The following is a 55,269-nucleotide window of genomic DNA, read 5'->3' on the forward strand; positions in this document are numbered from 1 at the left end:
CCGTCACCGCGGATCGGCTGGCTCTTCGCGAGCGGGTAGCGCAGCCAGATGAGCATGTCGACGTCGGTCGTGTACATGCCGAGCGCGGCCTTCGGGTGCGTCGGCAGGTCGACGTCACCGAACTCGGTGGTCACCTTGCTCGTGCCGTCCTCGGCCGGGAGCGGCTCCAGGTCGGGCAGGTCCGGGATCACGGTGCCCGCGCACTGGTCGTCGAAGAGCTGCTGGCGCTTCTCGGCCGTCGGCTCGTCCGTCGCGGCCTCGGTCGAGCAGCCCGCGAGGACGAGCGCGGCGAGCGACAGCCCGGCCACGGCAGCGCGGAGCGGGAGGCGGGGGGTCAGGGGGATCATGCGGGAACCTCTCGGAATTAGGTAAGGCATACCTTAGGGAACTCGATGCGTGGTGTGCACCCGGGGTCCACATCGCGGCTCCCCCCGGTTCCGCCGGCCGCCGCCGCGGGCCGCTACCGTGCGGACATGACCGTCACCGACCTGTTCCGACTCGACGGCAAGGTCGCCGTCGTCACCGGCGCGAGCTCCGGGCTCGGCGTCGACTTCGCCCGGGCACTGGCCGAGGCCGGCGCCGACGTCGCCCTCGGCGCACGCCGCGTCGACCGGCTCGCCGACACCGCGCGCCTGGTCGAGGCCGCCGGACGCCGGGCGATCAGCGTCGCCACCGACGTCGCCGAACCCGCGTCGTGCCAGGCACTCGTCGACGCCGCCGTCGCCGAGCTCGGCAAGGTCGACATCCTCGTCAACAACGCCGGCATCGGCACCGCCGTACCGGCCACGCGCGAGACGCCCGAGCAGTTCCGCCAGGTCATCGACGTCAACCTCAACGGCAGCTACTGGATGGCCCAGTCCTGCGGCCGCGTGATGCAGCCCGGGTCGAGCATCATCAACATCTCCTCGGTCCTCGGCATCACCACCGCGGGGCTCCCCCAGGCTGCGTACGCCGCGTCCAAGGCGGGGATCATCGGCCTGACCCGCGACCTGGCCCAGCAGTGGACCGGGCGCAAGGGCATCCGGGTCAACGCGATCGCGCCGGGCTTCTTCGCCTCCGAGATGACCGACGAGTACCCGCCGGGCTACCTGGAGCAGCAGCAGGCGCGCATCCCCGCCGGCCGCAAGGGCGATGCCCGCGAGCTCGCCGCGACCGTCGTCTTCCTCGCCTCCGACGCCGCCGGATACCTGACCGGCCAGACGATCGCCGTCGACGGCGGTCTCACCATCACCTGAGTGATGGGGTCGGTGCGGGAGGTCGCCGGCGTCTTCCTGCGGCTCGGGCTCATCGCCTTCGGTGGACCGGCCGCGCACATCGCGCTGATGCGCGAGGAGCTGGTCCGCCGCCGCGGCTGGGTCACCGACCAGCGGTTCGCGGACCTGATGGGCGCGACCAACCTGATCCCCGGCCCGAACTCCACCGAGCTGGCGATCCACCTCGGCCACGACCGGGCGCGCTGGCGCGGGCTGGTCGCCGCCGGCGTGTGCTTCATCCTGCCCGCGGCACTGCTGGTCACCGGGCTCGCGTGGGCCTACGTCGAGTACGGCCACACCCCCGCCGTCGGCGCCCTCCTGTACGGCGTCGTGCCGGTCGTGGTCGCCATCGTGGCGTGGGCGCTGGTGGGCCTCGGGCGCACGGTGCTGGCCTCGCCCTGGCGGGTGCTGCTCGCGGCGGCCGCGCTCACGGCGTACCTGCTCGGGGCGCCGGAGCTGGCCGTGCTCTTCGCCGGCGCCGCCCTCGCCGCCCTCGCCCGCGGCGTGCGCGCACTGGCCCGCCGCGGCGACCACGCTCTCGTCGCCCTCCCGCTGCTCGTCGCGGCGGGACCGGTCGACGGGCGCCTGGTCGAGCTCTTCTGGACGATGCTCAAGATCGGCTCGGTGCTCTACGGCAGCGGCTACGTGCTCATCGCCTTCCTCGAGGGCGACTTCGTCGACCGCCTCGGCTGGGTGAGCCACCAGCAGCTCCTCGACGCGGTCTCGATCGGCCAGGTGACGCCCGGACCGGTGTTCACGACCGCGACCTTCCTCGGCTACCTCGTCGCCGGCCTGCCGGGCGCCTTCGTCGCGACGGTCGCGATCTTCCTGCCGTCGTTCGTCTTCGTCGGGCTGCTCACCCGGCTCACCGATTGGCTGCGCTCGCGCGCCTGGACCTCCGCCCTGCTCGACGGGCTCAACGCCACCGCGCTCGCGCTGATGGCGGGCGTCGCGCTCCAGCTCGGCCGGACCGGGCTGGTCGACGTCCTCACCGTCGCCCTCGCGCTCGGCACGCTGCTCCTGCTGTGGCGTACCCGGCTCAACAGCGCCTGGTTCATCGGCGCCGGCGCACTCGTGGGGCTGGCGCGCTATGTCACCGGGTGATGGCTGGTCATCGAGATCCGGTTGAAGGCGTTCATCGTCAGCGCCACCCAGGCGACCGCCGCGAACGCGCCGTCGCCCAGCACGGCACGGCACTCGTCCTCGGTCCGGCGCCGGTCGTCCGCACCGGGCAGCGTGGTGACCGACTCGGCCAGCGCCAGCGCGGCCCGCTCCGGTGCCGTGAACAGGCTCGTCTCGGACCACGCGGGCAGCAGCGCGAGCCGGCGCTCCGACTCCCCCGCCCGCACCGCCCGGCGGTGGTGCAGGTCGAGGCAGAACGCGCAGCCGTTGAGCTGGGAGACCCGCAGGTTGACCAGCTCGACCAGGATCCGGTCGAGACCGGCCGCCTCGGCCGCGGCGCCGGCCTGGCGGGCCAGCTCGGCCGCGGCGGCGTACGCCGCGGGGACCGCCTTGTCGAGGTAGAGCGGGGTGGTCATGCCGCCGGGTCGGTGATGTCGTCGTACTCGGGGTGCTTGGTGAGCCACTTCGCGACGTAGGGGCAGTGCGCGATGATCCGCTTGCCCTGGGCGCGGACGTCGGCCAGCGCGAACGCCACCACCTCGCCGGCGAGCCCGCGGCCGCCGTACGCGTCGTCGACCTCGGTGTGCACGAAGTCGACGTGCACCTCGTCGGGCAGGCGGTACTGCGTGAAGCCCGCGAGCGTCTCGCCGTCGCGGATCTCGTAGCGGCGCTTCTCGGGCACGTGGACGTAGGCGATGCCGCTGTTGTCGGGCGCGTCGGTCATGAGCACATCCTGCCCTGTCGCCCGAAAACGGCACGGAGGCCGCCCCGCGGGTGCGGGGCGGCCTCCGGTCGCGCGGTGATCAGCGCGGAGCGATGCTCAGCGCAGGTCCCAGCGGTCAGCGTCCATGACCTTGGTCCAGGCGGCGACGAAGTCGCGGACGAACTTCTCCTTGGCGTCGTCGCTGGCGTAGACCTCGGCGACGGCACGGAGCTCGGAGTTGGAGCCGAACACCAGGTCGTTGCGGCTGCCGGTCCAGGTGCGGCCGTCCTCGGTGGTGCCCGAGAAGACCTCCTCGGAGGCGTCCGTCGCGGTCCAGGTCGTGCCGAGCTCGAGCAGGTTGACGAAGAAGTCGTTCGTCAGCACGCCCGGCTGGTCGGTGAGCACGCCGAGGTCCGAGCCGTCCCAGTTGGTGCCGAGCACGCGGAGGCCGCCGATGAGGACGGTGAGCTCCGGCGCGCTGACGCCCAGCAGGTTGGCGCGGTCGATGAGCGCGAACTCGCTCGGGTACTTGCTCGACTTGGGCAGGTAGTTGCGGAAGCCGTCGGCCTTGGGCTCGAGGTAGCCGAACGACTCGACGTCGGTCTGCTCCTGGGTGGCGTCACCGCGACCGGTGGTGGTCGTGACGGTGACGTCGACGCCCGCCGCGGCGGCGGCCTGCTCGACACCCACGGAGCCGGCGACCACGATCGTGTCGGCCAGCGAGGCACCCTGAGCAGTAGCGATCTCCTGGAGCTTGGCCAGGACCGGCGCGAGCTCGGCCGGGCGGTTGATCGCCCACGACTTCTGCGGCTCCAGGGCGATCCGGGCACCGTTGGCGCCACCGCGCTTGTCGGAGCCGCGGTAGGTCGACGCGGAGGCCCACGCGGTCGAGACGAGCTGGGAGACGGTCAGGCCGGCGTCGGCGATCGCGTTCTTGAGCCCGGTGACCTGGGCGTCGGTGAGCGCCGTACCGGTGGGGATCGGGTCCTGCCAGACGAAGTCCTCGGCCGGGACGTCGGCGCCGAGGTAGCGCGACTTCGGGCCCATGTCGCGGTGGGTCAGCTTGAACCACGCGCGGGCGTAGGCGTCGGTGAACGCCGCCTGGTCCTCCTTGAAGCGCAGCGAGATCTCGCGCATCTCCGGGTCCTCGCGCAGCGCGAGGTCGGAGGTCAGCATGCGCGGCTCGCGCTTGCCGTCACCGAACGACTCGGGCACCAGGTCGGCACCGCCGTTGTTGACCGGACGCCACTGCTGCGCGCCGGCCGGGGAGTGGAAGAGCTCCCAGTCGTAGGCGAAGAGGATGTGGAAGAACTCGTTGTCCCAGCGGATCGGGTGGTAGGTCCAGGTGACCTCGAGGCCCGACGTGATGGCGTCGATGCCCTTGCCCGAGGCGTGCGAGGACTTCCAGCCCAGGCCCTGCTCCTCGATCGGGGCGGCCTCCGGCTCGGGGCCGACGGCCTCGGCCGGGCCGTTGCCGTGGGTCTTGCCGAAGGTGTGACCACCGGCGATCAGCGCGACGGTCTCCTCGACCGTCATGCCCATCCGGCCGAAGGTGTCCTTGATGTCGACGGCCGACGCCAGCGGGTCGGGGTTGCCGTTGGGGCCCTCGGGGTTGACGTAGATGAGGCCCATCTGGACCGCGGCGAGCGGGTCCTCGAGGTCGCGCTCACCGGTGTAGCGCTCGTCCTCGAGCCACTCGGTCTCGGGACCCCAGTAGATGTCGTCGTCGGCCTCCCAGACGTCGGAGCGACCGCCGCCGAAGCCGAAGATCGGCAGACCCATGTCCTCCTGGGCCACGTTGCCGGCCAGGATCAGCAGGTCGCCCCAGGACAGGGACTTGCCGTACTTCTTCTTCACCGGCCACAGCAGGCGGCGGGCCTTGTCGAGGTTGCCGTTGTCGGGCCAGGAGTTGGTCGGCGCGAAGCGCTGCTGACCGTGCCCGGCGCCGCCCCGGCCGTCGGTGGCGCGGTAGGTGCCGGCCGCGTGCCAGGCCATCCGCACGAAGAACGGGCCGTAGTGGCCGAAGTCGGCCGGCCAGAAGTCCTTGGAGTCGGTCAGGACGGCCGTGATGTCGGCCTTGACCGCCTCGAGGTCGAGCGCGAGGAACGCGCGCTTGTAGTCGAAGTCGCCACCGAACGGGTCGGCCACGGCCGGGTTCTTGGCGAGGATCTTGAGGTTGAGCTTGTTCGGCCACCACTGCTGGTTCGGCGAGCCCGTGGTGGGGTGCGTCAGACCGCCGTGCATGACCGGGCACTTGCCGCCGGACTGCGCGGCGTCCTGCGGCTCCTCGGTCACGAGGGGTTCGGTGTGTTCGGTGCTCTCGGGCATCGGGTTCCTTTCGGGAACTACAGGGGGCGGGATGTGCAGTCGGGGCAGAGGCCCCAGTAGATGACCTCGGCTTCGTCGATGACGAACCCGTGGGAGTCGGAGGCGGTCAGGCACGGCACGTGGCCGACGGCGCAGTCGACGTCGGCGATCTCGCCGCACGAGCGGCACACCACGTGGTGGTGGTTGTCGCCGGTGCGGGTCTCGTAGCGCGCCACCGAGCCGGCGGGCTTGATGCTGCGCACCAGGCCGGACTGGGTGAGGGTGTGGAGCGAGTCGTAGACCGCCTGGTGGGACACCTCGGGCAGCAGCGCGCGAGCGGCCGCGATGAGGGTCTCGGTGTCGGCGTGCGGGGCCGCGTGCACCGCCTCGAGGACGGCGAGGCGGGGCCGGGTGACCCGGAGCGCGACGTCCCGCAGCTGCTGCTGGAAGTCGGGCGCGGTCATGGGTCCAGCATGCCACTTATCTTGAATGAGTCAAGACTCGGGGTGCGTGTCGCAGCCGGCACCGGGCCCGGATGCGCCGGAGGGCGGCGGGTACCGCTCCGGACATGATCCTGACCCTCGCCATCATCGCCGGAGTGCTCGTCGTGGCGTTCGTCGCCCTCGGCCTGGTGGGGGCGTTCGCGGCCGACCGCCGGCGCAGCGAGGAGGTCGCCCACGACCCCGAGCGCCTCGACACCGAGCCCGGCTCCTCGGAGTCCGGCTCCCCGGAGTCCGGCCCCGCGACGGACCCCTCGACCGGCCCGGACGAGCGGCCCTGACGTGCCGAACGGCCGGCCCGCGCGCCGTTGGGGACTCGCGGACCGGCCGTTCCCGGCCTGACTAGGGGGGCTCAGGCCTGCTTGGTCGCCCAGAAGATGTCGGCGATCTCGTCGATCTTGGCGAGGAGCTCGTCGGCCTTGGCGGCGTCGAGGGTGCCCTTGGTGCCGGTCGCGCCGGCCAGCTTGGTGGCCTCGTTGACCAGCGTGTGGAGCTGGGGGTACTTCTCGAAGTGCGGGGGCTTGAAGTAGTCGGTCCACAGCACCCAGAGGTGGTGCTTGACCAGCTCGGAGCGCTGCTCCTTGATGAGGATCGCGCGGGTGCGGAAGTCGGGGTCGTCGCTGTCGTTGGCCTTGGCGATGACGGCCTTGATCGACTCGGCCTCGATGCGGGCCTGGGCGGGGTCGTAGACGCCGCAGGGCAGGTCGCAGTGGGCGGCGACCTCGACGGTGGGCGCGAAGAAGCGCATGGATGTTCCTTTCCGGTGATGGGTACGACGGGCGGCGCCGGCCGGCGCGCTCAGCCCTCGACCACGCGCAGCGGGCGCTGGGCGCGGGTCTCCGGCACGGGGGCCGGTGTCCAGTAGGCACGGTCGTGGTGGACCAGCGGCGCGTCCGGGGCACCGAGGACGACCTCGTCGACGTCGAGCAGCACCAGCCAGGAGCTGCCGGCCGGGATCACGTGGGCGGGGCGGCCGCGGAAGGTGGCGACGGCACCGGGCAGCACCAGCCCGCGCTCGTCGCGCACCCAGCCCTGCTCGGCGGTGAACCGCTCGGTCTGCCGGTCGGCGAAGGTCGCGGCGAGCCCGTCCTGGCGGGCGGCGAGCACGAACACGGTCAGGGCGGAGCAGCCGACCAGGCGGGCGCCCGTCGTACCGGTGCGGGCGAGGGAGAGCGAGAGGATCGGCGGCTCGGCGCTGACGGATGCGACGCTCGACACGGTGGTGCCGACCGGGCCGTCCGGGGTCTCCCCCACGACGATCGCGACGCCCGCGGCGTGCCGCCGGAAGCCCGCCTTGAACCGGTCCCCCAGCGATCCCGTGCCGCTCACGACGCCGCCTCCTGGGGCGGCAGGGCGGCGACCAGCGGGTGGTCCGGGGCGGCCCCGAAGCGGGCGGCGCCGCCCGGGGAGCCGATGGTGTCGAAGAAGGCCGTGTTGACCTCCAGGTAGACCTTCTGGTCCCCCGGCAGGTCGTCCTCGTAGTAGATCGCCTCGACCGGGCACACCGGCTCGCAGGCGCCGCAGTCCACGCACTCGTCGGGGTGGACGTAGAGCATCCGCTCCCCGTCGTAGATGCAGTCCACCGGGCACTCGTCGACACAGGCGCGGTCCTTGAGGTCCACGCACGGCTGCGAGATGACGTACGTCATGAGGTCTCCGTTCTTCTCGGAACGAAGGCTAGAACCTCAACTGGACTTGAGGTCCAGGAGAAGCGACGCAGGTCACATGATGCTGACGACCAGGTGCTGCCCCGCGGCCAGCGCCGCGCGGTGCACCTCGAGGAGCAGCCCGAACGCCTCGGCCAGCTCGGCGCGCAGCCCGTCGGGATCGGCCGTCCAGGTCCGCGGGTAGACCCCCGCCCCGTCGTACGACGCCAGGTCGGCCGCCGCCAGCAGCCCCGCCAGGTCGACCGCCTCGAGCGCCGCGACGACTGCCGCCAGCTCGTCGGCCTCGGTGCAGCCGGCGTACACCTCGGCGTCGAAGACGTGCACGCCGACGACCGCCTCGCTGAGCGGATCACCCTCGCGCGGCTCCGACGCACTGACCCCGGTGAGCAGGAAGTGCAGGCCGTCCCACAACTTGTCGAGGTAGGTCGTCGGCGCACCGGACTCCTCCAGCGCGTCGAGCGCGTCGCCCAGGCCGGCCGGGTCGAGGCCGACCAGCCGGTCGAGGGTCTCCTCGTCGACCAGCGTGTACGCCGCCTGCATGCCCACGGTGCGGAGCGTAGCGCCGTGCTCCGGGACCTTCGGCCCCTCGCGCGCCGACCTGCGGCCCTGACCCCGGCACCGCGCCCGGTGGTGCACTCGAAGCACCCCACCACCAGAAGGAGGAGACCATGGCCACCATCGCCACCCATCTCCACAGCATCGTCGACCACGACGAGGAGTCGGCCGTCACCGGCCCGGCCGTCCGCCGGGCACTGGCCGCACTCCGCATCGCCTTCGGCCTGACGTTCCTGTGGGCGTTCTTCGACAAGCTGCTCGCGCTCGGCTACCACACCGGCTACGACCAGGCCGGCACGCTCGACCGCTTCGGTCCCGCGGCCTGGATCCACGGCGGGAGCCCCACGGAGGGCTTCCTCGCCTTCGGCGCCGACGGTCCGTTCAAGGGATTCTGGAACAGCCTGGCGGGCACGGCGTTCGCGGACTGGGCGTTCATGCTCGGCCTGCTCGGCATCGGCGTCGCGCTGACCTTCGGCATCGGCATGCGGCTCGGGACGATCGCCGGTTTCGTGATGTACCTGCTGATGTGGACGGTCGTGCTGCCGCCCGCCAACAACCCCGTCCTCGACGAGCACGTCCTCGGCGCGATCAGCATGGCGGTGCTCGGCCTCGCCGGAGCCGGCGCCACCTGGGGCCTGGGGCACGCGTGGTCGCGGACCGCACTGGTCCGGAGGTTCCCCGTCCTGCGCTGAGCAGTCCGGCCCGAACGACCCGGCGCGCTCGTCCTAGCGGGGCGGGCGCGCCACCGAGATCCCGAGCGCGACGCCCAGGCCGGCGATCAGGGAGCCGAGCATGGACCAGGATTGGCTCGTGTCCGAGCTCGATCCGACGTAGCCCATCCCCGCGAGCGCGATGAAGCCCCCGCCCAGCACCATGGCGAGCGCGATGAGGAGGCCGACGATCCGCATGGTGCCGGACAGTACCGGAGGCCTCAGCGCCGAGCGGACTCGCCGTCGTAGAGCGGGTACGCGGCGACGAGCCGGTCGACCCGGGCGCGCAGCGCGTCCGGGTCGGCACCGAGGAGCGCCTGGGCGACGACATCGGCGATCTCGGTGAAGTCGGCGTCGCCGAAGCCGCGGGCCGCCAGCGCGGGCGTCCCCAGTCGCAGCCCCGAGGCGACCGAGGCCGGGCGCGGGTCGAAGGGGACGACATTGCGGTTGGTGGTGATGCCCAGGTCGCCCAGCCGGCGCTCGGCGTCGAGGCCGGACAGCGTCGCGTCGCGCAGGTCGAGCAGCACCAGGTGGACGTCGGTGCCGCCGGTCAGCACCGAGATCCCGGCCGCGGCGAGGTCGGGAGCGGTGAGCCGCTCCGCGACGATCCGGGCGCCCCGCACGACGCGCTCCTGGCGCTCGCGGAACTCCGGGGTGCCGGCGAGCAGCAGGGCGGTCGCCTTGGCCGCGATGACGTGCATGAGCGGCCCGCCCTGCTGACCGGGGAAGACCGTCGAGTCGATCTTCCGGGCCCGGTCGGCGCCGCACAGGATCAGCCCGCCGCGGGGACCGCCGAGCGTCTTGTGCGTGGTCGTGGTGACCACGTCGGCGTACCGGACCGGGTCGGGGTGCAGACCGGTCGCGACGAGCCCGGCGACGTGCGCCATGTCGACCCACAGCACCGCGCCCACCTCGTCGGCGATCGAGCGGAAGGCGGCGAAGTCCAGGTGCCGCGGGTACGCCGACCAGCCCGCGATCAGCACCCGCGGCCGCTCGGCGAGGGCACGCTCGCGGACCTGCTCCATGTCCAGCCGGTACGACGACCGGTCGACGCCGTAGGAGCGTGCGTCGTAGAGCCGGCCCGAGAAGTTGGCGGGCATCCCGTGCGTCAGGTGACCGCCGTGGGCGAGCTCCTGGCCGAGGATGACGTCGCCGGGCTGGGCGATCGCGGCGAGCACCGCGGCGTTGGCCTGGGCACCCGAGTGCGGCTGGACGTTGACGTGCGCGGCCCCGAAGAGCGTCTTGGCCCGCTCGATGGCGAGGCTCTCGGCGACGTCGACGTGCTCGCAGCCGCCGTAGTAGCGCCGGTCCGGGTAGCCCTCGGCGTACTTGTTGGTGAGCACCGATCCCTGCGCCTGGAGCACCGCCCGGGGTGCGACGTTCTCGCTGGCGATCATCTCCAGGCCGCGCCGCTGCCGGCGGAGCTCGGCGTCGAGCACCTCGGCGATCGCGGGGTCGATCTCGTCCAGGTCGGCGTTGAGCACGCGCGCGGTCGGCGTGGGGTCGGTGACGGTCATGGTGTCCTCTCCGGAGGGTGGGGGGTGTCGGCGGCGGCGACGGCGGCCGCCACGTCGGCGACGAGCGCGGCGGCGCCGTCCTCGTCGAGGTCGTGGACGGTGAGCCGCAGGTGCCGCGCCGCACGACCGCCCGCGACGAGGCCGAAGTCGTCGCCGGACCGGGCGAGCCAGCCGCGGTGCATGAGGCGCCGGGCGACCCGGGTCGCCTCGTCCTGGACGTCGACCCACACGTTGAGCCCGTCGCCGGCCCGAGCGTCGACGCCGTGCTCGGCGAGCGCGGCGACGAAGGCGGCGTTGCGCTCGGCGTAGTGCGCGGCGGCGGACGCGACCTGGCGGCCGGCCTCGGGGTCGAGGAGCAACGTGCGCGCGAGCCGCTGGAGGAGGTGGCTGACCCAGGTCGTGCCGGGGCTGATCCGGGCGGCCAGCCGGCCGCCGGTCTCGGGGTCGGAGGCGACGAACGCCAGGCGCAGGTCGGGGCCGAGGAACTTCGAGACCGACCGCACCAGCGCCCAGCGCTCCTGACCGGGGCCGATGATGCTGTGGTAGCCGGTGGTCGCCAGGCGCGAGAAGTGGTCGTCCTCGATGACCAGGACGTAGGGGTGCTCGGCGAGCACCGCGCGCAGCGCGGCCGCGCGAGCCGCGCTGAGGCTGGTCCCCGTGGGGTTGTGGGCCCGCGGCGTGCACACGACGGCCCGCACTCCTGCGCGCAGCGCGGCGCGCAGGCCGACGACCGTCATCCCCTCGTCGTCGATCGGCACGGGCACGGTGCGGTAGCCCGCCAGCCGCACGGTGTGGATGCTCGCCAGGAAGCAGGGATCCTCCAGCGCCACCGCATCGCCCTGGGTGAGCGCCTGGGCGAGCAGCCGCTCGACCGCGTCGACCGCACCGTGGGTCACGGTCAACCGGAAGTCGCGCGGCTGGTCGGCGGCGAGCCACCGGGTCGCCCACTCGGCCAGCTCGGGGTCGATCACCGGCTCGCCGTAGAGCGTGGCCGGCCGGGACGCCGCGGCGAGGCCGGCCGCGAGGTCGGGCAGCAGCCGGGGCGCCGGGTTGCCGTGGCCGACGTCGCGCAGCACGGTGTCGCGCGCGAAGCCCTCCTCGGCGCTCTCGCGGCGCTCGGCGACGGTGGTCCCGGCCCGGCCGCGGGTCTGGGCGACGCCGGCCTGGACGAGCTGGCGATAGGCCGAGACGACCGTGTTGCGGTTGACGCCCAGCACCTCGGCGAGGTGGCGCACCGGCGGCAGCGGTGCCCCCGGGGCCAGCGTGCCGCTGTCGACGTGGGCCCGGACGCTGGCCGCGATCTCGCCCGCCGTCCGGCCGGTGATCGGCGTCCCGGAGGCCTGTCCGCCGTCGTTCCCCTTTGGCATAGGCCAAAGGTAGCATCTGGCCTATGCCAAACCCCTACCCCCCTGCGCGCACCGCGGCCGAGGTGGCGGCCAACTTCGCCGCGGTCCGGGCACGCATCGACGCCGCCGCCCGGCGCGCCGGGCGCGACCCGGCCGGCGTCCGGCTGCTGCCGGTCAGCAAGACCGTCCCCGAGGACCGGGTCCGGCTCGCGGTCGCCGCGGGCGCCACCCTGCTCGGGGAGAACAAGGTGCAGGAGGCCCAGCGCAAGCACCGAGCGCTCGCCGACCTGCCCGTCGCCTGGGCGGTGATCGGGCACCTGCAGTCCAACAAGGCCAAGGACGTCGCCGCCTTCGCCACCGAGCTCCAGGCCCTGGACCGGCTCAAGGTCGCCGAGGCCCTCGACCGCAGGCTCGAGGCCGCCGGGCGCACCCTCGACGTCCACGTCCAGGTCAACACCTCGGCCGAGGACTCCAAGTTCGGGCTGCCGCCCGAGGAGCTGCCGGCCTTCCTCGCGGCGCTCCCCCGCTACCCGACGCTGCGGATGCGCGGCCTGATGACGCTGGCGGTGCTCTCGGCCGACGCCGATCGCGTGCGGACCTGCTTCCGGCTGCTGCGCACGCTGCGCGACCGCGTCCGGGCGAGCGATCCCGCCCTGATCGGTCCGGGCGAGCTGTCCATGGGCATGTCCGGTGACTACGAGATCGCCGTCGAGGAGGGCGCGGGCTGCGTCCGGGTGGGGCAGGCGATCTTCGGCGCCCGCACCACCCCGGACGACCACTACTGGCCCACGTAGGTCTCCAGCCAGGCCTCGAAGACCGTCGTCGCCACCTTGCGGTTGGCCTCGGCGGTCTCGGCCAGCTCGTCGAGGACCCGGCGCGTGCCGGCGGCGCCGTACAGGTCCTCGAGCGCGGTGCGGTAGGAGTCGACGAGCGCCCACTCCGCCGCCAGGTCGGCGCCGACCTCGACGTGGAACTGCACGCCGTAGGCCGACCCGACCGCGAACACCTGGTTGTCGTACGACGCCGAGCGGGCCAGCCGCCGAGCACCCGCGGGCAGGTCGAAGGTGTCGCTGTGCCACTGGAAGACCGAGAACCGGTCGGGCAGCAGGCCGAACACCGGGTCCTGCGCGGCCTCGGCGGTCAGCTCGACGTCGTACGTGCCGACCTCGGGGACCTCGCCGGTGTAGACCCGGGCGCCCAGCGACGCCGCCAGGAGCTGCGCCCCGAGGCACACGCCCCAGTACGGCACGCCGAGCGCCACCGCGCGCGCCAGGTAGGCCCGCTCCGCCGCGAGCCAGGGGTGCTCCTCGTCGTCGAGCGCGCCCATCGGCCCGCCCATCACGACGACCGCCGCGAACTCGTGGTGGTCCGGCAGCGGCTCGCCCTCGTCGAGCTCGACCCGGTGCACCGCCAGGCCGTGCGCGGTGAGGATCTCCTCATAGGTGGCCGGCGGCTCGCAGCCGATGTGCTGGAGCACCAGGACGGTGCGGTCGATGGGGTTCATCTTCTCCTTCTCCTGAGGGTGGGTTGTTAGAGTCCGGGCGGGCGGCTCACGAATGCTTCTACCGTTCGTGAGCCACCCGCTCCGCTCCGGCCGCTTCTACCGGCCGGGGCGGTCAGTACATGCGGAAGTACTCGCGCTGCTCCCAGTCGGTGACCTCGTCCTGGTCGTCGGCGATGCCGTCGGCCGCGAGCGACGCGGTGTAGCGACGCCACTCGTTGCGCTTGAGCCGCAGGTAGTAGTCGACGAACTCGTCGCCGAACTCCTTGCGGAACAGGGCGCTCTGGTCGAGCTCGTCCGCGGCCTCGGCGAGGCTGCCGGGCAGCCGCGGCAGGCTCGTGTCGTGCGGGTCGACCGACATCGGGCCGGGGTCGGTGCCCTCGTCGATGCCGTTGAGCCCGGCCACCAGCTGCGAGGCGATGTAGAGGTAGGGGTTCGCGGCCGGCTCCCCCACCCGGTTCTCGAAGTGGGACGCCGGGTCGTTCGCCTCGCCCAGCACGCGCAGGTACGTGCCCCGGTTGTCGGCCGACCAGGTGGCCCGGTCGGGCGAGAGCGAGAACCGCTCGCTCAGCCGCTTGTAGCCGTTGACCGTCGGCGCCGCGAAGATCGTCGTCGCCGGCGCGTGGGCCAGCAGGCCGCCGGCGTACGCCCGGGCGAGGTCGGAGACGATCCTGTCGTCGCTGGTCGACATGAACGCGTTGGACGAGGTCGCGGTGTCGAAGATCGACTGGTGCAGGTGCCAGCCGCTGGCGTCGAAGCCGGACAGCTTGGGCGCGCACATGAAGCTCGCGTGCAGGCCCTGGCGGGCGCTGACCTGCTTGGCCGCGGTCCGGAAGAGCACCATCGCGTCGGCCGCCGCCAGCGCGTCCATCGGCGCGAAGGTGAACTCCATCTGCCCCGGCCCCGACTCGTGCTCGGTCGTGCGCAGCGGCATCCCGAACGCGGTGATCGCGCGCCGCAGCTCGCGGATGTGCTCCTCGGCCTCGTCGCAGAGGTTCTCGCTCATGAACTGGTAGCCGAGGTTGAGCGGCGCGACGACCGGCGCCTCACCGGGGCTGCCGAAGCCGCCGATCGCGTCGACCTCGTAGCGGCGGTCGACGAGCTGGGTAAGGTACCACTCGACCTCGAGCCCGACCACCATCTGCAGGCCGCGCTCGGCCAGCCGGGCCAGGGCCTGCTTGAGCAGCAGCCGCGAGGAGTACGGCAGCGGGGTCGCCGACTTGAGGTACTCGTCGGCCAGGATCCAGCCGGTGCCCGCGCACCACGGCAGCACCTGGAAGGTGTCCGGGTCCGGCACCAGCAGGAAGTCCGCCGCGCCGGTCATCCCCTCGTTGCCGAGGCCGCCGCCCTCCTCGAACGGGTTGAACACCAGGTCCAGCCCGGTGTCGAAGATGACGCCGCCGGGGCTGGTGTCGATGCCGTTGCGCATCGTGGAGCGGAACGCCGACGGCGTCAGCGACTTGCTGCGGGTCAGTCCGTGCGGGTCGACGTACACGACCCGGATGACGTCGAGGTCGTGCTCGTCGATCGCGGCGAGCACCTGCTCGGCCTTGCGCTGCTGCGCCTCGGACCACAGCCCGTGGTCCGCGATGAAGCCCACGCGGCCGGTGGCCAGGTCCTCCAGACGCGGGTTCGTTGCTTCGTTCATCGGCCTTCTTCTCCTTCGGTTCCTTCGGTTGGGTGGTCGAGCTGCGGGTCGAGTCCCGGGTAGTCGGGACGCCACAGCCGGTTGGCCTCGTAGTCGGCGGCGGTGGCGAGGACGTCGCCGTCGCGGTGCAGCCGCCCCACCAGCTGGACGCCGAGCGGGAGTCCCGCGCGGCTGAGCCCGGCCGGGACCGAGACGGCAGGCTGCCCGGTCAGGTTGAAGAGGTAGGTGAAGGGCGTCCACCCGAGGCCCACGACATCTGCAGCCGCCTCCTCGGGCGGGGCGTCCAGCCCCAGGGGGAACGCCGTGCCGAGCATCGTCGGGGTGAGCAGGAGGTCGAACGCCTCCAGCTCCTCGCGCATCCGCTGGCGCAGCGCGGCCCGCCGCTCGTGGGCACCGGCCAGGTCGCGCGCCGAGAGCGTGCGGCCGTACCTGATGAGGGCGAGCAGGCCCGGGTCGAGCCGGTCGGCGACCTGGTCGAGGTCGTCGCCGTAGGCGACCGACTCGTGGCCGGCCCAGAGCGTCATCATCGTGCCCAGCTGGTCCGGGAGGTCCAGGTCGAGCTCGACCACGTCGTGCCCGGCCCCGGCCAGCACCGCGGCCGCCGTACGGGTCGCGGCGCAGGCCTCGGGTCCGGCGGTCGCGAACCCCAGCGAGGTGACCAGCCGGATCCGCAGCGGCCGCCGCGAGGCCGGGACGACGGCGCCCCGGCCCGGGACGCTCGTCGGGTCCCGCGGGTCGTAGCCGGCCATGTGCCGCACCGCGGTCACCGCGTCCGCGACGCTGCGGGTCAGCGGGCCGACGTGCGAGAGCCCCTCGGGCGAGGCCGGGTAGTACGGGATCCGGCCGAACGTCGGCTTGTAGCCGACCACCCCGCAGAACGCCGCGGGGATCCGCACGCTGCCGCCGCCGTCGGTCCCCACCGCGATCGGCCCGAGCCCGAGCGCAGCCGCCACCCCGGCACCGCCGCTGGACCCGCCCGAGCTGAAGCGCGGGTCCCACGGGTTGGCGCTGGGACCGATCAGCCGGTTGCCCGCATCGCCCTTCCAGCCGCCCTCGCTGGTGTTGGTCTTGCCGACCACCACCGCACCAGCGGCCCGCAGCCGGGCCACGGCCGGCGCGTCCTCGTCGGGGACCAGGCTCGCCGAGACCAGCGAGCCGCGCGTGGTGCGCAGTCCCTTGGTCCGCAGGAGGTCCTTGATCGTGACCGGTACGCCGAGCAGCGACCGGGCCGGCTCCTGCGCGCCCCGGGCGTAGCCGTCATCGGCGATCCGGGCGGCCCGGCGAGCGCCGTCGGCGTCCAGGGTGAGGAACGGCTTGAGCGCGGCGTAGCGCTCGGCCCGGGCCAGCACCTCGTCGAGGACCTCCGAGGGCGAGAACGCCCGGGACCGGAAACCCGCGAGCAGCTCGTCCACCGAGCGGAAGGCCAGCTCGGCTCCGGCCACCGGGGCCGGCGGTGCGACCTGGCTCATGCGCTCGCGACCTCCAGCGTCGCGACCGGCCGGCGCACGGTCGCCACCGCGACGAACACCACGACCACGGCGACCTGCGCGGCGACCACCACCGCGGTGGGCACGTCGGCCCAGCGCCCGGTCAGCATCAGCGCGCCGGGAAGGGTCGTGGTCGTGAAGGCCTGGAGCACGGTGAGCCAGCCGGTCGCCACGGTGAGGTTGTCGAGCCCGAGGGCGAGCACCAGGAAGAACGCCGAGAACAGCACGGCCCACGACAGCCAGATCGCCCCGAACTTCGGGTCGTCGAAGCGGTCGAAGTTCACCCACGCCAGCATCAGCGAGACCAGGACCGCCCAGCCGCAGTACCAGCCCAGACCCTGGCCCGGCAGGTCCCGGAAGTTGTTGAGGGCCACGTAGAGGTAGGTGAACGCGAACAGCAGGAAGCCCGCACTGCCGAGCACCGTCGACAGCTCGGCCTCGCTGCCGCCCGCGACGGGCAGCGCGGTGACCCCGACGGTCGCGACGAGCGTGAGGCCGATGAACAGGTTGATCGGCGCGGTGTCCTTGGGGCTGAGCCGCCCCAACAACCCGAGGCCGTTGCACAGCAGGACGGAACCCACGAAGAAGAGGGCCAGGCTACTCATACCGAAACTCCTTGATGATCGTGCTGAGGGAGGGCGGACGTGCCGAGCCACGTCGTGCGAGGGCGCACGCCGGCAGGTCGGCCGGCGCGCGCGAGGGCGACGGGCGGCGCGAGCGCGGCGGCGAAGACCAGTCCAATTTGGCACCTCCATCACCCGTCCGATTGGCCCGAGGTGTCGGTATCGTTGCGATGTGACGGGGGTCATGCAAGAGGCCAATTCGAGGTAATGGACATCACATGATGGATCTGTCCGCGGCGTTGACCGCCGAGCTGAGCACCCGCCTGCGCGGCGAGGGCGAGCGCCACCGGATCGTCAGCGACACGCTCCTCGAGCTGATCCGCGACGGGCGGATCGCGGCCGGCCAGCGGCTGCCCGCCGAGCGGACGCTGGCGACCGCGCTCGGCGTCTCGCGCACCACCGTGGTCCGTGCCTACGCCAGCCTGGAGGCGATCTCCGCGCTCGACCGCCGGGTCGGCAGCGGCAGCTACGTCACCTCCGCGCCCGGCGCCGCGACCCTGCCGCGGATGATGGACCTGACCGACGGCACCGCCGACCGCGAGCCCGCCCACAGCCAGGGCCTGATCAACCTCTCGATCAGCACGCCGGCGGTGCTGGGCGAGATGCGCGAGGCGATCCGCTCGACCGCCGACGAGGTCTTCGCCCGCGCGATGCTCGCCACCCAGCACACCGAGGGCGAGCCCGAGCTGCGCGCATGGGTGGCCGACTGGTACACCCGCCGCGGCCTGCCGACCGATCCCGCGCAGGTGCTGATCACGGCGGGCGCCCAGCAGGGCCTGGCGATGAGCACCCAGCTGCTGCGCCGTCGTACGGCGCCGTTCGTGGTCGAGGCGCCGACCTACCTCGGCCTGCTCGACCTCGCCCGGATGCGCCGGGCCCGGCTGCTGAGCGTGCCCGCACTGACCGACCCCGAGCGGATCGCGGCCGCCGCCGAGCACGTCGCCGGCCAGGCGCAGCCGCTGTTCTACGTGATGACCACCTGCCACACCGTCACCGGGCACTCGATGCCCGCCGGCGACCGCGAGCTGCTCGCCCGGCTGGTCCACGACAGCGGCGGCCTCGTGGTGGACGACGACATCCTGGCCGACCAGCTGTTCGAGCCGGCGCCGGCGCCACCGCTCGCGGCCTTCCTCGACGAGCGCCGGGTGATCACCGTGGGCGGCACGAGCAAGCTGCTCTGGGACGGGCTGCGGGTCGGCTGGCTGCGCGCCCCGCAGTCACTGATCCAGAGCCTGGTGCGGATGAAGAGCGCCTACGACCTCGGCACCTCGGTGATCTCCCAGCTGGTCGCGCTCGAGCTGCTCCAGCGCGCCGACGAGATCGGCGCCCGCCGGGTCGACGAGGCCCGGACCAAGCTCGCGCTGACCACCTCGCTGCTGCGCGAGCGGATGCCGGAGTGGTCCTGGCAGGAGCCCCACGGCGGACGCTCGCTGTGGGTCGAGCTGCCCGCCGGCAGCGACGCGGCCCGGTTCGCCGCCCAGGCGGTCGGCAGCGGCGTCGCGGTCGCCACCGGCGAGACGTTCACCGGCAACGGCTCCCACCGCGACCACCTGCGGATCGGCTTCGTGCAGCCGGCCCCGGCGCTCGCCGAGGGGCTCGCCCGGCTGGCCGCGACCTGGGCCGGCTACGCCGACGACTCCGCGCGCTCGGCGACGAGCCCGGCCAGGCGTCGTACGCCCTCGGCGATCTGGGGCTCCGACGCGGCGCTGTAGGACAACCGCATGTACGGCGCGGGCGGCTCGTCGACGAAGTAGTGCGCCCCGTCCCCGACGAGCACCCCGGCCGCCTGCGCCGCTCCGGCCAGGGCGGCCGTGTCGACGCCCTCCGGCACCCGCACCCACAGGTGGATGCCGCCGCGCGGCGGATGGGTCAGCCGCAGGTGCGGACCGTGCGCGCGCACGTGGTCGATCATCGCGTCGCGCCGCTCGGTCAGCCGGGACCGCAGGACCTTGAGGTGGCGCGGCCAGGCGGGCGCGGTGAGCAGCCCCAGCGCGGTCTCCTGGAGCAGCGCCGGCACGCACATGTCCTCGGCGATCCGGGCCGTCCGCAGCCGCTCCCCCGCCGGCCCGCGGGCGACCACGGCGGCGATCCGCAGACCGGGCGCGACCACCTTGGTCAGCGTCGCGATCGACACGACGTGCCCGTGCGGGTCCTCGGTGAGCAGCGGGAGCGGCGTCGGGCCGTCGAGCCCCAGGTGCCGCGCCCAGTCGTCCTCGACGACGAACGCGCCGTGCTCCGCAGCGAGGGCCAGCACCTCGGCCCGCCGCTCCGGGCTGAGCACCGCGCCGGTCGGGTTCGCGCAGCCGGGCTGCAGGTAGACCACCCGGGCCCGGGTCCGCTCCAGCGCGTCGGCGAGCAGGTCGGGCCGGATGCCGTCGAGGTCCGCAGGCACTGCGGCGAGCTCGAGGCCCGCGGCCTGGGCGGCGAGGACCGCGCCCGGATAGCTCGGGCTCTCGACGAGCACCGTGTCCCCCGGCTCGGCCAGGGTGCGCAGCACGAAGACCAGCGCCTGCTGGCCACCGGGGACGACGAGGACGTCCCCGGGCTCGGCGTCGTAGTCCGCGGCGAGCACCCGGCGCAGGTCGGGCAGGCCGGCGACCGGCACCATCGACCACGCCCGGGCACTGCGCACGGCCCGGCTCGCCTGGGCGCGCAGGGCCTCGGTGGGCTGGAGCTCGGCCGCCGTGTAGCCCCAGGAGAGCTGGATGTCCTCGGCGCCGCCGTGGGCGCCGAGCCGGCCGGCGCGGCGCGGGTCGACCCGGGCCCGGCCCAGCGCCTGCGACTGCCAGCTGTAGTCCGGCTCGGGCTGCGCCCGGCGGCCGGCGACGAACGTGCCGCGCCCCGGCTCGGCCCGGACCAGGCCGAGCGCGGTGAGCCGGGCGAGCGCGGCCGAGACGGTCGCCGCGCTCGCGGCAAGCTCGCGGGAGAGCTGACGCACCCCGGGCAGCCGGTCGCCCACCGCCATCGTCTCAGCCCGACGGCGCAGGAGCTCGGCGATCTCCGCGGCTCTGTTATCGTCGTTCATGAAGGCAGTAGATAACGTTACTCACTCTGCACGCAAGGCGTTACGCGCCGTCGGCCGGGACGCCTCCGTCTCCGCCGTGGTGGCCGGGATGATCTCGGCGCTGGTGAACTACTCCGGCCCGTTCCTCATCGTGCTCGCGGCCACCCGGGCCGCGGGTCTCGACGAGGCGCACACGGCGTCCTGGGTCTGGGCGGTCTCGATCGGCAACGGCGCGTGCAGCATCGTGCTGAGCGCCTGCACCCGGATCCCGGTCATCGTCGCCTGGTCCACCCCCGGCGCGGCCCTGCTCATCGCCTCGCTGGAGGGCATCGCCTTCTCCGACGCCGTGGGCGCCTTCCTCGTCGCCTCGGTCGCCGCGGCGGTCGTCGGCTGGACGGGATGGTTCGGGTGGCTGCTCGACCACATGCCCGCACCGGTGCTGCAGGCCCTGCTGGCCGGCGTGCTGCTGCCCTTCGTCGTCACCGCGACCGGCGCCTTCGCCTCCGCTCCCCTGCTGGCCGGCAGCGTGATCGTCACGTTCTTCGCCGGCAAGCGCTGGTTCGACCGGTACGCCGTCCTCGCCGCGCTCGTCGTCGGCATCGTCGTCGCCGCGGTCACCGGCGCCTTCGAGCCGATCAGCACCGGCCTCGCGGTCACCGTCCCGGTGCTGACGATGCCCACCTTCGACCCCGCCGCCCTGGTGAGCATCGGGCTCCCGCTGTTCATCGTCACGATGGCCTCGCAGAACGCGCCGGGCCTGGCCCTGCTGCGGGCCGAGGGCTACCGCCCCGACGACCGGCTGCTCGTCGGCTCGATCTCGACGGCGTCGGCGGTGCTCACGCCGTTCGGCAACCACGGCATCAACATCGCCGCCATCACGGCCGCGATCGCCACGGGTCCCGAGTCGCACCCGGACCGGGACCGGCGCTGGATCGCGGGCCTCTCGGCCGGGACGGCGTACCTGCTGGTGGGGGTGTTCGGCGGCTTCCTGGTCGCGGGCTTCCAGTCGATCCCGGCCGAGACGATCACCGCGCTGGCCGCCGTCGCCCTGCTCGGCTCGACCCTGACCGCGCTCAGCGGTGCGACGAGCGGGGACTCGCGCAGCGGCGTCGCCGCGCTCACCACCCTGGCCGTCACGATGAGCGGCGTCGTGCTGCTCAGCGTGGGCAGCGCGTTCTGGGGCGTGGTCGCAGGATCCGCGGTCTACGTGGCGCTGCGGCCCATCTCCTCGCGCAGGGCGCCGACGAACGCGTCCACGTCGTCCTCGGTGGTGTCGAACGAGCACATCCAGCGCACGTCGCCGGCCGCCTCGTCCCAGAAGTAGAACCGGTGCCGCTCCATGAGCCGGCGGCTGACGTCGTGCGGCAGCCGGGCGAAGACGCCGTTGGCCTGCACCGGGTAGAGCACCTCGACCCCGTCGACCTCGCTCACGCCGGCGGCGAGCCGCTGGGCCATCGCGTTGGCGTGACCGGCCAGGCGCAGCCAGAGACCGTCGGCGAGCAGCGCCTCGAACTGCACCGAGACGAAGCGCATCTTGCTGGCCAGCTGCATCGAGAGCTTGCGCAGGTGCTTGAGGTGGCTGACGCCCTCAGAGTTGAGGACGACGACAGCCTCGCCGGCGAGCGCGCCGTTCTTGGTGGCGCCGAACGAGAGCAGGTCGACGCCGGCGTCGGTCGTGAACTCCCGCACCGGTACGCCGAGCGCCGCGGCCGCATTGGCCAGCCGGGCCCCGTCGAGGTGCAGGCGCAGACCCAGACCGTGCGCGTGGTCGGCGAGCGCCCGGATCTCGCCGGGCGTGTAGAGCGTGCCGAGCTCGGTCGACTGGGTGATCGAGACGACCTGCGGCATCGCGCGGTGCTCGTCGTCGAAGCCCCAGGCCTGCCGGTCGACCAGCTCGGGGGTGAGCTTGCCGTCGGGGGTCGCCACGGTGTGCAGCTTGAGCCCGCCCATCCGCTCGGGGGCGCCGCCCTCGTCGACGTGGATGTGCGCGGACTCGGCGCAGATCACCGCGCCCCACCGGTCGGTGAGCGCCTGGAGGCCGACGACATTGGCGCCGGTCCCGTTGAACACCGGGTAGGCCTCGACGCCCGGGCCGAACAGCCCGGCCATGATCGTCTGGAGGTGCTCGGTGTAGACGTCCTCGCCGTAGGAGACCTGGTGGCCCCCGTTGGCCAGCGCGATCGCGGCCAGCACCTCGGGGTGCGCGCCCGCGTAGTTGTCGCTCGCGAACTGGCGGGCCTCGGGATCGTGCCGCCGCTGCGCGGCGGTGGTCCCGGAGGTGGTCAGGGTCGCGGCGTCAGCCACAGGCGCTCTCCGTTCAGCTCGGCGGTCGGCCGGTCCCACAGACCGGCGATGGTCGCGGCCAGCTCGTCGACATCGGTGAACCCGGCGAACGCGGCGTCCGGACGGGCCGCCCGCATCGCCTCGTCGACCAGGGCCTTGACCACCACGATCGTAGCGGCGGCCGTCGTGCCGGCCTTGGCGAAGGCATGGCCCAGCGCGAGGGTCCAGGCCTCCGCGGCGGCCTTGGCGGCGGCGTACGCCGCATTGCCCGCGGTCGGCGCGCCCGCACCGGCCGCGCTGACCACCACGAACCGCCCGGCGGGCGCCGCGGCGAGCGCGTCCTGCGCGGCGAGCGAGGTGTGCTGGAGGGTGCGGACGAGCAGCGGCTCGAGCACCGCCCAGTGGTCGAGCGCCTCGGCGGTGAGCCCCTTGCCCCCGCGCCAGCCCCCGACGAGGTGGACCATCCCGTCGAGCCGGCCGTGCCGGGCGACGACATCGTCGACCCACTCGCGCGTGGCGGCCGCGTCGAGCAGGTCCACCACCGCACGGTCCGTCGCTGTGGTCGCCTGGTCGAGCCGGACCGGGTCGGCGTCGGCGGCCGCGACCGTGAAGCCGGCCGCGGCGAGCCGTCGTACTGCTGCCTGGCCGGCGGGACCACCGGCCCCGGCGACCGCGACGACGCGGGTCATGCGGCGGCCGTGATGCCGCGGGTCTCGGCGATGACGTTCTTGAGCTTCTTGGCCAGCGCCTCGAAGAACATGCTCAGCGGGAACTCGTCGGGCAGCACGTCGTCGACCAGCTCACGCGGCTGCTTGGTGAGGTCGAGCGCCTCGGCGCCACGGGCCCACTTGGATGCCGGGTGCGGCGCGAGGTAGCGGCTGACCAGCTCGTAGCCGGCCTGCCAGTGCACGAGCTTGGGCCGGTCGATGCCGTCGCGGTAGAGGTCCTCGATCTCGGTGCACAGCGCGTTGGTCACCTGGGGCGCGAGGTCCCAGTCGATGCGCAGCTTGTTGTCGGTCCAGCGCAGCGCGTCGTGCTGGTGCAGGTAGGCGAAGAGCAGCTGGCCGCCGAGGCCGTCGTAGTTGCGGGTGCGCGTGCCGGTCACCGGGAACCGGAACATCCGGTCGAGCAGGATCGCGTGCTGCACGTCCTTGGCCTGGGCCACGCCCTCGGCCTCGAGCTCGACGGCCGCCTTGAACGCGGTCAGGTCGCAGCGGAGCTCCTCGAGCCCGTACATCCAGAACGGCTGGCGCTGCTTGATCATGAACGGGTCGAACGGCAGGTCACCGTGGCTGTGGGTGCGGTCGTGGACCATGTCCCACAGCACGAACGCGTCCTGGCTGCGCTGCTGGTCGTCGATCAGGTCGCGCACCTCGTCGGGCACCTCGACCCCGAGCAGGTCCACCGCCGCCTCGCTGACCCGGCGGAAGCGCGCCGCCTCGCGGTCACAGAAGATCGCACCCCAGCTGAACCGGTCCGGCACCTCGCGCACGGCGACCGTCTCGGGGAAGAGCACCGCCGAGTTGGTGTCGTAGCCACTGGTGAAGTCGTCGAAGGTGATCCCGCAGAACAGCGGGTTGTCGTAGCGCGTCGCCTCGAGCTCAGCCAGCCAGTCGGGCCAGACCATCGTGAAGACGACGGCCTCCAGGTTGCGGTCGGGGTTGCCGTTCTGGGTGTACATCGGGAACACGACCAGGTGCCGGCGCCCGTCGGTGCGCTCCCGGGCCGGCTCGAACGCCATCAGCGAGTCGAGGAAGTCGGGCACCCCGAACCCACCCTCGGCCCACCGCCGCAGGTCGGCGCCGAGCGCGCGGTGGTAGGCGGCGTCGTACGGGAGGAGGGGCGAGAGCACCTCGACCGCCTCCACCACCCGGCCGACCGCCGCGGACACCGTCTCGCGCGCGGGCGCCTCGGGTGCGTCGAAGTCGATGGACCCGTCGGCGCGCTGCCACGGACGGATCTCCTCGACGGCGTCCTTGAGGGTCCGCCACGCCGGCTGGGCGACGAGGGAATCACGGTCGGTCGAAAGAATCTCCGTCATGAGACCCATTAGACAGGAAATCTTCCTGTCCGTTCAACTCCTGTGCGGGTTCTAGCTGGTCATCGACATCGCGAAGACGGCGAAGACGAGCACGAGGAGCGCGAAGGGCGCGAGCGCACCCCAGCGGACCGCCCGCGCAGCCGGTCGGCCCCACCGCCGCCGTACGAGGGCCGCGACGAGGACCGACAGGGCGAGCGGCGCGAGCGTGAGCGGGAGCCACGGCGTCCCCTCGTCCAGGAAGTCGTCGCGGTCGACCATGAAGCGCAGGGCCGCGAGGTTGAGCGCCGTACTGAGGAGGAAGCAGGCGACCACCCGGGGCCGGCCGCCTGCCCGCCGGCCGGGCGTCGTACCGGTGGCGGGGATGGGCGACCCCGTCACCGAGAAGTCGCCGACCTGGATCCCGTGGGTCCCGTCGGCCCGCACGGGCGCCTCGATCTTTCCCTTGGTGACGCGCACCTTCTGCGCCTGCTCCCACAACGACGAGCCCCAGCCGGTGTTGGACATGCCGCCTCCTCGTTCACCTCAGGACGATGCTGCTCCCGCTCCCCCAGCGTAGGCGCCGCCCGCCGATCCAGCCGGGAGACGCGGACCGCAGTGTTAGCGTGCTGGCCATGCGCGCCATCGCTCGGGCCCTCACCGTGCTCCTCCTCGCCCTCGGTCTCCTGCTCACCGCCTCCCCCACCCCGGTCCACGCCACCGGCACCCCCGGGTCCGTCGCGGTCGCCGAGCGGGCCAAGGCCAAGAGCCCGAACGGCACCTACCGCGGCGCCGAGACGCCCACCGAGCCCAACCCGCTCGACCGGCTCGAGATCAAGTTCAAGGTCGCCAAGAACGGCCGCGTGATCAAGAAGTGGATCGTCACGATGAACGTGATCTGCGGCCTCGACGTCCGGCTCATCGTGCAGTCCATGCCCACGATGAAGGTCAAGAAGAACGGCCGCTTCAACCGCGTCTACGCCGGCACCCTGGCCAACGGCACGCAGTACCGCCTCCAGGCCACCGGCAAGCTCGTCGCCAAGAAGCGCAAGGTCACCCAGGGCACGTTCTCCTACAAGGTCGGCGCGTGCCAGCGCGGCACCAGCACTCCCCTGCGCTGGGCAGGCAAGCGCGTCTCCCGCTGACCCCACCTCGGCTTGGCACAGAGGACGACGATCAGCAGGCCGATCGCGAACCCGATCGCCAGCACGAGGCCGTACCTCGCCCGGCGCACCTGCCGCCCTCACCTCGCAGCGGCCCGGAGCTGTGCCACATCGCAGCGATCGTCGCCGCCAGCCCTCGGGGTCGGCGGCATCCTCCAGCGCACGCTCGGACATCGGCCCATCGCCCGCATCTCCTGATGCGACGGCCACGGGTGTCGAGCACGAGCTGATCGATCGTGGACGTGCGGTGCGTAGTCCGGGTCACCGGCCCCAGGTCAGATCAGCGCTGCCTCAGGAGGCGACCGCCGTCCGGAGAGACCAGGTCAGTGCAGAACTGGACCTCGGCCGCGGCCTATTGCCAGCGGCCGTGATCACGGGACCACCAGCGATGTAGGCGAAGGAGCTGCCCTCGTGGTCAGAGCGCTCAAGCCGGCGGCCGCGTCGATTGCATGCAACGTCCTCGGCTCCGCGGCCGGCCACCAGGACGGTGGCGCCGACGTCGAGGCCGGTCTGCCGAATCACCCCCACCTCTGGTTCCGCCTTCTCGAACGCAGGCGACAGAAAATCCGGGGCATGGAGATCGAGCGCCCCTGGAGCGCTCCCGATGCCACTCGCTCGACAACGACGACGACCTACCCCTCAGCCAACAGCTCGCCGACTCAGCCCGAGCGACTCCGATGAGCCGAGTGACCGGCTTGCCCTCCATGTGCTCGAACCGAGGCGCGGACCCGCGGTCCCTGTCCTGCGCACCACGGCCGGCCGTCGTATCTCGCCCCGAGCGGAATAGCACCTTGTGCGGCTCGGCCGCTGCCGGGACGTCTGCAAGGTGGGCCGAGACAGCGATCCTCCAATGACGACGAAGGACGAACCAGGCATCCGGGACAGCGTGCCCCCGGCTGAGCTGCCAGACGCACAACCAGAGACAGAGGAAGTGGCCGCACAGAGGGCCTAATGCGAGTCCGCACGAAAGTGCGTACCCAGGATGCGGACAAGCACGTCCTCTGTGGGAGCGATTACATCTCACCCGCATTGCAATATGCCAAAGGCGTCCTAGCCCGGGGCGCACCACGATGCGCACGTGCGACAGGTCGCCCTAGGAAGGTCGAGGAGTCATGACGCTTCGATCTCCCCCAAATCCCAGAGAATCCTCTCAAATTGGTGCTGGAATTCCTCGGCGAGAAGAGTGGAACCTCCGACGTCGAAGCCCCCTCAGGAGAGTCGGCTCTCCTTGGCGGCGCAGATCTGGGCCGCGGCTGGCCCGCTTCCACTGGAAGTGGGCCAGCCGTAGCACTGAACCGCAAGGCACCTTGGGCCCTCGGGTCCTCGCGGGAGGTTCGCTAGGCGTCGCAGCGCTTGCTGGCGGCAGTGGATCCGCCGTCGTTGAGGTTCTCGTTCCAGACCCAGCCGTACGTCTCCGAGTTCGCGACGCGCACGTGGGTCCAGTAGTTGCCCTCAGTGTTGCGAACCCAGCAGTGGTAGAAGAGATCCTTCGAGTTGGAGATGGTCACTCCTGAGCACGCGGCGTACGGCCCTGACCGCAGCGGCGTCCCCCCAGTCTTGGTTCCCTTGCCCGCGCCGGCGCTCTTGTTCTGCCACGCCGGGTGCGTGCACGTCGCAGCGGTGGCGGGCGCGCTGGGCGACAGCACGACCAAAGACGCCGCAAGCAAGGGCAGGGCCGCCGAGGCCGCCAGCGCTCGCCCTGTTCGCCGAATTGTCATGATTCCTCCGAGAAAGGTGTCGAAATAATAGGTCACTGACTTTCAACCAAACAGGAGCGGGCCAACGCGGAAAGAAGTAGCAAGTCCATTGCGTGAACCCGTCGTCAGTGGAGGGAACTTTAGACATACGGCAGCTCGGATGTAAATGGAAACTGCACAGCCAAAACACGGCTTCCGCCGATCGCCGGCAGAAGAATTCACATGAATCCTCTGGGGACCGAAGGTGAGTCGAACCGTAGGCAAGACCGGTGATCTTTCCAGATCGATGCGAGGGCTTCGCTTACATATCGGCACCTAGAGAGGGCGCGACTCGACTTGAAGAGCAAACTTCGGAGCTCGCGCTATCGGCGTCCCGATCAGAGAGGGCGGCCATCGCCCCAGAAGGCGCCCCCAAGGCGTGGACGAGCGCCAGGGAGCCGATGACCGACCGCCCTGCCCAGATGAGCATCCCGGCGAGTCGGCTGCCGGAGCATGCGCGAGCACGGCGGGTTCTGACCAGCCCGGGAGCTCGACCTCGACCGACGACACCGAAGGTCGCCTGAGCCCCGAAAGCGGTCACCCGTGCACCGCTCCCACGAAGCACCGCGCCCTCCCGCCCACCTGCCCGCAGACCGAAGGCCAAGGTTCGCCGCATCGCGCCTGAGCCGGAAAAGCACGAGAGCCCGGCCGCTTCAGCGGCCGGGCTCTTCGTCATCCGGTGGAGGTGAGGGGACTCGAACCCCTGACCCCCTGCATGCCATGCAGGTGCGCTACCAGCTGCGCCACACCCCCGGGGTCATCGCCGCGCCCTGGGGCGAAGCAACGACCGGAATACTAGCCAAAGGATCCCCGCGAGGTGAAATCGGGGTGCCTCACAGGTTGTACGACGCCAGCGCCCACTCCCCCGAGGGCCGCTGGTCGAGCACGACGCGGCCGCAGTTGCCGAGGCCGCGCAGGTCCTGGGCGACGGTGAGGGGCCAGCCGAGGAAGCGGACCAGGCCGACGCGGGTGGCGGCGCCGTGGGAGACGGCGACGCCGGTCTCGCCGGGGGCGAGGGCGGTGGCGAGGTCGGTGAGGGCGGCGGCGTAGCGGGTGGCGACCTCGTCGGCGGTCTCGGCGCCGGGGATGTCGTCCCACTCGCCGAGGCGGAAGCGGGTGAGGGCGTGGCCGTCGGTGGCGCCGAGCTCGGTGTGGGTCAGGCCCTGGTACTCGCCGAGGTGGAACTCCCGCAGCCGCGCGTCGTACGACGGCACGAGCCCGGCTTCCTTGGCGATCTCCTCGGCGGTCGACCGGGCCCGGGCGAGGTCGCTGGACCACACCAGGGCCGGCGACAGCGCGGCGACGAGGGGCGCGACGGTGCGGGCCTGCTCGAGGCCGACCTCGTCGAGCTCGACGTCGGTCTGGCCCTGGATGCGCAGGGCGGCGTTCCAGGCGGTCCGGCCGTGCCGGACCAGCACGAGGCGGCGGTCGGGCGCGACCGTCACGCTCAGTCCTCGGCCGGTGCGGCGGGCGAGGAGGGCGACGAGGGAGCGGTGGGCCAGTTGATCTCGGCCGGGAGGTCGATGACCGGGCAGTCGCGCCAGAGCCGCTCGAGGGCGTAGAACTCGCGCTCCTCGGCGTGCTGGACGTGGATCACGACGTCGCCGTAGTCCAGGAGCACCCAGCGGCCGTCGCGGTGGCCCTCGCGGCGGATCGGCTTGGCGTCGAGCTCGCGGAGCTTGTCCTCGATCTCCTCGACGATGGCGCGGACCTGGCGGTCGTTGGCGCCCGAGGCGAGCAGGAAGGCATCGGTGATGGCGAGCTGCTCACTGACGTCGAAGGCGAGCTGGTCGGTCGCGAGCTTGTCGGCGGCGGCGAGGGCAGCGGTCCGGACGAGGGTCACGGCGTGGTCGGTGGCGGTCATTGTTCTCCGGTCGAGTGGGTGGCGGGGTAGAGCCCGTGCTTGGTGATGTACTGGACGACGCCGTCGGGCACGAGGTACCAGACGGGCTGGCCCGCCCGCTGCCGCTGCCGACAGTCGGTCGACGAGATCGCCAGCGCGGGGATCTCCACCATGGTCACCCGGTCGTGCGGAATTCGCGCAAGTGTCGCGGGGTCCATCTCCGAGCCGGGCCGGGTGCAGCCGACGAAGTGGGCCAGGGCGAACAGCTCGTCGGCGTCGCGCCAGCTGAAGATGTCGGTGAGCGCGTCGGCGCCGGTGATGAAGTACAGGTCGGCGTCCGGCCGCTCCGCGCGCAGGTCGCGCAACGTGTCGATCGTGTACGTCGGCCCGTCCCGGTCGATGTCGACGCGGCTGACCGTGAACCGCGGGTTGGCCGCCGTGGCGACCACGGTCATCAGGTACCGGTGCTCAGCCGGCGAGACCTGCCGGTCCGCCTTCTGCCACGGCTGGCCGGTCGGCACGAAGACGACCTCGTCGAGGTCGAACCAGCCCTGGACCTCGGACGCGGCCACCAGGTGACCGTGGTGGATGGGGTCGAACGTGCCGCCCATCACCCCGATCCGGGTACGACGGCCGGCGGCCGGCGCGGCGGATGCCGACCCCGTCACGAGAGGCTCAGCTGTGGTCGCGGCCGCCGCCGAACCACACCAGTCCGAGCAGCAGGAACAGGAGGAAGGCCAGCACGGCGCCGCCGATGTACCACGGGTTCACGGCGGGCTCGCCGTGCTCCTCCGCGGCGCGGACGGCGAGGACGGCGGCCTGGCTGATCTGGCTGAGCATGGGCGCATCGTATCCAACCCCGGCCGGGGCCCGCGCACTCCCTAGTGGATCGCGAAGTCCACGCCGAGGAAGAGCAGGGTGAAGCGGATGGTGCGGCCCACGAACACGGTGGGCACGAAGGCCCACATCGGCATCTTGAGGATGCCGCCGATGGCCGCCATGGCCAGCAGCGGCGGGATGCCGACGGAGGCGGCGAGGAACATGATGGCCGCGGCGTACCAGGGGCGGCCCTGCATGCGGCCCATCCACTTGTCGTAGCTGGCCTTGATCTTGGGCCCGGAGAGCTTCTTCTGGGCCCACTTCGACTCCGAGCCGCGGCGGGCGGCCTCGTAGACGATCACCTTGCCGACGGTGGCGCCGGCGCCGGCGGCGATCCCGAGCGAGATCGCGGCGGCGGTGCCACCCTCGGCGGCACCGGCACCGAGGATGTAGACCTCGATCGGCAGGAACGGGAGCAGGGCGGACGCGATGCTGAAGGCAAACGTCGTCAGCCACAGGATCATGCCGCCGCAGCCTTCCCGTTCACGTCGGTGCGCTCCGGCACGGGGACGCCGAGCTGGAGCAGCCAGCGCAGCGAGACGCACTTGAGCACCAGCAGCCCGATCGCGATGATCGCGCCGAGCCAGACCCAGCCGGTGACGAGCAGGATGACCGCGAAGGCCCCGGAGTTGGCGGCCTTGCCGACGCGCGACCAGTTCCAGAGGTAGATCCGGCGGTCGATCACGTGGAAGTAGTTGGGGCTGCGGATCGGCCAGGCGAGGAAGGCCAGCGACAGGTACATGTCGATGACCATGAACTCGAAGAGGTAGATCGCGATCGGGATCCCGATCCACGTCATCGGCTCGTCGCTGATCCACCCGCCGGGCTGGAGCCAGATCAGGCCGACGTAGAGCGCGCCGCAGCTGAGCCGGTCGCACATCATGTCGACGACCGCGCCCATCCGGGTCTCGCAGTCGCGCCAGCGCGCCCACTCGCCGTCGATGCTGTCACCGACCCAGTAGGTCACCAGGCCGATCACGATCCAGGTCAGGCTCTCGTCGTACGCCGCCCAGACCGCGATCGCGAGGGTGATGACGGTACGGACGAACGTGATGATCGTGGCTCCGGTGAAGAGCCGTTCGTCGGACGGATCGGCGTAGATCCGGTCCGGGGAGCCTGCCATGGGCGCAACCTATCGCGGGACCCTCGCGGATCCGGGTATCGGGAGGTGAACGGGGAGGAACGGGGTGCGACGCCGCTAGCGGACGTGGCCGTCGCCGATGACGACGTACTTGGTCGAGGTCATCTCGGGCAGGCCCATCGGGCCGCGCGCGTGGAGCTTCTGGGTGCTGATGCCGATCTCGGCGCCGAAGCCGAACTCGCCACCGTCGGTGAACCGGGTCGAGGCGTTGACCAGCACGGCGGCCGAGTCGACCTCGGCGACGAACCGGCGGGCAGCGCCCTGGTCGTCGGTCACGATGGCGTCGGTGTGCCCGCTGGACCAGGTGCGGATGTGCTCCAGCGCCCCGTCGAGGTCCGGTACGACGCGCGCGGCGATGTCGAGCGAGAGGTACTCCTGGCCCCAGTCGTCGTCGGTGGCCGGCACCACGCCGTCGTACCCGGCGAACGCGCCGTCACCGTGGACGAGGACGTCGGCCGCCTGCAGGGCCGCCACCACACGGGGCAGGAACGCCTCGGCGATGTCGGCGTGCACCAGCAGCGACTCGGCGGCGTTGCACACCGAGGTCCGGTGGGTCTTGGCGTTGAGGACGATGGCGAGCGCCTTGTCGAGGTCGGCCGCGCGGTCGACGTAGACGTGGCAGTTGCCGACACCGGTCTCGATCACGGGCACCGTCGACTCGTTGACGACCGACTGGATCAGGCCGGCTCCCCCGCGCGGGATGAGGACGTCGACCTGGCCGCGGGCGCGCATCAGCGCCTTGACGCTGTCGTGGGTGTCGCCGGGGACCATCTGGACCACGTCGGCGTCGAGGCCCGCGGCGGTGATCGCGTCGCGCAGCACGGCGACGATCGCGGCGTTGCTCGAGCGGGCGGAGGAGCTGCCGCGCAGGAGGACCGCGTTGCCGGACTTGAGGCAGATGCCGGCCGCGTCGGCGGTGACGTTGGGCCGGGCCTCGTAGATCATCCCGACGACGCCGAACGGGACGCGTACCTGGCGCAGCTCGAGCCCGTTGGCGAGCACCCCGCCCCGGACCACCTCGCCGACCGGGTCGGCGAGCCCCGCCACGTCGCGCAGGCCCTGGGCCATGGCGTCGAGGCGCTCGGCGGTCAGCCGGAGCCGGTCGATGATGTTGGGCGGCGTGCCGTCGGCCTCGGCCCGGGCGACGTCCTCGGCATTGCCGGCGAGGATCTCGTCGGCGCGGGCGACCAGGGCATCGGCCATCGCGTGGAGCGTGGCGTCCTTCTGGGCCCGGGTGGCCAGCGCCAGCCCCCGGCTGGCGACACGCGCGCGCTGCGCGACCTCACGGACCTCGACCTCGGCAGTCATGGGGCCAGGATAGATGTGTCAGGGCGTGGCTCTTGAGTCAGCGTCGTCGCGAGCGGTGTTTGCGGCCGATCGGGCAAGGCGGAGGGCCGAAGGCGGGCCGGAGGCCCGTCGAGTGCCCGACAACGCCGCCCGATCGAGTCGCAAGCACCGCGCAGCAGGCGCTGGCTCGAGAGCCGCGCCCCTAGGCGCAGGGCCGGGACGTCGGCTTGCTCCCCGTGCGGTGCGTGGCTCGCGGGCTGCGCCACATCCGCCACCACTGGGCGTCGTACGCGCGGACGGCGGCGGCGTCGTGGACCTCGAAGGTGACCTCGTCGCTGCTGAGCCCGGGCGCGGACCAGTTCTCCGAGCCGGTCCACACCACGCGGGTGCCGCGGCCGCGGAAGAGGCCGTCGACGGTGACGTACTTGAGGTGGGAGTAGCAGCGCGAGCCGAAGACGATCTCCTCGCCGCTGGTCGCGGGCTTCTCCCCCCAGTCCCAGTCGGCGGCGCGGACCGGGATGCCGACCTTGCGCAGGATGCTCACCACGGGCGCGCTGATGACCGCGCCGATCACCGAGATCTGGCAGCCCTCGCGGCGCATCGAGGCGAGCTCGCGGGCCAGGCGCTCGCCGCGGGCGCCGTACCAGGCGTACATGTTGACCCGGACGACGCTCCGCCCGCCCGCGCCGTAGCCCGCCGGCGCCCGGCAGCCGACCTGGCGCAGCCGGCGCAGCTGCGGGTCGCCGGAGCGGGCGACGAGGACCCGGCCGGGCGCGGACGCCGGCCGCTGGAAGTCGGCCCGGAGCGTGTCCGACTGGTAGGTGACGTAGCGCGGCGCGACCGCCCGGTCGCGCTTGAGCTGGTCGAAGACCGAGACCCAGGCCGAGAACAGGGCGTCGTCGCCGTAGACGGTGATCGCGTCGTTCCACTGCCCGTTGGCGGCGGCGCGGCCCAGGTTGCTGGAGCTGTTGATCACCACCGAGCGCGCGGCGCCGGACTGGGTGAAGGCGTAGACCTTCATGTGCAGGTTGCCGGTGCGCGAGCCGTTGCGGCACGCGGCCTTGCAGATCACCAGGAAGCTGCTGCGCGACGGGTTGCGGCCCAGGCGGCGCTGGAGCCGCTTGATCACCGGGTTGACCAGGTTGTCGTTGACGACGATCTGGACCGCGACCCCACGGGCGCGGGCCTGGAGCAGCAGGTCGGCGGTGTCCGAGCGGTCCACGTTGTACGTCGCCACCCGGATCGTCGCGCCCGCCGGGGTGTGCCGGATCGCCTGGTGCACCCGCTTGACCACCTGGCGGCGCTGGGCCGGGCGTCCGGTGGGGTCGTTGAAGACCGGCCCGGTCGCGGGCAGCCAGGCGGCGCGGGCCGCGGCCGGTCCGGAAGGGCCCGGCGAGGGCTGCTCGTGGGCCGCCGGGGCGGGCGCCGTACCGGACGTCGCGAGGAGGCCTCCGGCCACGATCGCGACCAGCAGTCTGCGTCCTTGGGTCCCGAGCACCGAAGCAATGTATATCGATGGACTTAAATCACTCAATCGCGAGCGCAACCAAAGGGCGACGGTGCGCGTCGATGTAGGCAGGGGATCCCCCCACCCACCCCCATCCCCACCCCCCATCCCCACCAGGAGGAAACGTGAAGCTGCGTCTCGGAGCCGCCGTCGCGGCGCTGACGGTCGCCGGGCTCACCCTGCCCGGCTCCGCCACGGCCACCACGGCGACCACGCCGACCGCCGCCAAGGCGGCACCGACGGGCTCGCCCGTCGCGCTGCGCGGCCCGGCCAAGGTCGTCGCCTACAGCGAGGGCGGCCGGGTCTACGGGGACCTCGGCATCAACCTCGCCGCCGCCACCGACCACGCCTTCGAGGTGCGCTCGACCCGCGCCGACTGGAACAGCCCGATCCGCACCGTGTGGCAGTCGCCGTCCGGCCCGGTCGCGCTGCCGGCCCAGACCAGGTGGGACGCCCTGAGCCGCTTCGTGCGGCTCACGATCCGCCGCGCGGACGGCTCGGTCGCCCGCACCCGGTACGTCGACACGTGCCTCAACTCCTACAACACCCAGCGCACCAACCCGGACGCGCCGCTGCGCTCCCCCTATCCGGAGAGCTGCCCGGCCAACCCGTTCACCATCGGGGCGGTCCAGGGCATCCAGGCCGGGTGGGTCTCGGGCATCGAGACCTGGAACACCAGCTTCAAGCTCAAGCCGGGCAAGTACACGATCACCGCCGACATCAACGCCGCCTACACCCGGGCCATCGGCATCGCCCCGGCCGACGCGACGCGCACCTACAAGCTCGTGGTCCGCAAGACCCAGGGCGAGGGCGAGGAGCCGGGCCACCGCGGCGGGCACAGCGCCGCCGAGCGTCCCTCGGCCACCCGGCCGAGCAGCGCCCGCTCCGGCGCGCCCACGGACGCCGTACCGGACCTGCGGTCGCTGCCGGCCTTCGGCATGACGCTCTCCCCCAACAGCAAGCGGCTGCGGTTCTCGGCGACCGTGTGGAACGCCGGGGACGGCCCGATGGTGGTCGACGGCTTCCGCCGCGGGCGCTCGGACATCATGGACGCCTACCAGTACTTCATCGACTCCGACGGCAACCAGACCGGCTACCGCCAGGTCGGCACGATGATCTGGCACAAGGCGCCGAGCCACAACCACTGGCACTTCCAGGACTTCGCCCGCTACACGCTGCTCAAGGCCGACATGAGCGAGGCGGTGCGCTCGCGCAAGGAGTCCTTCTGCCTGGCCAACACCGACGCGGTCGACTACACGGTCCCCGGCGCCGACTGGAAGCCCGAGGGCACCGACCTGCACACCGCGTGCGGTGACCGGAGCACCGTCTCGCTGCGCGAGGTGCTGGCGTCGGGGTCGGGTGACACCTACTCGCAGTTCCGCGCGGGCCAGGCGTTCCGGATCGACAACCTGCCCAACGGCATCTACTACATCTCCGTCGAGGGCAACCCCGACCGCAACCTGGTCGAGTCCGACACGACCAACAACGTCGCGCTGCGCAAGATCAAGCTCAGCGGCAAGCCGAAGCACCGCAAGCTCACGGTCTTCCCGGTCGGGATCATCGACGACTCGGGCTACGGCTACGACGAGGAGTGAGCGCTCCCCCGAGATGACGAACGCCGCGGCGACCAGGTGGTCGCCGCGGCGTTCGCCGTTCAGTACGTCGTACCGGTGGGCTCAGCCCTTGCGCTTCTCGATCTCCGCGGTCACGGCCGGGAGGACGGCGTGGAGGTCACCCACGACACCGAAGTCGACGAGCTCGAAGATCGGCGCCTCCTCGTCCTTGTTGACGGCCACGATGGTCTTGGAGGTCTGCATGCCGGCGCGGTGCTGGATCGCACCGGAGATGCCGTTGGCGACGTAGAGCTGCGGCGAGACCGTCTTGCCGGTCTGGCCGACCTGGAAGGTGTGCGGCTTCCAGCCGGAGTCGACGGCGGCACGCGAGGCGCCGACGGCGGCACCGAGGCTGTCGGCGAGCGCCTCGACCGCGGTGAAGTCACCGCCGGTGCCACGGCCACCGGAGACCACGATCGCGGCCTCGGTGAGCTCGGGACGACCGGTGGCCTGACGCGGCTGGGCGGCCACGATCTGGGCGGTCTTGGCACCGTCGGAGATCGTCGCGGCGAACTGCTCGACCGCACCGGCGGCCTTGCCCTCGACGGGCGCGGCGGCGTTGGGCTTGACCGCGATGATCGGGGTGCCCTTGACCACGCGCGAGGCGACGGTGAAGTTGCCGGCGAAGACGGACTGGGTGGTGACGATCTCGCCACCCTCGACCTGGACGTCGACGGCGTCGGTGATCAGGCCCGAGGAGAGCTTGATCGCGAGGCGACCGGCGATCTCCTTGCCCTCGGCGGAGGACGGGATCAGGATCGCGGCGGGCGAGGTCTTCTCGGTGAGCTGCTGGAGCACCTCGGCCTTGGGGGCCACGAGGTAGCCCTTGATCTCGGCGTCGTCGACGACGTAGACCTTGGCCGCGCCGTAGGTCGCGACGCTCTCGGCAACGGCGGCGGCCTGGTCGGCACCGCCGATGAAGACGGCCGAGGGCTCGCCGATGCGCTGGGCGATCGCCAGGAGCTCGTAGGTGGGCTTGCGGACCGCGCCATCGACGTGGTCGACCAGAACGAGAACTTCAGACATGGATCAGGCTCCTCAGATGAACTTCTTCGAGGCGAGGAACTCGACCAGCGCCGTGGCGCCGGACCCGTCCTCGTCCTTGACGATCTCGCCGGCAGTCCGCGGCGGGCGGGCGGTCACGGTGTCGACGGCCGTCCACGCGGCGTCGAGGCCGACCTCGGAGGCGTCCACGCCGATGTCGGCGAGGGTGAGCGCCTCGAGCGGCTTCTTCTTCGCGGCCATGATGCCCTTGAACGACGGGTAGCGGGCCTCGCCCGACTGGTCGGTCACGGACAGGACCAGCGGCAGCGTGCCGCCGATGACCTCGGTCGCGGTGTCACCGTCACGCTTGATGCGGACCTGGTCGCCCTGGGTCTCGACGACCGCGGCGAGGGTGACCTGCGGGAGGCCGAGCCGCTCGGCGAGCATCGCCGGGACGACGCTGAGGCCGCCGTCGGTCGACGCGAGGCCACCGATGACGAGCTCCGGGACGCCGATCTTCTCGATCGCCTTGGCGAGCACCAGCGAGGTCGCGACGGCGTCGGAGCCGGCGATCGCGTCGTCCTGGACGTGGACCGCCTTGTCGGCGCCCATCTGCAGCGCCTTGCGGACGGCGGCCTCGGCCTCGGCCGGGCCGACGGTGAGGGCGGTGACGGTGATCTCCTCGTCGGCGCGCTTCTCCTTGATCTGGAGAGCCTGCTCGACGGCGTACTCGTCGAGCTCGGAGAGGAGACCGTCGACGCCGACCCGGTCGACGGTGTTGTCCGCCTCGAACTTCCGGTCGGCCGTCGCGTCGGGGACGTACTTCACAAGGACGACAATGTTGGAGAGAGTCATGGTTGTGGCCGGACCGGCCCCTTCCTGTGCATCGTGAGCCCTGCCGCGTAGCCCGGGGCAGGGAACAGCTGTGGTCCTGAGAAGGACAGCGTCTCGCAGGCTACCGTCCGGTCACCAACGACGGGAACCGCGTCTCAGTGGACTACCTCACAACCCACGCCCGGCAGGACGTGGCGTGCGTCACGGCCGGATGATCCGCTCGAGGATCCGGCCGAGGACCAGGTAGACGACGGCGCCCAGGCCGTAGTTGAACAGGGCGGTCTTGACCGCACCGTTGGGGTCGTCGAAGGCCTTGACCGGGTTGTCGAGGTCGAAGAACCCGAGGTCGAAGACGTCGGCCAGGTCGCGCGCGAGCTTGACCAGGCCGTTGTCGCTGTTGGCCTCGAGCGCATAGGTGAACGCCGCGATCGCCAGGACCAGGGCCAGCACCATGCAGACGATCCAGACGCCGCGGGCGACGATGTCGCGCACCCGGGCCACCGCCAGCGACCGGGTCGGGGCGGCCGGCGTCGCCGGGGCGGCCGGCGTGGCCGCGGTCGGGGGCGGGGTCACCTTCTCGTCCCGCTCGTCCTTGCTCTCCGCCATGGGGATCACCGTCCTCCGAAGGTGGCCTTGCCCGGGCCGTTCTCGATGAAGGACGCCATCCCGGTGGCGCGGTCCTCGGTCGCGAAGACGCCCGAGAACGCCTGCCGCTCGATCGAGAGCCCGGTCTCCAGGTCGACCTCGAGACCGCGGTCGACGGTCTCCTTGATCGCCCGCAGGGCGTAGGGGGCGGCGGTCGCGAACGTCGTGGCCCAGGCGAGCGCCTCGGCGTAGACGTCGGCGGCCGGGACGACGCGGTCGACCAGGCCGATCGCGAGCGCCTCGTCGGCCTTGACGAACCGGCCGGTGAAGAGGAGGTCCTTGGCCTTGCTCGGGCCGATCAGGCGCGGGAGCCGCTGGGTGCCGCCGGCGCCGGGGGTGATGCCGAGGAGCACCTCGGGCTGGCCGAGCACCGCGTTGTCGGCGGCGAAGCGGACGTCGGCGGCCAGCGCGAGCTCGCAGCCGCCGCCGAGGGCGTAGCCGTTGACCGCGGCGACCACGGGCTTGGGGATCCGGGCCACGGAGTTGACCGCGTCCTGCAGGGCGCCGACCCGGTCGACCATGTCCGTGTAGGACATCGTCGACATCTCCTTGACGTCGTTGCCGGCGGCGAACACCCGCTCGCCACCCCACACGACCACGGCCCGTACGTCGGCCCGCTCGGTGGCCTCGGCCGCCGCCACCCGGAGCTCGTCCTGCACCTGGATGCTGATGGCGTTCATGGCCTTGGGTCGGTCGAGCCGGATGGTGCCGACGCCGTCGGCGACTTCCAGGCGGACGAACTCGCTGGTCATCTGATCCCTCTCGTCAGGGCCGTGGCGGCATGCGGGAGCACGAGTGGTGCCCCCGCTGCGCATTGTGCCGTACCCAGACGGCCGTTGGGCAGAATGGACCAGGTGTCCCCCGTTCTGTGGCGCTCCCTCGGCGAGCGCGCCCCTGTCTGGCCCGGGCGCAACTGGCCGCTGGGGGCCACCTGGACGGCCGAGTCGACCAACTTCGCGGTCTACTCCCCCCGTGCCACCGCGGTCTGGCTGTGCCTGGCCGACGACGAGCCGGACGAGTCCGGCGCGGCCGCCACCGCCGAGCGCCGGCTGCCGCTGACCGAGCAGTCCCTCGGCATCTGGCACGGCGCCGTGCCCGACATCGCGCCCGGCACCCGCTACGGCTTCCGCGTGGACGGACCGGCCGATCCCGCCGAGGGCCTGCGCTTCGACCCGGACACGCTCCTGCTCGACCCCTACGCCCGGGCCGTCTCCGGGACCGCGGGCGACGCGTGGAGCGTCGTGGTCGACCCCGCCTTCGACTGGGGCGAGGACGCCCCGATGCGGCGGCGCTGGCGCGACTCGGTGATCTACGAGCTGCACGTCAAGGGCTTCACCCGGCTGCACGACCGGATCCCCGAGGAGCTGCGCGGCACGTACGCCGGCCTCGGGCACCCCGTCGTGACCGAGTACCTGCGCGACCTCGGGGTCACCGCGGTCGAGCTGCTGCCGGTGCAGCAGTTCTTCTCCGAGCCGGCGCTGGTCGAGCGCGGGACCGTGAACTACTGGGGCTACAACCCGATCAGCTACTTCGCGCCCGACGCGTCGTACTCGTCGGCGGGCGACCGGGGCGGCCAGGTCGCGGAGTTCAAGGAGATGGTCCGCTCGCTGCACGCCGCCGGGCTCGAGGTGATCCTCGACGTGGTCTACAACCACACGGCCGAGGCGGGGCCGGAGGGGCCGACGTACTCGTTCCGGGGGCTGGACGACCGCGGCTTCTACCGGCGGGTGCCCACTGCCGAGGGCTTCGACGACACCTACTGGGACGTCACCGGGTGCGGCAACACGGTCAACTCCGAGGACCCGCTCGCGCTGCGGTTGATCCTCGACTCGCTGCGCTACTGGGTGACCGAGATGCACGTCGACGGCTTCCGCTTCGACCTGATGTCGGCGCTGACCCGCACGGCCGGCACGGACGCCGTGCCCGTCGACATGGCCTGCAAGCTGCTCATCGCGATCGGCCAGGACCCGGTGCTGCGCCACGTCAAGCTCATCGCCGAGCCCTGGGACGTGTCGATGGACGGCTACCTCGTCGGCGACATGCCGCCGCCCTGGGTGGAGTGGAACGACCAGTACCGCGACACCATCCGCGACTTCTGGCGCGGCCGCTCCGACGGTACGCACGCGGTCGCGACGCGGCTCGCGGGCTCCTCGGACCTCTACGCGGACGACGGGCGCTCGGCGTACAACTCGGTCAACTTCGTCACCGCCCACGACGGCTTCACCGTGCGCGACCTCGTGTCGTACGACCAGAAGCACAACGAGGCCAACGGCGAGGACAACCGCGACGGCACCGACAACAACCGCTCCTGGAACCACGGCACCGAGGGCGAGACCGGCGATCCCGACATCGTCGCGCTGCGCCGGCGCCAGGCCGCCAACCTGATGGCGACGCTGTGCCTGTCCAACGGCGTACCGATGCTCACGGCCGGCGACGAGCGCGGGCGCACCCAGCGCGGCAACAACAACGCCTACTGCCAGGACAACGAGATCTCCTGGATGGACTGGCGCGCCGACGACGCCTGGCTCGACGTGTACGCCGTGACGCGCGCCGCCCTGCGCCTGCGCCGCGAGCACCACGCCCTGCGCCAGCGGCACTGGTTCGAGGGCCGGCCCGCCATCGTCGGCGGCCCCAAGGACCTCGCCTGGCTGCACCCGTCGGGACGCGAGATGACCGACGACGACTGGTACGACCCCGCGCTGCGCACCATCGGGATGTTCGTGTCCGGCAAGCCGCTGCGCGAGCCCGGCCCGCGCGGCGAGCAGCAGCTCGACTCGTCGTTCCTGATCTGGTTCCACGCGGGCGCCGAGGACGTCGAGGTGCACCTGCCCGAGAACGACTGGGTGCGCTCGGGCGCGGTCGTGCTGTCGACCGACCCCGGGCTGCCTGCCGAGACGCTGCTGGAGGTCGGCGGGACGGTGGTGCTCGGGGCGCGGAGCGTCGTGGTGATGCAGGAGACCGAGACCCCGGACTGACCGTCCTGGGCCCTGGGCCCCGGGCTCACGCCTCAGGCGAGCGCGACGACCCCCAGCTCGGCCGGCGCCACCAGCAGCGGGTGGGCCGGGAGCACCCGCACGGTGTAGCCGAACGGACCCGGGCGGGAGAGCGCGACCTCGCCGTCGAAGCGGTGCCGGCCGCCGTCGTACGACTCGACGAGGCGCAGAGGCACGATCTCGGAGCCGACGATGTCGTCCTCGCCGTCGACCTGGCCGTGCACGAGCTGGACCTCGACGTCGGACGGCGCCAGGTCGCCGAGCGCGACGTAGGAGTGCACGCGCAGGACCGCGCCGACCTCGGCGGCGTCGCCGACACCCGCGGCCTCGACGTGCTCGACGCGGACGCCGCCCCACGAGCCGCGGACCCGGGCCTTCCAGTGGGCCAGGTCCCGCGCCCCACCCGGTACGGCGGCCAGGGCGCGGGCGTTGCGCGCGGCCGGGGCGTAGAGCTGGGCGACGTAGTCGCGGACCATCCGGGTGGCCAGCACCTTGGGGCCGAGCGAGGCCCAGGTGTGGCGCAGCATCTCGATCCAGCGGCCGGGCACGCCCTCGTGGTCGAGGTCGTAGAAGCGCGGGGCGACCTCGGTCTCGATCAGGTCGTAGAGCGCCGCGGCCTCGAGGTCGTCGCGCTTGTCGGGGTCGCCGGCGAGGAGCGGGCTGTCGGCCGACGGGATGGGCCAGCCGAACTCCGGCTCGTACCACTCGTCCCACCAGCCGTCGAGGATCGAGAGGTTGAGGCCGCCGTTGAGCGCGGCCTTCATGCCGGACGTGCCGCACGCCTCGTAGGGGCGCAGCGGGTTGTTGAGCCAGACGTCGCAGCCGGGGTAGAGCGGCTGGGCGAGGGCGATGTCGTAGTTGGGCAGGAAGACGATCCGGTGGCGCACGTCCTCGGCGTCGGCGAACCGGACGAGCTCCTGGATGAGTCGCTTGCCGCCGTCGTCGGCGGGGTGGGCCTTGCCGGCGACGACGAGCTGGACCGGGCGCTCGGGGTGGAGCAGCAGCGCCTTGAGCCGGGCGGGGTCGCGGAGCATCAGCGTCAGCCGCTTGTACGACGGCACCCGGCGCGCGAAGCCGATCGTCAGCACGTCGGGGTCGAGCGCCTCGTCGATCCAGCCGAGCTCGGCGGGCGCGGCGCCGCGCTTCTCCCAGGACCTGCGCAGCCGGCGGCGGGCGTCGTCGACGAGCCGCTCGCGCAGGGCGCGCTTGGTTCGCCACACGTCGGGGCCGGGGACCTTGGCGAACGCCGCCCAGAACGCCGCGTCGTCGTCCCCGTGGGGGTCGCCGCCCTGGGCCTCGGCGAGCGCCGCGACCTCGGGCGCGACCCACGTGGGGGCGTGCACGCCGTTGGTGATCGAGCTGATCGGCACCTCGGCCTCGTCGAACGCGGGCCACAGGCCGTTGAACATCCCGCGGCTCACGTGCCCGTGGAGCTGGGAGACGCCGTTGGCGCGCTGGGCGAGCCGGAAGCCCATCACCGCCATGTTGAACACGCCGGGCTCACCGCCCTCGTAGTCCTCGGCGCCGAGCGCCAGCACCTGGTCGACGGGGACGCCGGGCGTGGCGCCGTGCTCGCCGAGGTACTGCTCGACGAGGGTCCGCGGGAACCGGTCGATGCCCGCGGGCACCGGCGTGTGCGTGGTGAAGACCGTCGAGGCGCGACCCGCCTCGAGCGCGGTCGCGAAGTCGACGTCGCTGTCGGCCGTGAGCTCACGGATCCGCTCGACACCGAGGAAGCCGGCATGACCCTCGTTGGTGTGGAACACCTCGGGCTCGGGCGCCCCGGTGATCCGCGCGTGCACCCGCAGCGCCCGGACGCCGCCCACGCCCAGCAGCAGCTCCTGGCGCAGCCGGTGCTCGGTGTTGCCGCCGTAGAGGCGGTCGGTGATGAGCCGGTAGGGCTCCGGGTTCTCCTCGAAGTCGGTGTCGAGCAGCAGCAGCGGCACCCGGCCGACCGACGCCACCCAGATCCGGGCGAGCAGGTCCGGGCCGTCGGGCATCCGGATCGAGATCGTCGCGCGCGTGCCGTCGTGCTCGTGCAGCAGCGACAACGGCAGCCCGTCGGGATCGAGCACCGGGTAGCTCTCCTGCTGCCAGCCCTCGTGCGACAGCGCCTGCTTGAAGTAGCCGTGCCGGTAGAGCAGCCCCACCCCGACGATCGGCACGCCGAGGTCGCTCGCGGCCTTGAGGTGGTCGCCGGCCAGGATGCCGAGGCCGCCGGAGTACTGCGGCAGCACCGCGGTGATGCCGAACTCCGGGGAGAAGTAGGCGACCGCGGCCGGCCACGTCGCGTCCGGCTCCGCGGCCCGGGCGCGCTGGTACCAGCGGTCGTGGGTGAGGTACGCCGTGAGGTCCTCGCGCAGCTCGGCCGCCCGTCGTACGTAGGACTCGTCGGCGGCCAGCTCGGCCCACCGCTCCCCGCCCACCTCGCCCAGCAGCCGGACCGGGTCGTGCCCGACCGCCTGCCACAGCTCCGCGTCGACCGCCTCGAACAGCGCCTGGGTCGGCGGGTGCCAGGACCAGCGCAGGTTGGCCGCGAGCTCGCCCAGCGAGGCGAGCGCGTCGGGCAGGACGGGGCGGACCGTGAACCTCCGGATCGCACGCATGGACCGACCGTAGCCAATCGGACTTGAACGTTCCAAGAGGACGCCGAGAATGCGTGCGTAACGCGACGGTGGGCGGGGCCGTTGTGCAGACATAGACGGGCGGGGCGGAGTCATGGGGGCTGCCTCGCCCGTCGTTGTTTTCGCGCGAGCTCGCCTTCGGCGGCCGCAGGGCAGCAAGCTGCCCGGGAGCCGCCTCTCGGCGCGCTGCCGCGCTCGCGGTTGACGCAGGCTCGGTGCCAGGTTCGCCTGGCGGCCAGACCCAGACCCAGCCGCGCGGGGCGGCCGCCGGACCCGTGCCATACTCCGGCGATGGGACTCCTCTCCCGCTTCCGCCGCCGCGGCAAGCCGGTCCGCAACGGCGTGCTCGGCACGGCCGAGATCGTGTCCGTGGCGGGGTTCGAGCCGCAGTCGGTCTACCAGCGCTGCGAGCTGCACCTGGTGGTGCGCGCGCCGGGGTTGGCGCCGACCGCCGTGGAGCACCGGAGCACGGTGCACCGGCGCCAGTGGCCCACTCCCGGTAGGACGCTCCCGGTCTCGGTCGACCCGGCCGATCCGGCTGGCAAGGGCGGGCTGGTCGTGCTGTGGGACCAGGTGCCCGACCGCCGCGAGGTGCGGCGGGCCGAGGCGGAGGCCGCCGCCGAGGCGATGCGCCGGTCCGAGGGTGGGTCCTAGGCTGAGCGGGTGAGTGCGTCCCCCCTCCGCTCGGTCGCCGAGCACCAGCAGCACGTCGCCGCCCTCCTCGCCGCCCCGCACGGCTCCGCCGACGGGTGGCCCACCGAGGCGATCCCGGTCGCGGACGCCCGCCACCGGGTCCTCGCCGCGGCGGTCGTGGCGCCGGAGCCACTGCCGAGCTTCGACAACTCCGCCATGGACGGGTACGCCGTCCGCGCGGGCGAGGTCGCGTCCGCGAGCCCCGAGCAGCCGGTCCGGCTGCCGGTGGGCGAGGACATCCCGGCGGGGGCGCCCACGGGTGAGCTGGCGCCGGGCACGGCGCGGCGGATCATGACCGGGGCGCCGGTCCCCCGGGGTGCCGACGCGGTGGTCGAGGTCGAGGTGACCGACGGCGGCACCGAGGACGTCGAGATCCGGGAGGCGCGGGCGGCGGGGACGTTCGTGCGGCCGCAGGGCTCCGACCTGGCCGTGGGCCAGGAGGTGCTCGCGGCGGGCACGCTGCTCGGGCCGGCCCAGCTGGGGGTGCTGACGGCGCTCGGCATCCGCGAGGTCGTCGTACGGCGCCGGCCCCGGGTGCTCGTGTGCTCGACCGGGTCCGAGCTGGCCGAGGACCCCGTACCGGGCTCGGGCCAGATCCGCGACGCCAACGGTGCGCTGCTCGCGGCCGCGGTCGAGGAGGCCGGCGGCGTGGCGGTGCGCCAGCTGTGGGTCGCCGACGACGTCCCGGCGTTCCTGGCGCTGCTCGACGAGCAGCTCGCGGCCGGGGACGTCGACCTGGTGCTGACCTCCGGCGGGGTGAGCGCGGGCGCCTACGAGGTCGTCAAGGAGGGCCTCGGGCCGCGCGGCGTGGAGTTCACCAAGGTCGCGATGCAGCCCGGGATGCCCCAGGGCTCCGGTCTGGTCAGCGGCGTCCCGGTCGTCTGCCTGCCCGGCAACCCGGTCAGCGCGCTCACCTCGTGGGAGGTGTTCGTGCGCCCCGGCCTGCGGCGCGCGTTCGGGCACCCGGTCCCCGACCGCCCGGTCGTGCGGGCCCGGCTGACCGAGCCCGTCGAGGGACTGCCCGCCAAGCGCCAGATCCGCCGCGCGCGGCTCGACCGCGCCACCGGCAGCGTCACCCCCTGGGGTCCGCCGGGCTCCGGTTTCCTGGGCTGGTTCGCCGGTGCGGACGCGCTCGTCGACCTGCCCGCAGGAGGCGCGCCGCTCGCCGCCGGGGACACCGTCGATGCGTGGGATCTGCTGTCTGGGTAGGTTCGACGCATGGTCGGACGCATCCCCGTGATCGACGTCATGCCCCTCCTCGAGGCGGGCCCCACCTCAGGGCGCCTGCCCGCGAAGGCCAGCCTCGGTGAGCCCTTCCCGGTCAGCGCGACCGTGTTCCGCGAGGGACACGACCGCCTGGGTGCCGAGGTCGTGCTCCTCGCCCCCGACGGCGTACGACGACCGCCGGTGCGGATGAGCCCGCTCCCGGCGCGCGACCGGCGCACGGTCGACCGCTACGAGGCCTGGGTCGCCGCGGACGCCGAGGGCCCGTGGTCATTCGAGATCCACGCCTGGTCCGACCCGATCGTCACCTGGGAGCACGCGGCCGGCATCAAGATCCGCGCCGGGATCGACGTCGAGCTGATGTTCGCCGAGGGCCGGCTGCTGCTCGAGCGCGTCCTCGCGGAGGCCAAGCCCCCCAAGGCCGCGCGGGCCACGGTCACGGCCGCCATCACCGCCGCGACCGACACCAAGCGCCCGGCCGAGGCGCGGCTCGCCCAGCTCGAGTCGCCCGAGCTGCTGGCCGTCCTCGCGGCGTACCCGCTGCGCGACCTGCTGACCGTCGAGGGCCCCTTCCCGGTCTACGTCGACCGCTCCCGGGCGCTGTTCGGCAGCTGGTACGAGCTGTTCCCCCGCTCCGAGGGCGCGACCTACGACCCCGCCACCGGCGAGGTCGTCAGCGGCACCTTCCGCACCGCCGCCGAGCGGCTGCCGGCCGTGGCGGCGATGGGCTTCGACGTCGTCTACCTGCCGCCGATCCACCCGATCGGCGAGGTCAACCGCAAGGGCCCCAACAACACGGTGCTGCCCGAGGGCGAGCCCACGCCCGCCGACTGGACCGGCTCCCCCTGGGCGATCGGCAGCAAGGACGGCGGGCACGACGCGGTCCACCCCGACCTCGGCACGATCGCGGACTTCGACGCCTTCGTCGCGGCCGCGCACGCCGCCGACCTGGAGGTGGCGCTCGACCTGGCGCTCCAGTGCGCCCCCGACCACCCGTGGGTCGAGGCGCACCCGGAGTGGTTCACCACGCGCGCCGACGGCACGATCGCCTACGCCGAGAACCCGCCGAAGAAGTACCAGGACATCTACCCGGTCAACTTCGACAACGACCCCGACGGCATCGCGGCCGAGGTGCTGCGCGTCGTGCGCCACTGGATGGCCCACGGCGTGCGGATCTTCCGCGTCGACAACCCCCACACCAAGCCGGTCGCCTTCTGGCAGTGGCTCCTCGCCGAGGTACGGCGTACCGACCCGGACGTGCTCTTCCTCGCCGAGGCCTTCACCAAGCCGCCGATGCTCCAGACCCTCGGCGCGATCGGCTTCCACCAGTCCTACACCTACTTCACGTGGCGCACCGAGAAGGTCGACGTCGAGGACTACCTGCGCGAGGTGTCGGCCGAGTCGGCCCACCGGATCCGGCCGAACTTCTTCGTCAACACCCCCGACATCCTCCACGAGTTCCTCCAGTACGGCGGCCCCGCGGCCTTCCGCGTGCGCGCGGTGCTCGCGGCGCTGTCGTCGCCCACCTGGGGCATGTACGCCGGCTACGAGCTCGGCGAGCACGTGGCGGTGCGGCCCGGCAGCGAGGAGTACCTCGACTCGGAGAAGTACCAGATCCGGGTCCGCGACTGGGAGGCCGCGCGGGGCAATGCGCACGGCCTGCCGGCGTACATCACCCGGCTCAACGAGATCCGCCGCGCGCACCCGGCGCTCCAGCTGCTGCGCAACCTGACGGTGCACCCGACCGACGAGGACCACGTCATCTGCTGGTCCAAGGTGGCCGGCGAGGACCGCGTGGTCGTCGTCCTCAACCTCGATCCGCACCAGCCCCGCGAGACGATGGTGCACCTCGACCTCGCCGCGCTCGGCCTGCCGCCGGGCGCCGCGTTCGAGGTGCACGACGAGATCACCGGCAGCGACTGGACGTGGGGCGAGCACAACTACGTCCGGCTCGAACCCGCGCAGCCCGCGCACATCCTGGTCGTGAGGGGGAACCAGTGACGTTGTCCGACGCCGTGGTCGTCAACGAGGAGCCCGAGTGGTTCCGGACGGCCGTGTTCTACGAGGTCCTGGTCCGGTCGTTCCGCGACGCCGACGCCGACGGGACCGGTGACTTCCAGGGCCTGACCGAGAAGCTCGACTACCTGCAGTGGCTGGGCGTCGACTGCCTGTGGGTGCCGCCGTTCTTCTCCTCGCCCCTGCGCGACGGCGGCTACGACGTCGCCGACTACACCAACATCCTTCCCGAGATCGGGACCGTCGAGGACTTCCACGCCTTCCTCGATGCCGCGCACGAGCGCGGGATCCGGGTGATCATCGACTTCGTCATGAACCACACGAGCGACGCGCACCCGTGGTTCCAGGCCTCGCGCAGCGATCCCGACGGCCCCTACGGCGACTTCTACGTGTGGTCCGACACCGACGAGCTCTACCAGGACGCGCGGATCATCTTCGTCGACACCGAGCCGTCGAACTGGAACTGGGACCAGGTGCGCGGCCAGTACTACTGGCACCGCTTCTTCCACCACCAGCCGGACCTCAACTTCGACAACCCCAAGGTCCACGACGCGATGCTGGAGGCGATGTCGTTCTGGCTCGACATGGGCCTCGACGGCTTCCGGCTCGACGCGGTGCCCTACCTCTACGAGCGCCCGGGCACCAACGGCGAGAACCTCCCCGAGACCCACGAGTTCCTCCGCAAGGTCCGCAAGTTCGTCGACGACAAGTACCCCGGCCGGGTCCTGCTGTGCGAGGCGAACCAGTGGCCCACCGACGTCGTGGAGTACTTCGGCGATCCGGCCGTCGGCGGCGACGAGTGCCACATGGCGTTCCACTTCCCCGTGATGCCGCGCATCTTCATGGCCGTACGGCGCGAGTCGCGGTTCCCGATCTCGGAGATCATGGAGCAGACGCCGGACATCCCGGACGGCTGCCAGTGGGGCATCTTCCTGCGCAACCACGACGAGCTGACACTCGAGATGGTCGCCGACGAGGACCGCGACTACATGTGGGGCGAGTACGCCAAGGACCCCCGCATGAAGGCCAACATCGGCATCCGCCGCCGGCTCGCTCCCCTGCTCGACAACGACACCAACCAGATCGAGCTGTTCACCGCGCTCCTGCTGTCGCTGCCCGGCTCCCCCGTCCTGTACTACGGCGACGAGATCGGGATGGGCGACAACATCTGGCTGGGCGACCGCGACGGCGTACGGACGCCGATGCAGTGGACGCCCGACCGCAACGCCGGGTTCTCCGCGGCGACGCCCGGCAAGCTGCACCTGCCGGTGATCCAGGACCCCGTCTACGGCTACCAGAGCGTCAACGTCGAGGCCCAGCTCGAGAACCCGTCGTCCCTGCTGCACTGGACCCGGCGGATGATCCACATCCGCCGCCAGCACGACTGCTTCGGGCTCGGCACGTTCACCGACCTCGGCGGCTCCAACCCGACCGTGCTGTCGTACGTGCGCGAGCTGCCCGGCAGTGCCGACGACATGATCCTGTGCGTCAACAACCTCTCCCGCTTCCCCCAGCCGGTCGAGCTGGACCTGCGCCGCTTCGAGGGCAGGGTGCCGGTCGAGCTGCTCGGGGGCGTGCCGTTCCCCCGGATCGGGGAGCTCCCGTATCTCCTGACGCTCAGCGGGCACGGCTTCTACTGGTTCCGGCTCACGGATCCGGAGACGACAGGGAGGCCGGTGCTGTGATCGAGACGTTCCTCGCCCAGAGCCGGTGGTTCGGCGGCAAGGGCCGCGCCTTCAGCGTCAGCGGGGTGCGCGAGCTCGGCCGCCTGGGCACGGCTCCCGAGGTCGTCCTGCTCCTGGTCGAGGTGACCTACGACGGCACCCGCGACCGCGAGCTCTACCAGGTGCCGCTCGCCCTGTACGACGAGCCGCAGGAGCGTCTCGAGCACGCGCTGGCCGCGCGCTGGCCGCTGGGGCTCGCCGACGGCGCCTACGCCTACGACGCCGTGCAGGACCGAGCCGCGATGGCCCACTTCCTGCGGGCGTTCGGCGAGCGTCCGGGCTTCCAGACCCTTCTCGGGCACGAGCTCGACCGGGAGGCCGTGGCGAGCCCGTTCAGCGGCGAGCAGTCGAACTCGTCGGTGTTCTTCGGCGAGGACGCCGTGCTCAAGCTGTTCCGCAAGGTCACCCCCGGCGAGAACCCCGACATCACCACCCACCGGGTGCTCACCGAGGCCGGCTCGACCCACGTCGCCCAGCTCTACGGCTGGATCGAGGCCGACGACCTGCACCTCGGCATGCTCCAGCAGTTCCTGCGCACCGCCAGCGACGGCTGGGACCTCGCCCTGGCCAGCGTCCGCGACCTCTTCGCCGAGGCCGACCTGCACGCCGAGGAGGTCGGCGGCGACTTCGCGGCCGAGGCCGCCCGGCTCGGCACCGCCCTCGCCGAGGTCCACGCCCAGCTCGCCGCGTCGTTCCCGGTCACCGAGGCCTCCGGCGCGGCCCTGTCCGCCGCGATGACCGACCGGCTCGCCGCCGCGACCGACGTGGTGCCCGACCTGGCCGCTCATGCGCCGGGCGCGCGGGCGGTCTTCGACGCGGTGGCCGGCCTGGACGCCGTACCGGTGCAGCGGATCCACGGCGACCTGCACCTGGGCCAGACCCTGCGCACCGTCCTGGGCTGGAAGCTCGTCGACTTCGAGGGAGAGCCCGCCAAGCCGCTCTCCGAGCGCCTGCTCCCCGACTCCCCCTGGCGCGACGTCGCCGGCCTGCTCCGCTCCTTCGACTACGCGCCCCACGCGGTCGCCGAGTCGATCGGCGACGACGAGCCCGACGCCGCCCACCAGCGCGCCCACCGGGCCGACGAGTGGGCCCGGCGCAACCGCAAGGCCTTCCTGGCGTCGTACTGCGGGGACGAGGGGTTGAGCGCGGAGGACCGGACGCTGCTGACGGCGTACGTGGTGGACAAGGCGGTCTACGAGTGCGTCTACGAGGCACGCAACCGGCCGACCTGGCTGCCGATCCCGCTGGCGGGGGTGGCTCGGCTCACTGCTCGCTGACGGCGGCGGCGCAGGGCCCGACGGACGCGGCGCCGGCCGGACCACCGGCCAGCAGGTCGGCCTGGTCCCCCAGCTCGATCACCTCGCGCTCGGGCGGCGGGCGCACGTCGACCGGGGCGCCGTGGTCGGCGTACTCGAAGCGGACGAGGACCCCGTCCGTCTCGTCGCCGAACGCCGCGATCTCGTCGGGGACATCGGACGGGTCGAGCGCGCCGAGCACGTCGCCGAGTCGGTACTCCAGCGCCGCGTAGCGCCCGTCGCGAACCGTGACGACACCCGGGACGGTCGCGGCCGGATCGATCCCGCCGGCCGACTTGTTGGCGATGCGGGGCATCACGGCCGGTGCCGCCTCGTCGAGCAGCAGGTCGACGGCCACCCGCTCGGCGCCGTCGTCCGCGGCACCGGCGACGAACCCGTCGGCGGCCGGGTCGACGAGCATCAGCGCCGGGGGCGGCACCGCCGCGAGACGTGCGTCCTCGCCGTCGCCCCGGGTCATGTGGATCCAGCAGCCGGCGAGCGCCTCGCCCTCCGAGGACGCGGCCAGGGCCCAGGCGTGCTCCTCGACCAGGCGGTACTCGACTCGGAACTCCCCCGGCAGCTCGACCACCTGGGAGGCGGCCGGCACCAGCAGGTCGAAGTCGCCCGTTCCGATCTCCAGGCCCCCGGTCGTCGAGGCCGGCGTCTCCCACCACATCGTGTAGCGGGCGCTCCCGTCCTCGAGCAGCCGCTTCTCGGCGGCGTCGACCACCCGCTGGGCACGGGCCTGGGAGCCCGGCACCACGCTGGGCGCGGGCGCCGAGGTCGCGGCCGGTCCGTCGCTCGACCTCAGCCGGTGGATCTCGGAGGAGCCGGTACCGCACCCCGTCAGTGCGACCACCGACGAGACGACGACCAGCAGGGTGAGCACGCGGGAGCAGGCGGCCATGGGCACATCCTGGCAGCCGGACGCCCGTCCGGCCGTGGAATCCGCTCAGAGCATCTCGGTCGGCTCGAGCTCGGCGGCGTCCCTCGACACCACGCAGTCCCGGTCCTCCACCGCGCAGTGCCAGGCCCACAGCAGCTGCCCCGCGCCGACCCCGACCAGCGCCGCGGTCGCGAAGCCGAGCGCCGACCCCCCGATCACCGGTACGACGGCCACGGCGGTCACCGCGTTCAGGACGAGCGCGAGGAACGAGCCGAGCGAGACCACCGCGCCGCGGCGGGCCGGGAAGCGGTCGAGGAGCAGGAGCTGGAGGGTCGGGTAGGTGATGCCGTTGCCGAGGGCGATGAGGCTGACGCCGATGACGGCCCAGGGCAGGTCCGTGGCGGCGGGGGTCGCGGCCACGATGACGCCGACGACGCCGCCGATGAACGAGGTGGTGCAGCCCAGGGAGACCAGGCGGCGGGCGGTGATCCGGCCGGCGGCGCGGCCGCACAGCCAGGAGCCGAGCATCATCGAGCCGATCATGGGGACGAAGAGCTTCCAGAAGTCGAGCTCGCCCTGGCCGAGGACGTCGACGACGAAGACGGCGGCGCCGCCGATGTAGAGGAACTGGGCGCCGAAGATGAGCGCGGTCGACCAGCCGAGGCGGTGGAAGGCACCCTCGCGGGCGACGGCGCCGAGACCGCGCATGATCTCGCCGACGTTGAGGGGCACCCGGCGCTCGCGCGGGTGGGTCTCGGGCAGCAGGAAGACCACGGCGAGGACGAGCACGACGCCGAGGCAGGCCTGGAAGACGAAGATCAGCGGCCAGGAGCCGACCTGGAGGATGGCGCCACCGAGGATCGGGCCGATCGCCGGGGCGATGCCGAAGATGATCGCCACCCGGCTCATCAGGCGCTGCGCCTGCGGTCCCTCGAAGAGGTCGCGGATCACGGTCCGGCTGACGATGGTGGCGCCACCGGCGCTGAGTCCCTGGAGGGCGCGGAAGACGAGCAGCACCGCGAGGCTGCCGGACAGCGCGGCGCCGATGGACGCGGCGACGTACACCGCGATCGAGACCGCCATCACCGGGCGGCGGCCGACGGCGTCGGAGAGCGGTCCGTGGAAGACGCTCATCAGGGCGAACGAGCCGAGGTAGACGGTGACGACGAGCTGGAGCTCCTCGGTGCCGACGCCGAGGTCGCGTCCCATCGCGGGGAAGGCCGGGAAGGGCGTGTCGATGCTGAAGGGACCGATCATCGACAGCGCGGCCAGGACTCCCGGGATGAGGACGGCGTAGCGCCAGCCCATACGTTCTGTCACCCCCGCATCATTCCGTATCGCTACTATCGGAGAGATGCCGCCCGCACAGAGCAGCAACAGCAGCCCGCTAGGGTCCACGCTCGGCGAGATCGACCTCCACCTCGTCGCGGAGGGCCGGCACGAGCTCCTCTGGCACGTGCTCGGCGCCCACGTGCGCGCCACGCCCGAGCCCGGGACGAGCTTCGTGGTCTGGGCGCCGAACGCCCGCCAGGTCAGCGTGGTCGGCGACTTCAACGGCTGGGACGGCAACGCCGATCCCCTGCACCGGATCGGGTCCGGGCTGTGGGAGACCTTCGTCCCCGGTGTCGGTTCGGGCGCGGGCTACAAGTACCTCGTCGAGGGGGCCGACGGCGTCTGGCGTCAGAAGGCCGACCCGATGGCGTTCCACGCCGAGGTGCCGCCGGCGACGGCGTCCCGGGTCTTCGCCAGCACCCACGTCTGGCAGGACGACGCGTGGCTCGCGGCGCGCGCGGCGAAGCAGCCGGTCAACGAGCCGATGGCGACGTACGAGCTGCACCTGGGCTCGTGGAAGCGCCATCCCGACGGCTCCTTCTGGACGTACGACGAGCTGGCCGCCGACCTCCCCGCCTACCTCGCCGACCTGGGCTTCACCCACGTCGAGCTGATGCCCGTCATGCAGCACCCGTTCGGCGGATCGTGGGGCTACCACGTGACCGGCTACTTCGCGCCGGACGCGCGCTTCGGCGACCCCGACGGCTTCCGCCGCCTCGTCGACGCGCTCCACGCGGCCGGGATCGCGGTGCTCCTCGACTGGGTCCCAGGGCACTTCGCGACCGACGAGTGGGCCCTGGCCCGGTACGACGGCACGCCCCTCTACGAGCACCCCGACCCCCAGCGCGGGTGGCACCCGGAGTGGGGCTCCTACATCTTCGACTTCGGCCGCCCCGAGGTGCGCAACTTCCTCGTCGCCAACGCGCTCTACTGGCTCGAGGAGTTCCACGTCGACGGGCTGCGCGTCGACGGCGTCGCCTCGATGCTCTACCTCGACTACGGCCGTAAGCAGGGCGAGTGGACGCCCAACGAGCACGGCGGCCACGAGCACCTGGAGGCCGTGCGGCTGCTCCAGGAGCTCAACGCGACGGCGTACAAGCGGGTGCCGGGGATCGTCACCATCGCCGAGGAGTCGACCGCGTGGCCGGGCGTCACGGGCGCCACGTCGGGCGGCGGGCTGGGCTTCGGGTTCAAGTGGAACATGGGCTGGATGCACGACAGCCTGCGCTACCTGGAGCACGAGCCGGTGCACCGCTCGTACCACCACGGCGAGATGACGTTCTCACTCGTCTACGGCTTCTCCGAGAACTACGTGCTCCCCCTCAGCCACGACGAGGTCGTCCACGGCAAGGGCTCCCTGCTGCGCAAGATGCCCGGCGACCGCTGGCAGCAGCTGGCCACGCTGCGCGCGTACCTCGCCTACATGTGGGCCCACCCCGGCAAGCAGCTCGTGATGATGGGCACCGAGCTGGCCCAGGAGTCGGAGTGGGCCGAGGCCCGCGAGCTAGACTGGTGGCTGCTCGACAAGCCCGGCCACCGCGGGATGCGCGACTTCGTCCGCGACCTCAACCACCGCTACCGCGACGAGCCGGCGCTGTGGCGCCTCGACAACGACCCGGCCGGCTTCGCCTGGGTCGACGCGCAGGCCGCCGGGCACAACGTCTTCGCGTTCACCCGCACCGCCGGGCAGGACGGCGTGCCCGACCTGGTCTGCGTCACCAACTTCGCCGCGGTCCCCCACGACTACCGGCTCGGCCTCCCCCTCGCGGGGCCGTGGGCCGAGCTGCTCAACACCGACGCGACGTCGTACGGCGGGAGCGGGGTCGGCAACCTCGGCACCGTCCACGCGCTTCCGGCCGGGCCACTCGAGGCGCGGGCGCCCGGCGGCAGCCCGGCGTACGCCGACCTGGTGATCCCCCCTCTGGCGACGCTGTGGTTGCGAGCACCCCAGGGCCTGCCTCCCGGCACCGCGCCGTAGCGAGCGGTGTTGGCGGCCGATCGGGCAAGACGGCGGAGCGACGACGTGCCGGATCGCCCTTCGAGCGACGCCGCCGCAGCCCGATCGCGCCGCAAACGCCGCGCAGTAGGCGGGGTGCTGGGAGGCAGGCCCTAGGGTGATCCTCGTGTCCGAGCAGCCGGAGATCACCCATGCGACCGTCGACGACGGGATCGCCCGGCTGACCTGGACCTCCGGCCTCACCGAGCGCGGCTGGCAGGCCGCCGTCGACGTCGTACGACGCCAGGTGGCGGCCGCGCTGACCGACCACGACCGGGTCGAGGTCAAGGTGGCCGTCGACGACGCCGAGGGTCAGCGGATCGCGACGTGGTCCGGGCTGCGCCGCGAGGGCGTGCAGCGGCAGCGGACCGGTGACGTGGTGGTCTACGCGCGGCTGGCCGACGACACCCCGGTGCACGAGCCTGGTGGCTTCCGGGCGCTGCTCAACTCGTTCCTGCCCCGCAAGCGCGGGATCGGCCAGATGCTCATCCGCGACAGCGACGGGCCCGAGCCGCGGGTGCTGCTGTGCCAGCTGACCTACAAGAGCGACTGGGACCTGCCTGGTGGCGTGGTCGAGGTCGGTGAGTCGCCGCGGGTCGCGGTCAGCCGTG

At 72.5% G+C, this 55,269-nt stretch carries 53 protein-coding genes, 1 tRNA gene and 1 pseudogene (2 of these 55 cut by a window edge); 17 read left to right on the forward strand and 38 right to left on the reverse strand.

The window, feature by feature from the left end; translation table 11 throughout:
• Window positions 1-347, reverse strand: partial view of an ABC transporter substrate-binding protein gene (locus tag CCO04_RS24925; RefSeq protein ID WP_215816883.1) — the beginning only. The gene continues 727 nt to the left of window position 1, outside the view; 347 of the gene's 1,074 nt are visible here — the first part of the coding sequence; the start codon lies at window positions 345-347; the stop codon falls past the left edge of the window.
• Between the two features lie 126 nt (window positions 348-473).
• On the opposite strand from CCO04_RS24925, the gene CCO04_RS24930 reads away from it, so the two are divergent.
• Both CCO04_RS24930 and chrA read left to right on the forward strand, forming a co-directional pair.
• Complete coding sequence (locus CCO04_RS24930; RefSeq protein WP_215816884.1) at window positions 474-1,235, forward strand: SDR family NAD(P)-dependent oxidoreductase; 762 nt, start codon at window positions 474-476, stop codon at window positions 1,233-1,235.
• A 3-nt stretch (window positions 1,236-1,238) separates the two neighbouring features.
• Window positions 1,239-2,357 carry a chromate efflux transporter gene (gene chrA, locus CCO04_RS24935; protein WP_215816885.1) on the forward strand — a complete coding sequence of 373 codons (1,119 nt, stop codon included), beginning with the start codon at window positions 1,239-1,241 and terminating at the stop codon, window positions 2,355-2,357.
• Here the strand turns inward: chrA and CCO04_RS24940 are convergent.
• From CCO04_RS24940 to CCO04_RS24955, 4 genes are all read right to left on the reverse strand, one after another.
• Window positions 2,342-2,791: a carboxymuconolactone decarboxylase family protein gene (locus CCO04_RS24940; RefSeq protein ID WP_215816886.1), complete on the reverse strand. Its 450-nt coding sequence runs from the start codon at window positions 2,789-2,791 to the stop codon at window positions 2,342-2,344. The two genes, chrA and CCO04_RS24940, sit on opposite strands and share 16 nt — an antisense overlap.
• Window positions 2,788-3,099: a GNAT family N-acetyltransferase gene (locus tag CCO04_RS24945; RefSeq protein ID WP_215816887.1), complete on the reverse strand. Its 312-nt coding sequence runs from the start codon at window positions 3,097-3,099 to the stop codon at window positions 2,788-2,790. The genes CCO04_RS24940 and CCO04_RS24945 overlap by 4 nt, the downstream gene beginning before the upstream one ends.
• A 96-nt stretch (window positions 3,100-3,195) precedes the next feature.
• Window positions 3,196-5,406 (reverse strand): catalase/peroxidase HPI, encoded by a 2,211-nt coding sequence (katG, locus tag CCO04_RS24950; RefSeq protein WP_215816888.1) that lies wholly within the window; start codon window positions 5,404-5,406, stop codon window positions 3,196-3,198.
• 17 nt (window positions 5,407-5,423) lie between these two features.
• Window positions 5,424-5,849, reverse strand: coding sequence for a Fur family transcriptional regulator (locus tag CCO04_RS24955; protein ID WP_215816889.1), 426 nt, complete (start codon window positions 5,847-5,849; stop codon window positions 5,424-5,426).
• Window positions 5,850-5,953: 104 nt separating this feature from the next.
• Between CCO04_RS24955 and CCO04_RS24960 the strand changes: the two genes are divergently transcribed.
• Window positions 5,954-6,166, forward strand: a complete 213-nt coding sequence (locus tag CCO04_RS24960) for a hypothetical protein (protein WP_215816890.1) — start codon at window positions 5,954-5,956, stop codon at window positions 6,164-6,166.
• Window positions 6,167-6,237: 71 nt separating this feature from the next.
• Here CCO04_RS24960 and sodN read toward each other — a convergent pair whose 3' ends face one another.
• The 4 genes from sodN to CCO04_RS24980 all read right to left on the reverse strand — a co-directional run bounded on the left by sodN (window position 6,238) and on the right by CCO04_RS24980 (window position 8,092).
• On the reverse strand, window positions 6,238-6,633 hold the full coding sequence (gene sodN, locus CCO04_RS24965; protein ID WP_215816891.1) for a superoxide dismutase, Ni: 396 nt from the start codon (window positions 6,631-6,633) through the stop codon (window positions 6,238-6,240).
• A gap of 50 nt (window positions 6,634-6,683) precedes the next feature.
• Window positions 6,684-7,214, reverse strand: coding sequence for a flavin reductase family protein (locus CCO04_RS24970; protein WP_215816892.1), 531 nt, complete (start codon window positions 7,212-7,214; stop codon window positions 6,684-6,686).
• Window positions 7,211-7,534 (reverse strand): ferredoxin, encoded by a 324-nt coding sequence (gene fdxA / locus CCO04_RS24975; protein WP_215816893.1) that lies wholly within the window; start codon window positions 7,532-7,534, stop codon window positions 7,211-7,213. Before fdxA ends, CCO04_RS24970 begins: the two co-directional genes overlap by 4 nt.
• A gap of 72 nt (window positions 7,535-7,606) precedes the next feature.
• Complete coding sequence (locus CCO04_RS24980; protein WP_252373880.1) at window positions 7,607-8,092, reverse strand: DUF1877 family protein; 486 nt, start codon at window positions 8,090-8,092, stop codon at window positions 7,607-7,609.
• 128 nt (window positions 8,093-8,220) lie between these two features.
• Between CCO04_RS24980 and CCO04_RS24985 the strand changes: the two genes are divergently transcribed.
• Window positions 8,221-8,799, forward strand: coding sequence for a hypothetical protein (locus tag CCO04_RS24985; protein ID WP_215816895.1), 579 nt, complete (start codon window positions 8,221-8,223; stop codon window positions 8,797-8,799).
• Window positions 8,800-8,832: 33 nt separating this feature from the next.
• Here the strand turns inward: CCO04_RS24985 and CCO04_RS24990 are convergent, their stop codons facing one another.
• Genes CCO04_RS24990 through CCO04_RS25000 form a run of 3 tightly spaced genes read right to left on the reverse strand, consistent with a single transcriptional unit; the run spans window position 8,833 to window position 11,701 of the window.
• Window positions 8,833-9,015: a hypothetical protein gene (locus tag CCO04_RS24990; protein ID WP_215816896.1), complete on the reverse strand. Its 183-nt coding sequence runs from the start codon at window positions 9,013-9,015 to the stop codon at window positions 8,833-8,835.
• 23 nt (window positions 9,016-9,038) lie between these two features.
• On the reverse strand, window positions 9,039-10,334 hold the full coding sequence (gene glyA / locus CCO04_RS24995; protein WP_215816897.1) for a serine hydroxymethyltransferase: 1,296 nt from the start codon (window positions 10,332-10,334) through the stop codon (window positions 9,039-9,041).
• Window positions 10,331-11,701: an aminotransferase class I/II-fold pyridoxal phosphate-dependent enzyme gene (locus CCO04_RS25000; protein WP_215816898.1), complete on the reverse strand. Its 1,371-nt coding sequence runs from the start codon at window positions 11,699-11,701 to the stop codon at window positions 10,331-10,333. The genes glyA and CCO04_RS25000 overlap by 4 nt, the downstream gene beginning before the upstream one ends.
• A 23-nt stretch (window positions 11,702-11,724) precedes the next feature.
• Between CCO04_RS25000 and CCO04_RS25005 the strand changes: the two genes are divergently transcribed.
• The gene (locus CCO04_RS25005) at window positions 11,725-12,474 is read left to right on the forward strand and encodes a YggS family pyridoxal phosphate-dependent enzyme (RefSeq protein ID WP_215816899.1); all 750 of its coding nucleotides are present in this window, start codon (window positions 11,725-11,727) and stop codon (window positions 12,472-12,474) included.
• Here the strand turns inward: CCO04_RS25005 and CCO04_RS25010 are convergent.
• From CCO04_RS25010 to CCO04_RS25025, 4 genes are all read right to left on the reverse strand, one after another.
• On the reverse strand, window positions 12,459-13,184 hold the full coding sequence (locus CCO04_RS25010) for a type 1 glutamine amidotransferase (RefSeq protein ID WP_215816900.1): 726 nt from the start codon (window positions 13,182-13,184) through the stop codon (window positions 12,459-12,461). The genes CCO04_RS25005 and CCO04_RS25010 overlap by 16 nt on opposite strands.
• Window positions 13,185-13,296: 112 nt before the next feature.
• Window positions 13,297-14,829, reverse strand: a complete 1,533-nt coding sequence (locus CCO04_RS25015) for a glutamine synthetase family protein (RefSeq protein WP_215816901.1) — start codon at window positions 14,827-14,829, stop codon at window positions 13,297-13,299.
• Window positions 14,826-16,298 (reverse strand): amidase family protein, encoded by a 1,473-nt coding sequence (locus tag CCO04_RS25020; protein WP_215816902.1) that lies wholly within the window; start codon window positions 16,296-16,298, stop codon window positions 14,826-14,828. The genes CCO04_RS25015 and CCO04_RS25020 overlap by 4 nt, the downstream gene beginning before the upstream one ends.
• The gene (locus CCO04_RS25025) at window positions 16,295-16,921 is read right to left on the reverse strand and encodes an AmiS/UreI family transporter (protein ID WP_215816903.1); all 627 of its coding nucleotides are present in this window, start codon (window positions 16,919-16,921) and stop codon (window positions 16,295-16,297) included. Before CCO04_RS25025 ends, CCO04_RS25020 begins: the two co-directional genes overlap by 4 nt.
• Before the next feature lie 236 nt (window positions 16,922-17,157).
• Here CCO04_RS25025 and CCO04_RS25030 point away from each other — a divergent pair, with 236 nt between their 5' ends.
• On the forward strand, window positions 17,158-18,651 hold the full coding sequence (locus CCO04_RS25030) for a PLP-dependent aminotransferase family protein (protein ID WP_215816904.1): 1,494 nt from the start codon (window positions 17,158-17,160) through the stop codon (window positions 18,649-18,651).
• Here CCO04_RS25030 and CCO04_RS25035 read toward each other — a convergent pair.
• Window positions 18,564-19,964, reverse strand: a complete 1,401-nt coding sequence (locus tag CCO04_RS25035; RefSeq protein WP_215816905.1) for a PLP-dependent aminotransferase family protein — start codon at window positions 19,962-19,964, stop codon at window positions 18,564-18,566. The two genes, CCO04_RS25030 and CCO04_RS25035, sit on opposite strands and share 88 nt — an antisense overlap.
• Before the next feature lie 88 nt (window positions 19,965-20,052).
• Here CCO04_RS25035 and CCO04_RS28915 point away from each other — a divergent pair.
• Window positions 20,053-21,099: pseudogene (locus CCO04_RS28915) on the forward strand (benzoate/H(+) symporter BenE family transporter); the annotation flags it as partial.
• Window positions 21,100-21,146: 47 nt separating this feature from the next.
• On the opposite strand, the gene CCO04_RS25040 reads toward CCO04_RS28915, so the two are convergent.
• From CCO04_RS25040 to CCO04_RS25055, 4 genes are read right to left on the reverse strand one after another with little or no spacing between them, the layout of a single operon-like run.
• Window positions 21,147-22,247, reverse strand: coding sequence for a low specificity L-threonine aldolase (locus CCO04_RS25040; protein WP_308281522.1), 1,101 nt, complete (start codon window positions 22,245-22,247; stop codon window positions 21,147-21,149).
• Complete coding sequence (locus CCO04_RS25045) at window positions 22,226-22,915, reverse strand: SDR family NAD(P)-dependent oxidoreductase (protein ID WP_215816906.1); 690 nt, start codon at window positions 22,913-22,915, stop codon at window positions 22,226-22,228. The genes CCO04_RS25040 and CCO04_RS25045 overlap by 22 nt, the downstream gene beginning before the upstream one ends.
• Window positions 22,912-24,267, reverse strand: coding sequence for a DUF6421 family protein (locus tag CCO04_RS25050; RefSeq protein ID WP_215816907.1), 1,356 nt, complete (start codon window positions 24,265-24,267; stop codon window positions 22,912-22,914). The genes CCO04_RS25045 and CCO04_RS25050 overlap by 4 nt, the downstream gene beginning before the upstream one ends.
• A 51-nt stretch (window positions 24,268-24,318) precedes the next feature.
• On the reverse strand, window positions 24,319-24,771 hold the full coding sequence (locus CCO04_RS25055; protein ID WP_215816908.1) for a hypothetical protein: 453 nt from the start codon (window positions 24,769-24,771) through the stop codon (window positions 24,319-24,321).
• A 107-nt stretch (window positions 24,772-24,878) separates the two neighbouring features.
• Here CCO04_RS25055 and CCO04_RS25060 point away from each other — a divergent pair, with 107 nt between their 5' ends.
• On the forward strand, window positions 24,879-25,388 hold the full coding sequence (locus tag CCO04_RS25060) for a hypothetical protein (protein WP_215816909.1): 510 nt from the start codon (window positions 24,879-24,881) through the stop codon (window positions 25,386-25,388).
• A 1,355-nt stretch (window positions 25,389-26,743) separates the two neighbouring features.
• On the opposite strand, the gene CCO04_RS25065 is transcribed toward CCO04_RS25060, so the two are convergent.
• The 10 genes from CCO04_RS25065 to CCO04_RS25110 form a co-directional block, all read right to left on the reverse strand.
• The gene (locus CCO04_RS25065; protein WP_215816910.1) at window positions 26,744-27,160 is read right to left on the reverse strand and encodes a hypothetical protein; all 417 of its coding nucleotides are present in this window, start codon (window positions 27,158-27,160) and stop codon (window positions 26,744-26,746) included.
• Window positions 27,161-27,822: 662 nt separating this feature from the next.
• Window positions 27,823-27,895 (reverse strand) — tRNA-Ala (locus tag CCO04_RS25070).
• A gap of 80 nt (window positions 27,896-27,975) precedes the next feature.
• The gene (locus tag CCO04_RS25075; RefSeq protein ID WP_215816911.1) at window positions 27,976-28,587 is read right to left on the reverse strand and encodes a histidine phosphatase family protein; all 612 of its coding nucleotides are present in this window, start codon (window positions 28,585-28,587) and stop codon (window positions 27,976-27,978) included.
• Window positions 28,588-28,589: 2 nt separating this feature from the next.
• On the reverse strand, window positions 28,590-29,006 hold the full coding sequence (rsfS, locus tag CCO04_RS25080) for a ribosome silencing factor (RefSeq protein ID WP_215816912.1): 417 nt from the start codon (window positions 29,004-29,006) through the stop codon (window positions 28,590-28,592).
• Window positions 29,003-29,653, reverse strand: coding sequence for a nicotinate-nucleotide adenylyltransferase (nadD, locus tag CCO04_RS25085; RefSeq protein WP_308281523.1), 651 nt, complete (start codon window positions 29,651-29,653; stop codon window positions 29,003-29,005). Before nadD ends, rsfS begins: the two co-directional genes overlap by 4 nt.
• Window positions 29,654-29,660: 7 nt before the next feature.
• A complete protein-coding gene (locus CCO04_RS25090; RefSeq protein ID WP_215816943.1) occupies window positions 29,661-29,825 on the reverse strand; it encodes a hypothetical protein in 165 nt (54 codons plus the stop codon).
• 41 nt (window positions 29,826-29,866) lie between these two features.
• A complete protein-coding gene (locus CCO04_RS25095) occupies window positions 29,867-30,328 on the reverse strand; it encodes a VTT domain-containing protein (RefSeq protein ID WP_215816913.1) in 462 nt (153 codons plus the stop codon).
• Window positions 30,325-30,987, reverse strand: coding sequence for a CDP-alcohol phosphatidyltransferase family protein (locus CCO04_RS25100; RefSeq protein WP_215816914.1), 663 nt, complete (start codon window positions 30,985-30,987; stop codon window positions 30,325-30,327). The genes CCO04_RS25095 and CCO04_RS25100 overlap by 4 nt, the downstream gene beginning before the upstream one ends.
• A 75-nt stretch (window positions 30,988-31,062) precedes the next feature.
• A complete protein-coding gene (locus CCO04_RS25105) occupies window positions 31,063-32,313 on the reverse strand; it encodes a glutamate-5-semialdehyde dehydrogenase (RefSeq protein WP_215816915.1) in 1,251 nt (416 codons plus the stop codon).
• A 181-nt stretch (window positions 32,314-32,494) separates the two neighbouring features.
• Window positions 32,495-33,790: a phospholipase D-like domain-containing protein gene (locus CCO04_RS25110; protein ID WP_215816916.1), complete on the reverse strand. Its 1,296-nt coding sequence runs from the start codon at window positions 33,788-33,790 to the stop codon at window positions 32,495-32,497.
• Between the two features lie 134 nt (window positions 33,791-33,924).
• Between CCO04_RS25110 and CCO04_RS25115 the strand changes: the two genes are divergently transcribed.
• Window positions 33,925-35,394: a lysyl oxidase family protein gene (locus CCO04_RS25115; RefSeq protein WP_215816917.1), complete on the forward strand. Its 1,470-nt coding sequence runs from the start codon at window positions 33,925-33,927 to the stop codon at window positions 35,392-35,394.
• 81 nt (window positions 35,395-35,475) lie between these two features.
• Here the strand turns inward: CCO04_RS25115 and CCO04_RS25120 are convergent, their stop codons facing one another.
• The 4 genes from CCO04_RS25120 to CCO04_RS25135 form a co-directional block, all read right to left on the reverse strand.
• On the reverse strand, window positions 35,476-36,438 hold the full coding sequence (locus tag CCO04_RS25120; RefSeq protein ID WP_215816918.1) for an electron transfer flavoprotein subunit alpha/FixB family protein: 963 nt from the start codon (window positions 36,436-36,438) through the stop codon (window positions 35,476-35,478).
• A 12-nt stretch (window positions 36,439-36,450) separates the two neighbouring features.
• Entirely contained in the window at window positions 36,451-37,251 is an 801-nt protein-coding gene (locus CCO04_RS25125; RefSeq protein ID WP_215816919.1) for an electron transfer flavoprotein subunit beta/FixA family protein, read from the reverse strand.
• A 180-nt stretch (window positions 37,252-37,431) separates the two neighbouring features.
• The gene (locus CCO04_RS25130; protein ID WP_252373857.1) at window positions 37,432-37,836 is read right to left on the reverse strand and encodes a hypothetical protein; all 405 of its coding nucleotides are present in this window, start codon (window positions 37,834-37,836) and stop codon (window positions 37,432-37,434) included.
• Window positions 37,837-37,841: 5 nt separating this feature from the next.
• Window positions 37,842-38,627: an enoyl-CoA hydratase/isomerase family protein gene (locus tag CCO04_RS25135; protein WP_215816920.1), complete on the reverse strand. Its 786-nt coding sequence runs from the start codon at window positions 38,625-38,627 to the stop codon at window positions 37,842-37,844.
• A gap of 102 nt (window positions 38,628-38,729) precedes the next feature.
• On the opposite strand from CCO04_RS25135, the gene glgX reads away from it, so the two are divergent.
• Window positions 38,730-40,850, forward strand: a complete 2,121-nt coding sequence (gene glgX / locus CCO04_RS25140; RefSeq protein ID WP_215816921.1) for a glycogen debranching protein GlgX — start codon at window positions 38,730-38,732, stop codon at window positions 40,848-40,850.
• Window positions 40,851-40,882: 32 nt separating this feature from the next.
• On the opposite strand, the gene glgP is transcribed toward glgX, so the two are convergent.
• Complete coding sequence (gene glgP / locus CCO04_RS25145; protein ID WP_215816922.1) at window positions 40,883-43,474, reverse strand: alpha-glucan family phosphorylase; 2,592 nt, start codon at window positions 43,472-43,474, stop codon at window positions 40,883-40,885.
• Window positions 43,475-43,783: 309 nt separating this feature from the next.
• On the opposite strand from glgP, the gene CCO04_RS25150 reads away from it, so the two are divergent.
• Genes CCO04_RS25150 through CCO04_RS25170 form a run of 5 tightly spaced genes read left to right on the forward strand, consistent with a single transcriptional unit; the run spans window position 43,784 to window position 50,426 of the window.
• Window positions 43,784-44,146, forward strand: coding sequence for a hypothetical protein (locus CCO04_RS25150; protein ID WP_215816923.1), 363 nt, complete (start codon window positions 43,784-43,786; stop codon window positions 44,144-44,146).
• Window positions 44,147-44,155: 9 nt separating this feature from the next.
• Window positions 44,156-45,394 (forward strand): gephyrin-like molybdotransferase Glp, encoded by a 1,239-nt coding sequence (glp, locus tag CCO04_RS25155; protein WP_215816924.1) that lies wholly within the window; start codon window positions 44,156-44,158, stop codon window positions 45,392-45,394.
• 9 nt (window positions 45,395-45,403) lie between these two features.
• Window positions 45,404-47,410 (forward strand): maltotransferase domain-containing protein, encoded by a 2,007-nt coding sequence (locus CCO04_RS25160; RefSeq protein ID WP_215816925.1) that lies wholly within the window; start codon window positions 45,404-45,406, stop codon window positions 47,408-47,410.
• Window positions 47,407-49,110, forward strand: a complete 1,704-nt coding sequence (gene treS, locus CCO04_RS25165) for a maltose alpha-D-glucosyltransferase (protein WP_308281525.1) — start codon at window positions 47,407-47,409, stop codon at window positions 49,108-49,110. Before CCO04_RS25160 ends, treS begins: the two co-directional genes overlap by 4 nt.
• Window positions 49,107-50,426, forward strand: coding sequence for a hypothetical protein (locus tag CCO04_RS25170; RefSeq protein WP_308281526.1), 1,320 nt, complete (start codon window positions 49,107-49,109; stop codon window positions 50,424-50,426). The genes treS and CCO04_RS25170 overlap by 4 nt, the downstream gene beginning before the upstream one ends.
• On the opposite strand, the gene CCO04_RS25175 is transcribed toward CCO04_RS25170, so the two are convergent.
• Window positions 50,413-51,351, reverse strand: a complete 939-nt coding sequence (locus tag CCO04_RS25175) for a hypothetical protein (protein ID WP_215816926.1) — start codon at window positions 51,349-51,351, stop codon at window positions 50,413-50,415. The genes CCO04_RS25170 and CCO04_RS25175 overlap by 14 nt on opposite strands.
• 45 nt (window positions 51,352-51,396) lie before the next feature.
• The gene (locus CCO04_RS25180; protein ID WP_215816927.1) at window positions 51,397-52,650 is read right to left on the reverse strand and encodes a multidrug effflux MFS transporter; all 1,254 of its coding nucleotides are present in this window, start codon (window positions 52,648-52,650) and stop codon (window positions 51,397-51,399) included.
• A 34-nt stretch (window positions 52,651-52,684) separates the two neighbouring features.
• Between CCO04_RS25180 and glgB the strand changes: the two genes are divergently transcribed.
• Entirely contained in the window at window positions 52,685-54,640 is a 1,956-nt protein-coding gene (gene glgB / locus CCO04_RS25185) for a 1,4-alpha-glucan branching protein GlgB (protein WP_215816928.1), read from the forward strand.
• Between the two features lie 145 nt (window positions 54,641-54,785).
• Window positions 54,786-55,269, forward strand: partial view of an NUDIX hydrolase gene (locus CCO04_RS25190; protein WP_215816929.1) — the 5' portion only. Its footprint extends 293 nt past the window's final position; 484 of the gene's 777 nt are visible here — the first part of the coding sequence; its start codon is at window positions 54,786-54,788; its stop codon lies off the right edge, out of view.

Source organism: Pimelobacter sp. 30-1, from assembly GCF_018831735.1.
Lineage (GTDB): Bacteria > Actinomycetota > Actinomycetes > Propionibacteriales > Nocardioidaceae > Nocardioides.

What these genes read in the sequence shown, in the direction of transcription:
- CCO04_RS24930 (WP_215816884.1), top strand. Translation starts at nt 474, where the DNA reads ATGACCGTCACCGACCTGTTCCGACTCGACGGCAAGGTCGCCGTCGTC.
- chrA (WP_215816885.1), top strand. Translation starts at nt 1,239, where the DNA reads ATGGGGTCGGTGCGGGAGGTCGCCGGCGTCTTCCTGCGGCTCGGGCTC.
- CCO04_RS24940 (WP_215816886.1), bottom strand. Translation starts at nt 2,791, where the DNA reads ATGACCACCCCGCTCTACCTCGACAAGGCGGTCCCCGCGGCGTACGCC.
- CCO04_RS24945 (WP_215816887.1), bottom strand. Translation starts at nt 3,099, where the DNA reads ATGACCGACGCGCCCGACAACAGCGGCATCGCCTACGTCCACGTGCCC.
- katG (WP_215816888.1), bottom strand. Translation starts at nt 5,406, where the DNA reads ATGCCCGAGAGCACCGAACACACCGAACCCCTCGTGACCGAGGAGCCG.
- CCO04_RS24955 (WP_215816889.1), bottom strand. Translation starts at nt 5,849, where the DNA reads ATGACCGCGCCCGACTTCCAGCAGCAGCTGCGGGACGTCGCGCTCCGG.
- CCO04_RS24960 (WP_215816890.1), top strand. Translation starts at nt 5,954, where the DNA reads ATGATCCTGACCCTCGCCATCATCGCCGGAGTGCTCGTCGTGGCGTTC.
- sodN (WP_215816891.1), bottom strand. Translation starts at nt 6,633, where the DNA reads ATGCGCTTCTTCGCGCCCACCGTCGAGGTCGCCGCCCACTGCGACCTG.
- fdxA (WP_215816893.1), bottom strand. Translation starts at nt 7,534, where the DNA reads ATGACGTACGTCATCTCGCAGCCGTGCGTGGACCTCAAGGACCGCGCC.
- CCO04_RS24980 (WP_252373880.1), bottom strand. Translation starts at nt 8,092, where the DNA reads ATGCAGGCGGCGTACACGCTGGTCGACGAGGAGACCCTCGACCGGCTG.
- CCO04_RS24985 (WP_215816895.1), top strand. Translation starts at nt 8,221, where the DNA reads ATGGCCACCATCGCCACCCATCTCCACAGCATCGTCGACCACGACGAG.
- CCO04_RS24990 (WP_215816896.1), bottom strand. Translation starts at nt 9,015, where the DNA reads ATGCGGATCGTCGGCCTCCTCATCGCGCTCGCCATGGTGCTGGGCGGG.
- glyA (WP_215816897.1), bottom strand. Translation starts at nt 10,334, where the DNA reads ATGACCGTCACCGACCCCACGCCGACCGCGCGCGTGCTCAACGCCGAC.
- CCO04_RS25000 (WP_215816898.1), bottom strand. Translation starts at nt 11,701, where the DNA reads ATGCCAAAGGGGAACGACGGCGGACAGGCCTCCGGGACGCCGATCACC.
- CCO04_RS25005 (WP_215816899.1), top strand. Translation starts at nt 11,725, where the DNA reads ATGCCAAACCCCTACCCCCCTGCGCGCACCGCGGCCGAGGTGGCGGCC.
- CCO04_RS25010 (WP_215816900.1), bottom strand. Translation starts at nt 13,184, where the DNA reads ATGAACCCCATCGACCGCACCGTCCTGGTGCTCCAGCACATCGGCTGC.
- CCO04_RS25015 (WP_215816901.1), bottom strand. Translation starts at nt 14,829, where the DNA reads ATGAACGAAGCAACGAACCCGCGTCTGGAGGACCTGGCCACCGGCCGC.
- CCO04_RS25020 (WP_215816902.1), bottom strand. Translation starts at nt 16,298, where the DNA reads ATGAGCCAGGTCGCACCGCCGGCCCCGGTGGCCGGAGCCGAGCTGGCC.
- CCO04_RS25025 (WP_215816903.1), bottom strand. Translation starts at nt 16,921, where the DNA reads ATGAGTAGCCTGGCCCTCTTCTTCGTGGGTTCCGTCCTGCTGTGCAAC.
- CCO04_RS25030 (WP_215816904.1), top strand. Translation starts at nt 17,158, where the DNA reads ATGATGGATCTGTCCGCGGCGTTGACCGCCGAGCTGAGCACCCGCCTG.
- CCO04_RS25035 (WP_215816905.1), bottom strand. Translation starts at nt 19,964, where the DNA reads ATGAACGACGATAACAGAGCCGCGGAGATCGCCGAGCTCCTGCGCCGT.
- CCO04_RS25045 (WP_215816906.1), bottom strand. Translation starts at nt 22,915, where the DNA reads ATGACCCGCGTCGTCGCGGTCGCCGGGGCCGGTGGTCCCGCCGGCCAG.
- CCO04_RS25050 (WP_215816907.1), bottom strand. Translation starts at nt 24,267, where the DNA reads ATGACGGAGATTCTTTCGACCGACCGTGATTCCCTCGTCGCCCAGCCG.
- CCO04_RS25055 (WP_215816908.1), bottom strand. Translation starts at nt 24,771, where the DNA reads ATGTCCAACACCGGCTGGGGCTCGTCGTTGTGGGAGCAGGCGCAGAAG.
- CCO04_RS25060 (WP_215816909.1), top strand. Translation starts at nt 24,879, where the DNA reads ATGCGCGCCATCGCTCGGGCCCTCACCGTGCTCCTCCTCGCCCTCGGT.
- rsfS (WP_215816912.1), bottom strand. Translation starts at nt 29,006, where the DNA reads ATGACCGCCACCGACCACGCCGTGACCCTCGTCCGGACCGCTGCCCTC.
- CCO04_RS25090 (WP_215816943.1), bottom strand. Translation starts at nt 29,825, where the DNA reads ATGCTCAGCCAGATCAGCCAGGCCGCCGTCCTCGCCGTCCGCGCCGCG.
- CCO04_RS25095 (WP_215816913.1), bottom strand. Translation starts at nt 30,328, where the DNA reads ATGATCCTGTGGCTGACGACGTTTGCCTTCAGCATCGCGTCCGCCCTG.
- CCO04_RS25100 (WP_215816914.1), bottom strand. Translation starts at nt 30,987, where the DNA reads ATGGCAGGCTCCCCGGACCGGATCTACGCCGATCCGTCCGACGAACGG.
- CCO04_RS25105 (WP_215816915.1), bottom strand. Translation starts at nt 32,313, where the DNA reads ATGACTGCCGAGGTCGAGGTCCGTGAGGTCGCGCAGCGCGCGCGTGTC.
- CCO04_RS25120 (WP_215816918.1), bottom strand. Translation starts at nt 36,438, where the DNA reads ATGTCTGAAGTTCTCGTTCTGGTCGACCACGTCGATGGCGCGGTCCGC.
- CCO04_RS25125 (WP_215816919.1), bottom strand. Translation starts at nt 37,251, where the DNA reads ATGACTCTCTCCAACATTGTCGTCCTTGTGAAGTACGTCCCCGACGCG.
- CCO04_RS25130 (WP_252373857.1), bottom strand. Translation starts at nt 37,836, where the DNA reads ATGGCGGAGAGCAAGGACGAGCGGGACGAGAAGGTGACCCCGCCCCCG.
- CCO04_RS25135 (WP_215816920.1), bottom strand. Translation starts at nt 38,627, where the DNA reads ATGACCAGCGAGTTCGTCCGCCTGGAAGTCGCCGACGGCGTCGGCACC.
- glgP (WP_215816922.1), bottom strand. Translation starts at nt 43,474, where the DNA reads ATGCGTGCGATCCGGAGGTTCACGGTCCGCCCCGTCCTGCCCGACGCG.
- CCO04_RS25150 (WP_215816923.1), top strand. Translation starts at nt 43,784, where the DNA reads ATGGGACTCCTCTCCCGCTTCCGCCGCCGCGGCAAGCCGGTCCGCAAC.
- CCO04_RS25160 (WP_215816925.1), top strand. Translation starts at nt 45,404, where the DNA reads ATGGTCGGACGCATCCCCGTGATCGACGTCATGCCCCTCCTCGAGGCG.
- CCO04_RS25175 (WP_215816926.1), bottom strand. Translation starts at nt 51,351, where the DNA reads ATGGCCGCCTGCTCCCGCGTGCTCACCCTGCTGGTCGTCGTCTCGTCG.
- glgB (WP_215816928.1), top strand. Translation starts at nt 52,685, where the DNA reads ATGCCGCCCGCACAGAGCAGCAACAGCAGCCCGCTAGGGTCCACGCTC.